Annotated in this window: 48 protein-coding genes and 1 tRNA gene; 24 read left to right on the top strand and 25 right to left on the bottom strand. The window is 67.4% G+C overall.

All coding sequences use genetic code 11. The features are described from left to right. The 5 genes from DQP57_RS17055 to DQP57_RS17035 all read left to right on the top strand — a co-directional run. Nucleotides 1-990, top strand: a 990-nt coding sequence (locus tag DQP57_RS17055; RefSeq protein ID WP_114149386.1) for an ATP-dependent DNA ligase, incomplete at its 5' end; no start/stop codon positions are given. A gap of 54 nt (nt 991-1,044) precedes the next feature. After that, the gene (locus tag DQP57_RS17050; RefSeq protein ID WP_112634016.1) at nt 1,045-3,330 is read left to right on the top strand and encodes a carbon starvation CstA family protein; all 2,286 of its coding nucleotides are present in this window, start codon (nt 1,045-1,047) and stop codon (nt 3,328-3,330) included. 9 nt (nt 3,331-3,339) lie between these two features. Continuing rightward, nucleotides 3,340-4,857 carry an Hsp70 family protein gene (locus DQP57_RS17045; RefSeq protein ID WP_112634015.1) on the top strand — a complete coding sequence of 506 codons (1,518 nt, stop codon included), beginning with the start codon at nt 3,340-3,342 and terminating at the stop codon, nt 4,855-4,857. A gap of 14 nt (nt 4,858-4,871) precedes the next feature. Next, nucleotides 4,872-5,543, top strand: a complete 672-nt coding sequence (locus tag DQP57_RS17040; RefSeq protein ID WP_112634014.1) for a nitroreductase family protein — start codon at nt 4,872-4,874, stop codon at nt 5,541-5,543. Between the two features lie 8 nt (nt 5,544-5,551). Next, the gene (locus tag DQP57_RS17035; RefSeq protein ID WP_112634013.1) at nt 5,552-6,379 is read left to right on the top strand and encodes an oxidoreductase; all 828 of its coding nucleotides are present in this window, start codon (nt 5,552-5,554) and stop codon (nt 6,377-6,379) included. 3 nt (nt 6,380-6,382) lie between these two features. Here DQP57_RS17035 and DQP57_RS17030 read toward each other — a convergent pair whose 3' ends face one another. Continuing rightward, nucleotides 6,383-7,339: an LLM class F420-dependent oxidoreductase gene (locus DQP57_RS17030; RefSeq protein WP_112634012.1), complete on the bottom strand. Its 957-nt coding sequence runs from the start codon at nt 7,337-7,339 to the stop codon at nt 6,383-6,385. Nucleotides 7,340-7,645: 306 nt separating this feature from the next. Between DQP57_RS17030 and DQP57_RS17025 the strand changes: the two genes are divergently transcribed. Genes DQP57_RS17025 through DQP57_RS17010 form a run of 4 tightly spaced genes read left to right on the top strand, consistent with a single transcriptional unit; the run spans nt 7,646 to nt 12,089 of the window. Further along, nucleotides 7,646-8,854 (top strand): acetyl-CoA C-acetyltransferase, encoded by a 1,209-nt coding sequence (locus DQP57_RS17025; protein ID WP_112634023.1) that lies wholly within the window; start codon nt 7,646-7,648, stop codon nt 8,852-8,854. A 2-nt stretch (nt 8,855-8,856) separates the two neighbouring features. Beyond that, nucleotides 8,857-9,633 (top strand): enoyl-CoA hydratase/isomerase family protein, encoded by a 777-nt coding sequence (locus DQP57_RS17020; protein WP_112634011.1) that lies wholly within the window; start codon nt 8,857-8,859, stop codon nt 9,631-9,633. Further along, nucleotides 9,630-10,772 (top strand): CaiB/BaiF CoA transferase family protein, encoded by a 1,143-nt coding sequence (locus tag DQP57_RS17015; RefSeq protein WP_112634010.1) that lies wholly within the window; start codon nt 9,630-9,632, stop codon nt 10,770-10,772. Before DQP57_RS17020 ends, DQP57_RS17015 begins: the two co-directional genes overlap by 4 nt. Nucleotides 10,773-10,793: 21 nt before the next feature. Then, nucleotides 10,794-12,089, top strand: a complete 1,296-nt coding sequence (locus DQP57_RS17010; RefSeq protein WP_112634009.1) for an acyl-CoA dehydrogenase family protein — start codon at nt 10,794-10,796, stop codon at nt 12,087-12,089. Between the two features lie 13 nt (nt 12,090-12,102). Here DQP57_RS17010 and DQP57_RS17005 read toward each other — a convergent pair whose 3' ends face one another. Further along, on the bottom strand, nt 12,103-12,801 hold the full coding sequence (locus DQP57_RS17005) for an MspA family porin (RefSeq protein ID WP_430919519.1): 699 nt from the start codon (nt 12,799-12,801) through the stop codon (nt 12,103-12,105). 166 nt (nt 12,802-12,967) lie between these two features. Here DQP57_RS17005 and DQP57_RS17000 point away from each other — a divergent pair, with 166 nt between their 5' ends. Continuing rightward, nucleotides 12,968-13,213: a hypothetical protein gene (locus tag DQP57_RS17000; RefSeq protein WP_112634008.1), complete on the top strand. Its 246-nt coding sequence runs from the start codon at nt 12,968-12,970 to the stop codon at nt 13,211-13,213. 8 nt (nt 13,214-13,221) lie between these two features. Here the strand turns inward: DQP57_RS17000 and DQP57_RS16995 are convergent, their stop codons facing one another. The 3 genes from DQP57_RS16995 to DQP57_RS16985 are packed head-to-tail and all read right to left on the bottom strand — an operon-like array spanning nt 13,222 to nt 15,487. Further along, complete coding sequence (locus tag DQP57_RS16995; RefSeq protein ID WP_112634007.1) at nt 13,222-14,187, bottom strand: phosphotransferase family protein; 966 nt, start codon at nt 14,185-14,187, stop codon at nt 13,222-13,224. Nucleotides 14,188-14,191: 4 nt separating this feature from the next. After that, on the bottom strand, nt 14,192-14,989 hold the full coding sequence (locus tag DQP57_RS16990; RefSeq protein ID WP_112634006.1) for an SDR family NAD(P)-dependent oxidoreductase: 798 nt from the start codon (nt 14,987-14,989) through the stop codon (nt 14,192-14,194). Nucleotides 14,990-15,049: 60 nt separating this feature from the next. After that, nucleotides 15,050-15,487: a DoxX family protein gene (locus tag DQP57_RS16985; protein WP_112634005.1), complete on the bottom strand. Its 438-nt coding sequence runs from the start codon at nt 15,485-15,487 to the stop codon at nt 15,050-15,052. A 66-nt stretch (nt 15,488-15,553) separates the two neighbouring features. Between DQP57_RS16985 and DQP57_RS16980 the strand changes: the two genes are divergently transcribed. Then, entirely contained in the window at nt 15,554-15,877 is a 324-nt protein-coding gene (locus DQP57_RS16980; RefSeq protein ID WP_112634021.1) for a DMT family transporter, read from the top strand. A gap of 52 nt (nt 15,878-15,929) precedes the next feature. Here the strand turns inward: DQP57_RS16980 and DQP57_RS16975 are convergent, their stop codons facing one another. Next, complete coding sequence (locus tag DQP57_RS16975) at nt 15,930-17,387, bottom strand: MFS transporter (RefSeq protein ID WP_112634020.1); 1,458 nt, start codon at nt 17,385-17,387, stop codon at nt 15,930-15,932. 335 nt (nt 17,388-17,722) lie between these two features. On the opposite strand from DQP57_RS16975, the gene DQP57_RS16970 reads away from it, so the two are divergent. The 8 genes from DQP57_RS16970 to DQP57_RS16940 all read left to right on the top strand — a co-directional run bounded on the left by DQP57_RS16970 (nt 17,723) and on the right by DQP57_RS16940 (nt 29,749). Further along, nucleotides 17,723-20,158, top strand: a complete 2,436-nt coding sequence (locus tag DQP57_RS16970; RefSeq protein WP_112634019.1) for a glycogen/starch/alpha-glucan phosphorylase — start codon at nt 17,723-17,725, stop codon at nt 20,156-20,158. Between the two features lie 135 nt (nt 20,159-20,293). Beyond that, nucleotides 20,294-21,784, top strand: coding sequence for a hypothetical protein (locus DQP57_RS16965; protein ID WP_112634004.1), 1,491 nt, complete (start codon nt 20,294-20,296; stop codon nt 21,782-21,784). A 32-nt stretch (nt 21,785-21,816) separates the two neighbouring features. Continuing rightward, nucleotides 21,817-21,990 (top strand): hypothetical protein, encoded by a 174-nt coding sequence (locus tag DQP57_RS26885; protein WP_165821829.1) that lies wholly within the window; start codon nt 21,817-21,819, stop codon nt 21,988-21,990. 86 nt (nt 21,991-22,076) lie between these two features. Next, on the top strand, nt 22,077-22,502 hold the full coding sequence (locus DQP57_RS16960; RefSeq protein WP_112634003.1) for a hypothetical protein: 426 nt from the start codon (nt 22,077-22,079) through the stop codon (nt 22,500-22,502). Nucleotides 22,503-22,758: 256 nt separating this feature from the next. Further along, nucleotides 22,759-23,157: an MmpS family transport accessory protein gene (locus DQP57_RS16955; protein WP_165821830.1), complete on the top strand. Its 399-nt coding sequence runs from the start codon at nt 22,759-22,761 to the stop codon at nt 23,155-23,157. Beyond that, entirely contained in the window at nt 23,154-25,997 is a 2,844-nt protein-coding gene (locus DQP57_RS16950) for an RND family transporter (protein ID WP_112634001.1), read from the top strand. Before DQP57_RS16955 ends, DQP57_RS16950 begins: the two co-directional genes overlap by 4 nt. After that, nucleotides 25,994-26,821, top strand: a complete 828-nt coding sequence (locus DQP57_RS16945) for a mycofactocin-coupled SDR family oxidoreductase (protein ID WP_112634000.1) — start codon at nt 25,994-25,996, stop codon at nt 26,819-26,821. Before DQP57_RS16950 ends, DQP57_RS16945 begins: the two co-directional genes overlap by 4 nt. 45 nt (nt 26,822-26,866) lie before the next feature. After that, nucleotides 26,867-29,749 (top strand): ATP-binding cassette domain-containing protein, encoded by a 2,883-nt coding sequence (locus tag DQP57_RS16940; RefSeq protein WP_112633999.1) that lies wholly within the window; start codon nt 26,867-26,869, stop codon nt 29,747-29,749. Nucleotides 29,750-29,754: 5 nt separating this feature from the next. Here DQP57_RS16940 and eno read toward each other — a convergent pair whose 3' ends face one another. Beyond that, the gene (gene eno / locus DQP57_RS16935; protein WP_112633998.1) at nt 29,755-31,035 is read right to left on the bottom strand and encodes a phosphopyruvate hydratase; all 1,281 of its coding nucleotides are present in this window, start codon (nt 31,033-31,035) and stop codon (nt 29,755-29,757) included. Nucleotides 31,036-31,208: 173 nt separating this feature from the next. On the opposite strand from eno, the gene DQP57_RS16930 reads away from it, so the two are divergent. Then, nucleotides 31,209-31,400, top strand: coding sequence for a ferredoxin (locus tag DQP57_RS16930; protein WP_112633997.1), 192 nt, complete (start codon nt 31,209-31,211; stop codon nt 31,398-31,400). 17 nt (nt 31,401-31,417) lie between these two features. Here the strand turns inward: DQP57_RS16930 and DQP57_RS16925 are convergent, their stop codons facing one another. From DQP57_RS16925 to DQP57_RS16880, 10 genes are all read right to left on the bottom strand, one after another. Further along, the gene (locus DQP57_RS16925; protein ID WP_112633996.1) at nt 31,418-31,969 is read right to left on the bottom strand and encodes a carboxymuconolactone decarboxylase family protein; all 552 of its coding nucleotides are present in this window, start codon (nt 31,967-31,969) and stop codon (nt 31,418-31,420) included. A 1-nt stretch (nt 31,970) separates the two neighbouring features. Continuing rightward, nucleotides 31,971-32,816, bottom strand: a complete 846-nt coding sequence (locus tag DQP57_RS16920) for a TauD/TfdA dioxygenase family protein (protein ID WP_112633995.1) — start codon at nt 32,814-32,816, stop codon at nt 31,971-31,973. A 40-nt stretch (nt 32,817-32,856) separates the two neighbouring features. Continuing rightward, nucleotides 32,857-33,195, bottom strand: a complete 339-nt coding sequence (locus DQP57_RS16915) for a hypothetical protein (protein WP_165821828.1) — start codon at nt 33,193-33,195, stop codon at nt 32,857-32,859. Beyond that, the gene (locus tag DQP57_RS16910) at nt 33,192-34,454 is read right to left on the bottom strand and encodes an aromatic ring-hydroxylating oxygenase subunit alpha (protein ID WP_112633994.1); all 1,263 of its coding nucleotides are present in this window, start codon (nt 34,452-34,454) and stop codon (nt 33,192-33,194) included. The genes DQP57_RS16915 and DQP57_RS16910 overlap by 4 nt, the downstream gene beginning before the upstream one ends. Nucleotides 34,455-34,467: 13 nt before the next feature. Further along, nucleotides 34,468-35,211 carry an SDR family NAD(P)-dependent oxidoreductase gene (locus DQP57_RS16905; protein ID WP_112633993.1) on the bottom strand — a complete coding sequence of 248 codons (744 nt, stop codon included), beginning with the start codon at nt 35,209-35,211 and terminating at the stop codon, nt 34,468-34,470. A 34-nt stretch (nt 35,212-35,245) separates the two neighbouring features. Beyond that, on the bottom strand, nt 35,246-36,334 hold the full coding sequence (locus DQP57_RS16900; RefSeq protein ID WP_112633992.1) for a ferredoxin--NADP reductase: 1,089 nt from the start codon (nt 36,332-36,334) through the stop codon (nt 35,246-35,248). Between the two features lie 91 nt (nt 36,335-36,425). Next, nucleotides 36,426-36,878 carry a MarR family winged helix-turn-helix transcriptional regulator gene (locus DQP57_RS16895; protein WP_112633991.1) on the bottom strand — a complete coding sequence of 151 codons (453 nt, stop codon included), beginning with the start codon at nt 36,876-36,878 and terminating at the stop codon, nt 36,426-36,428. A gap of 11 nt (nt 36,879-36,889) precedes the next feature. Then, nucleotides 36,890-38,137: a metal-dependent hydrolase family protein gene (locus tag DQP57_RS16890; RefSeq protein WP_112633990.1), complete on the bottom strand. Its 1,248-nt coding sequence runs from the start codon at nt 38,135-38,137 to the stop codon at nt 36,890-36,892. Continuing rightward, a complete protein-coding gene (locus tag DQP57_RS16885; RefSeq protein ID WP_205869149.1) occupies nt 38,134-38,469 on the bottom strand; it encodes a hypothetical protein in 336 nt (111 codons plus the stop codon). Before DQP57_RS16885 ends, DQP57_RS16890 begins: the two co-directional genes overlap by 4 nt. Beyond that, nucleotides 38,466-39,734: an aromatic ring-hydroxylating oxygenase subunit alpha gene (locus tag DQP57_RS16880; RefSeq protein WP_112633989.1), complete on the bottom strand. Its 1,269-nt coding sequence runs from the start codon at nt 39,732-39,734 to the stop codon at nt 38,466-38,468. The genes DQP57_RS16885 and DQP57_RS16880 overlap by 4 nt, the downstream gene beginning before the upstream one ends. A gap of 185 nt (nt 39,735-39,919) precedes the next feature. On the opposite strand from DQP57_RS16880, the gene DQP57_RS16875 reads away from it, so the two are divergent. Next, on the top strand, nt 39,920-41,320 hold the full coding sequence (locus DQP57_RS16875; protein ID WP_112633988.1) for an aldehyde dehydrogenase: 1,401 nt from the start codon (nt 39,920-39,922) through the stop codon (nt 41,318-41,320). On the opposite strand, the gene DQP57_RS16870 is transcribed toward DQP57_RS16875, so the two are convergent. Beyond that, on the bottom strand, nt 41,317-41,511 hold the full coding sequence (locus tag DQP57_RS16870; protein WP_112633987.1) for a long chain fatty acid-CoA synthetase Faa4p: 195 nt from the start codon (nt 41,509-41,511) through the stop codon (nt 41,317-41,319). The genes DQP57_RS16875 and DQP57_RS16870 overlap by 4 nt on opposite strands. 437 nt (nt 41,512-41,948) lie before the next feature. Here DQP57_RS16870 and DQP57_RS16865 point away from each other — a divergent pair, with 437 nt between their 5' ends. Further along, on the top strand, nt 41,949-42,164 hold the full coding sequence (locus DQP57_RS16865) for a hypothetical protein (protein WP_112633986.1): 216 nt from the start codon (nt 41,949-41,951) through the stop codon (nt 42,162-42,164). Between the two features lie 23 nt (nt 42,165-42,187). Here DQP57_RS16865 and DQP57_RS16860 read toward each other — a convergent pair whose 3' ends face one another. The 5 genes from DQP57_RS16860 to pgm all read right to left on the bottom strand — a co-directional run bounded on the left by DQP57_RS16860 (nt 42,188) and on the right by pgm (nt 47,862). Beyond that, a complete protein-coding gene (locus DQP57_RS16860) occupies nt 42,188-44,326 on the bottom strand; it encodes a hypothetical protein (protein WP_112633985.1) in 2,139 nt (712 codons plus the stop codon). Nucleotides 44,327-44,481: 155 nt separating this feature from the next. Next, entirely contained in the window at nt 44,482-44,793 is a 312-nt protein-coding gene (locus DQP57_RS16855; protein ID WP_112633984.1) for a hypothetical protein, read from the bottom strand. Between the two features lie 37 nt (nt 44,794-44,830). After that, nucleotides 44,831-44,903 (bottom strand) — tRNA-Ala (locus DQP57_RS16850). A 56-nt stretch (nt 44,904-44,959) separates the two neighbouring features. Continuing rightward, on the bottom strand, nt 44,960-46,129 hold the full coding sequence (locus DQP57_RS16845) for an MFS transporter (RefSeq protein WP_289176499.1): 1,170 nt from the start codon (nt 46,127-46,129) through the stop codon (nt 44,960-44,962). A 92-nt stretch (nt 46,130-46,221) separates the two neighbouring features. Beyond that, a complete protein-coding gene (gene pgm / locus DQP57_RS16840; protein WP_112633982.1) occupies nt 46,222-47,862 on the bottom strand; it encodes a phosphoglucomutase (alpha-D-glucose-1,6-bisphosphate-dependent) in 1,641 nt (546 codons plus the stop codon). A gap of 101 nt (nt 47,863-47,963) precedes the next feature. Here pgm and crcB (DQP57_RS16835) point away from each other — a divergent pair, with 101 nt between their 5' ends. Together crcB (DQP57_RS16835) and crcB (DQP57_RS16830) are read left to right on the top strand one after the other, a co-directional pair. Continuing rightward, on the top strand, nt 47,964-48,362 hold the full coding sequence (crcB, locus tag DQP57_RS16835; protein WP_112633981.1) for a fluoride efflux transporter CrcB: 399 nt from the start codon (nt 47,964-47,966) through the stop codon (nt 48,360-48,362). Continuing rightward, on the top strand, nt 48,359-48,742 hold the full coding sequence (crcB, locus tag DQP57_RS16830; RefSeq protein ID WP_112633980.1) for a fluoride efflux transporter CrcB: 384 nt from the start codon (nt 48,359-48,361) through the stop codon (nt 48,740-48,742). The genes crcB (DQP57_RS16835) and crcB (DQP57_RS16830) overlap by 4 nt, the downstream gene beginning before the upstream one ends. A gap of 15 nt (nt 48,743-48,757) precedes the next feature. Here the strand turns inward: crcB (DQP57_RS16830) and DQP57_RS16825 are convergent, their stop codons facing one another. Then, the gene (locus DQP57_RS16825; protein WP_112633979.1) at nt 48,758-49,384 is read right to left on the bottom strand and encodes a GNAT family N-acetyltransferase; all 627 of its coding nucleotides are present in this window, start codon (nt 49,382-49,384) and stop codon (nt 48,758-48,760) included. 38 nt (nt 49,385-49,422) lie between these two features. Then, nucleotides 49,423-49,779 carry a DUF488 domain-containing protein gene (locus tag DQP57_RS16820; protein ID WP_112633978.1) on the bottom strand — a complete coding sequence of 119 codons (357 nt, stop codon included), beginning with the start codon at nt 49,777-49,779 and terminating at the stop codon, nt 49,423-49,425. Between the last annotated feature and the right edge of the window lie 138 nt (nt 49,780-49,917).

The following is a 49,917-nucleotide window of genomic DNA, read 5'->3' as shown; positions in this document are numbered from 1 at the left end:
CGGGTCGGCAGCCCCGTGGGCCCGATGCTGGCGCAGACCGCGACGGGCGTGGCCGACGCGATCGAACGCCACGGCGGGCAGGCGATTTTCGAAGCCAAGCTGGACGGGGCGCGGGTACAGATCCACCGCGCGGGTGACGAGGTCACCGTCTACACCAGGAGCCTGGACGACGTCACCGCCCGGCTGCCCGAAGTCGTGGAGGCGACGCTGGCGCTGCCCGTCGATCACCTGATCGCCGACGGCGAGGCGATCGCGCTGCGGCCCGACAACCGGCCACAGCGCTTCCAGGTCACGGCCTCACGCTTCGGCCGCTCCGTCGACATCGCGGCAGCCCTTGCCGCGCAGCGACTTTCGGTGTTTTTCTTCGACATCTTGCATCGCGACGGCGTCGACCTGCTCGACGCCCCGACCGCCGACCGGCTGGCCGCCCTGGACGCGCTGGTGCCCCCGGCCCAGCGGGTCGACCGGTTGCTCACCGCCGATCCCGCGGCGGCGAGCGCCTTCCTGGACGCGACGCTGGCCGCCGGCCACGAGGGCGTGATGGCCAAGGCGCCCGACGCGCCGTATCAGGCCGGCCGCCGTGGCGCGGGCTGGCTGAAGGTCAAGCCGGTGCACACGCTGGATCTGGTGGTGCTCGCGGTGGAGTGGGGATCGGGACGCCGCCGCGGCAAACTCTCCAACATCCATTTGGGCGCCCGCGATCCGGCCAGCGGCGAATTCGTCATGGTGGGAAAGACTTTCAAGGGCATGACCGACGCCATGCTGGCGTGGCAGACCGCACGGTTCAGCGAGCTGGCCATCGACGGCACGGACGGTTACGTCGTACGCGTGCGGCCCGAGCAGGTCGTCGAGATCGCGCTGGACGGCGTGCAGAAGTCGTCGCGCTACCCCGGCGGGCTGGCGCTGCGGTTCGCCCGCGTAGTGCGCTATCGCGACGACAAGAGCCCCGCCGAGGCCGACACCATCGACGCCGTGCGCGCACTGTACTGAACGACGCCCTCTCCGACAGGCGCAGTTCATGCTGCGCGCGTAGGGTTTCGGTCCGTGGCGGTCACGGAGCACGACGACGACATCAGCTACATCCACGGCGGCGCAGACCTGCCACCCGTCGCCATCGTCGACCGCTCCGCCATCACCGTGCGGCACAAGATCGTGTTCGCCGTCGTCGCGGTGCTCGGCGCCGTCGCCTGGGCGATCATCGCGTTCACGCGGGGCGAGACGGTCAACGCGGTCTGGTTCGTCGTCGCGGCGATGTGCACCTACCTCATCGGGTTCCGGTTCTACGCCCGGCTGATCGAGATGAAGATCGTCCGCCCGCGCGACGACCACGCCACGCCGGCCGAGGTTCTCGACGACGGCACCGATTACGTGCCGACCGATCGCCGCGTGCTGTTCGGCCATCACTTCGCCGCCATCGCGGGGGCCGGACCGCTCGTCGGTCCGGTGCTGGCCACCCAGATGGGCTACCTGCCGTGCAGCATCTGGATCGTCATCGGGGCGGTGTTCGCCGGCGCGGTGCAGGACTACCTGGTGTTGTGGATCTCCACGCGGCGGCGCGGGCGCTCACTGGGGCAGATGGCCCGCGACGAACTCGGCGCCGCCGGCGGGGTGGCCGCGCTGCTCGGGGCGTTCGTCATCATGGTGATCATCATCGCGGTCCTCGCGCTGGTGGTGGTGCGTGGGCTGGCGCAGAGTCCCTGGGGCGTGTTCTCCATCGCCATGACGATTCCCATCGCCGTGTTCATGGGATGCTACCTGCGGTTTTTGCGTCCCGGCCGCGTCGCCGAGGTCTCCCTCATCGGGGTGGCGCTGCTGCTGCTGGCCGTGGGCGCCGGCGCCTGGATCGGCGAAACCCCTTGGGGCGCATCGTGGTTGAACCTGTCGGCGGTCACGGTGTCCTGGCTGATCATCGGCTACGGGTTCGTCGCGTCGGTGCTGCCGGTCTGGTTGCTGCTGGCCCCGCGCGACTACCTGTCGACGTTCATGAAGGTGGGCGCCATCGCGCTGCTCGCGGTCGGCATCTGCATCGCGCGCCCGGTCATGCAGGCGCCCGCGGTGTCGCAGTTCGCGGCCCGCGGCGACGGGCCGGTGTTCCCCGGCGCGCTGTTCCCGTTCCTGTTCATCACCATCGCCTGCGGGGCGCTGTCCGGATTCCACGCGCTGATCTCCTCGGGCACCACGCCCAAGCTGCTGGAGAAGGAAAGCCAGATGCGGCTGATCGGTTACGGCGGCATGCTCACCGAATCGTTCGTCGCGGTCATGGCGCTGATCAGCGCGGCGATCCTGGACCAGCACGTGTACTTCGCGCTCAACGCGCCGGCCGCGCAGACCGGCGGCAGCGCGGCCACCGCCGCGCACTACGTCAACGGCCTCGGGCTGCGCGGCGCTCCCGTGACCGCCGACCAGTTGACCGCTGCCGCCACCGGCGTGGGCGAGAAGTCGATCGTGTCGCGCACCGGCGGGGCGCCGACGCTGGCGGTCGGCATGTCCGAGGTGCTCTACCGGGTGTTCGGCGGTGCGAGCCTCAAGGCGTTCTGGTACCACTTCGCGATCATGTTCGAGGCGCTGTTCATCCTCACCGCCGTCGACGCCGGCACCCGCGTCGCCCGCTTCATGCTCTCCGACACCCTCGGCAACCTGGGCGGCCCCCTGACCAAGCTGCGCAATCCGAGCTGGCGTCCGGGTGTGTGGCTGTGCAGCCTGGCGGTGGCCGCGGCCTGGGGCAGCATCCTGCTGATGGGGGTGACCGATCCGCTGGGCGGCATCAACACGCTCTTTCCGCTGTTCGGCATCGCCAACCAGCTGCTCGCCGCGATCGCGCTGACCGTCATCACCGTCATCGTCATCAAAAAGGGCCTGCTGAAGTGGGTGTGGATCCCCGGGATCCCGTTGCTGTGGGATCTCGTGGTCACGCTGACGGCGTCGTGGCAGAAGATCTTCTCGCCCGACCCGGCCGTCGGCTACTGGACGCAGCACTCGAAGTACCTGGCGGCCAGGCAGGCGGGCAAGACGGCGTTCGGTTCGGCCAAGAACGCGCACCAGCTCGACGACGTCATCCGCAACACCTTCATCCAGGGCACGCTGTCCATCCTGTTCGCGGCGGCCGTCGTCATCGTCGTGATCGCCGGCGCCGTGGTCGCGCTCGGGGCTATCCGCGGGCCCGGCCGGCCACTGACCGAGGACGAGCCGGTGCCCTCGCGGTTCTTCGCGCCCTCGGGTCTGATCCCCACCGCCGCCGAGCGCGCGGTGCAGCGGCGATGGGACGAGTTGCCGAACGCGCACGGCACGCCGGGCAAAAAGGTTGTGCCCAAGCCCGCGCCGCGGTCCTAAACTTGCGCGATGAGAGTCGGTATCGACTTCGGCACCACCCACACCGTCGTCGCGGCCGTCGATCGCGGCAACTATCCCGTCGTCTCCTTCGAGGGCGAGGACGCGTGGCCGTCGCTCATCGCGGCCAACGCCGCCGGCCAGTTGCGCTTCGGCCCGGACGCCGCCGCCGTCCGGCACGACCCGGCATGGTCGGTGCTGCGCTCGTTCAAACGCTTGCTCAACGACGCCGGGCCGCAGACCGAGATCAGCCTGGCCGGCCGCGACTATCGCCTGGCCGACCTGCTCACCGGCTTCCTGTCCCAGCTCAAGGCCGACCTGCAGCGCAACTCGAACGCCACCCCGGGTCCCGGCGAAGCCATCGAGGCCGCCATCAGCGTGCCGGCCAACGCCTCGAGCGCCCAGCGCCTGCTCACGCTGGACGCCTACGTGGCCGCCGGGTTCCGCGTCGTCGCGCTGCTCAACGAGCCGTCGGCCGCCAGCCTCGAATACGCCCACCGGTACCGCTCGACCATCACCGCCAAACGCGAATACGTCCTCATCTACGACCTCGGCGGCGGCACGTTCGACGCGTCGCTGCTGAAGATGACCGGGCACGCCAACGAGGTGGTGATCAGCGAGGGTATTCAACGCCTCGGCGGTGACGACTTCGACGACGCGATCGCCGAACTCGTGTTGTCCGGCGCCGGCCTGCCCGCACTCAGCGCGGCCCAGCGCGACCTACTGGCCGAGGAGTGCGCCGCGCGCAAGGAAGCCGTCGGGCCGCAGACCCGCCGCTTCCTGGTGGACCTGTCCCCGCTCGATCGGCCCCCCTTCTCCTGCCCCATCGACGACGTGTACGCGGTGTGTGCGCCGCTGGTCGACCAGACGATGACGCTGCTGCGCCGGGTCCTGCACGACCCGGCGCGCGGACGCACCGACGTGGACTGGTCGGAGGTGGCGGGCATCTACGTCGTCGGCGGGGCCGGCGGTTTCCCACTGGTGTCGCGCATGCTGCGCGGCACCTTCGGCGAGAAGCGGGTGAAACGCTCACCGCATCCCTTCGCGGCCACGGCGATCGGGCTTGCCGTCTTCCTCGACAAGGAGTCGGGTTTTGCGCTCTCCGAACGCTTTTCGAGGAATTTTGGGGTGTTCCGCGAGGCCGAGGCGGGCGCCGGGGTCGTCTTCGACCCCATCGTGTGCAAGGACGTCTCGCTGCCGGCCGACGGGCGGTCCCCGTTGGTGGTGAAGCGCACCTACCGAGCGGCGCACAACATCGGGCATTTCCGGTTCGTGGAGTGCAGCCGCCTGGTCAACGGGCGGCCCGACGGCGACGTCACGCCGTATGACCCGGTGCTGTTTCCGTTCGACCCGGCCCTGTACGACCGGGACGACCTCCGGCGTCAGCCGGTCGGTCGCTGGAAGGACGGACCCGATGTCGAGGAGCGCTACGTCATCGCCCCCAGCGGTGCGGTGGAAGTGACGCTGACGACGCGGCCGGCGGGCTTCGAGCGCACCTTCCGGCTGGAGCGGCGCGCGTCCGCGAGTTGACGAGCCATCCCACCATGCAGCTATACGACGTGATGCGAACAACTTTCGCGGCACGGGAATTCACCGACGACCCGCTGCCCGACGAGGTGCTGGGCCGCATCTTCGACCATGCCCGGTTCGCCCCGAGCGGTGGCAACCGGCAAGGCGCCCACATCACCGTGGTGCGCGACGAGGCGACCCGCCGGCGGCTGGCCGAACTCGGCAAGCCCGCCGCCCGCCGCTACTTCGCCCAGCAGCAGGCCGGCGAAAACCCATGGAACTCAGTGCATCCCAGTGGCGTGCCGCAAGAAGTCATCGACGCCACCGAGATCCCTGACACGTTTGTGGCGCCGATCGCCAATGCGCCTGTCGTCCTTGTCGTTTCGGTGGACCTGACCGTCGTCGCGGCCGTCGATCAGGACCTGGACCGCGTCGGTATCGCCGGGGGCGCGTCGGTCTACCCGTTGATCTGGAACATCTTGCTCGCCGCCCGCGGCGAGGGGTACGGCGGCACCATCACGACGATGGCCATCGCGGCCGAAGACCAGGTCCGCCGACTGCTGGACATTCCCGACCGGCATGCGGTGGCGGCCGTCGTGCCGCTGGGAAAACCGGTGCGGCAGTTGACCAAGCTGCGCCGGCGGGCGGTCGCGGAGTTCATCACTCGCGATCGATTCGACGGCCCGGCTTTCGACGGTGAGGGGTAAGCGTTCCCATGTCCACATGGCTCATCACCGGGTGCTCGACCGGGCTCGGTCGCGCGCTGGCCGAGGCGGTCATCGGCGCCGACCACAACGCCGTCGTCACCGCGCGTGACGTCGCGGCGGTCGCCCAGCTGGCCGAATCGGCACCCGAGCGGGTGCTCGCCGCCGCCCTCGATGTCACCGACCCCGCCCAGGTCGCCTCGGCCGTGCGGCGCGCACAGGACCGGTTCGACCGCATCGACGTACTGGTCAACAACGCCGGCTACGGCTATCGCGCCGCGGTCGAGGAGGGTGACGACGCCGACGTCCGCGCGTTGTTCGAGACACACTTCTTCGGCACCGTCGCCATGATCAAGGCCGTCCTCCCCGGCATGCGGGCGCGCCGCAGCGGCGCCATCGTGAACATCTCCTCGATCGGCGCCCAGCTGACCCCGGTGGGATCCGGGTACTACGCGGCGGCCAAGGCCGCGATCGAGGGCATGAGCGGCGCCCTGCGCGGTGAGCTTGTCCCGCTGGGCATTTCGGTGACCGTCGTCGAGCCCGGCGCGTTTCGCACCGACTTCGCCGGGCGATCGCTGATCCAGTCGGCCACCGTCATCGACGACTACGCCGCCACCGCCGGGCAGCGTCGCAAGGAGAACGACACCATGCACGGCAATCAGCCCGGCGACCCCGCCAAGGCCGGCAAGGCGATCATCGCGGCCGTCGAATCGCCCGAGCCGCCGGCGTTTCTGTTGCTCGGGCCCGACGCGCTGGCCGCCTATCGCTACAAGGCGGACGCGCGGGCAGCCGAGATCTCGCAGTGGGAACAACTCACCAGCAGCACCGATTTCGGCTGAGCCCTACCCACGCAACTGGGGCAGCACGTCACGCCGCCACGCGGCGAAGAACCCGTCCATGTCGGGACCGATCTGCTGCACGTAGATCTCGTCGACGTCGGCGTCGATGTACTCGCGCACCTGTGCGATGTGCTTGTCGGGGTCGGGACCGCAGGCCACGCTTTCGGCGACCGTCTCGGGCGGCACCAGCGACTGCAGGGCGGCGAAATCCTTGGGCCGGGGCAGGATTTGCGACGTCTGGCCGGGCAACCCCTCGTTGGCCCACAACCGGTGCGCGGTCTTCAGCGCGGCGTCGGCGTCGGCGTCCCAGCAGACCTTGGTACCGCCCTGCACCGGCTTGTCGCCGCCCCCGGCCTGACGGAACTGCTTGACCAGGTCGCCGTCGGGCATGGCGATGCTGTAGCCGTCGCCGATGCGGGCGGCCAGCTCGACGGCCTGTGGGCCGAACGCCGAGACGTAGATCGGCACCGGCCGCTCGGGCCGGGTGTAGACCTGCGCTTCCTGCACCTCGTAGTGCTTACCGTGGTGGCTCACCTCGCCACCCTTGTGCAGCTTGCGAATGACGTCGATCGCCTCCTCCAGCATCTCGAGCCGCACACCGGCCGACGGCCAGGGATCGCCCAGGATGTGTTCGTTGAGGGCCTCACCGCTGTCGACCCCGAGCACAAAGCGCCCGTCGAGCTGCACTGCCGCGGTGGCCGCCGCCTGCGCGATGATCGCCGGGTGGATCCGCATGGTCGGGCAGGTGACGGCGGTGCTGACCGGCAGCGACGTCGCCTCCGACAGCGCACCGATCACCCCCCACACGAAGGGGCTCTGACCCTGCTCGTCGTTCCAGGGGTGGTAGTGGTCGGAGATCCACAAGGCGTCGAACCCCGCGTCCTCGGCCCGCTTGGCCTGGTCGATGAGTTCCTTCGGGCCGAACTGCTCGCAGGTGAGAAAGTATCCGATCTTGGTCATGGCGCCGGACTACCCGCCGAGCGCCCGGTTATGCGCCCCTGCGCCGCTTACCCGCCGCGCACCGGCAACGGCCGCGTGCCGGACACCGAAACCGGCCCTGCGCTGGCCGATTTCGGCGCTCGGCCGTGCGGCGCCCGGCGCGTGCACCAGTGGGGTGGCCACGCCGAGGCCCGCCCCTGACCGAACGAGAACAGCTTCGCCAATTTGGAGAAGGTAGTTCTCCATTGCCGAGAGACGGATTACGATCGCTGGTGACCCGTGCCGGTCCAGCCCGAACAACGATCGGAGTCCATCATCGACGCCTGGATTCTCGACGCGGTCCGCACGCCCCGCGGGCGCGGCCGCCCCGACGGCGGGCTGCACGGCGTGCACCCGCAGGCCCTGTTCGCCCGGTGCCTGACCGCGCTGGCCGAGCGGGTCGGCTTCGACCCGGCGGACGTCGACGACGTGATCGCCGGCAACGGCATTCTGTCCGGAGACCACGGCGATGACATCGCCCGACTCTCGGTGCTGCTGGCCGGCTGGCCCCAGAGCGTGCCCGGGATGACGCTGAGCCGATTCTGCGGATCGGGCCAGCAGGCCGTCACCGTGGCGGCCGCCGGCATCGCCGCGGGCAGCGAGGATCTGGTGATCGCCGGCGGCGTCGAATCGATGTCGCGCTGGGATGTCACGGCGGGCGTCCCGACCATCGACGGCAACAACCCGGACCTTCGCGCGCTGTATCCGACTGTCCCGCAGGGCATTTCGGCCGACCTCATCGCGACCCTGGAGGGATTCGACCGCGAGACCGTCGACGCCTACGCCGCGCAAAGCCAGAGCCGCGCCAGCGCGGCCATCGATCAGGGCCGTTTCGAGCGTTCTCTGGTCGACGTGCCGACACCGCACGGTCGCATCGAACGCGACGAACATCCCCGTCCCGGCACCACCACCGAGTCGCTGGCCAGGCTCAAACCGGCCTTCGCCGCGATGGGCGCCGCGTGCGCCGACGGCGAGCGACACACCTTCGACGAGATCTGCCTGCAGCGCTATCCGGGCATCGACCGCATCGACCATGTGCACCACGCCGGCAACTCGTCCGGCGTCGTCGACGGCGCCGCGGCGGTGGCGCTGGCCTCGTCGAACTGGATGCACACCCATCGGGTCACCCCGCGCGCGCAGATAAGGGCGACCGCCGCGCTCGGCAGCGAACCGATCATCATGCTCACCGCCCCCGGCCCCGCGGCTCAGCGTTGCCTCCACCGCGCGGGCATGACGGTGGCCGACATCGATTTGTGGGAGATCAATGAGGCATTCGCCGCCGTCCCGCTCAAGACCATGCGCGACCTCGACATCGACCCCGAGGTGGTCAACGTCAACGGCGGGGCGATCGCGCTCGGGCACCCCATCGGCGCCACCGGCGCCATGCTGATCGGGACGGTCCTCGACGAGCTCGAACGTCGTGACCTGACAACGGGTCTGATCACCATGTGCACCGGCGGCGGGATGGGCACGGCGACGATCATCGAGCGGGTGTGAACATGCCGGACACCGTGGCGCTCGAACGGCCCCGCGACGGGGTCGCCATTGTGCGCCTGAATCGTCCGCAGCGACTCAACGCCATCAACGAGACGATGCAGGCCGAATTGCGCGAGGTGCTCGGCGATCTGGCCGCCGACCCGGCGGCACACGCCGCGGTGCTGACCGGCGCGGGACGCGGATTCTGTGCGGGCATCGACATGCGCGACTTCGGCCCCTCGATGCTCGAAGCGAGCGCCCCCGCGTTGGACCGGATGCGCTTTCAGGAAAGGATGGCCGCCCTCGCCGAAGCGGTGCGCGCGCTGCCGCAGCCCGTGATCGCCGCGGTCAACGGCCCCTGCGTGGGCGCCGGGCTCGCGCTGTGCCTGGCCGCCGACATCCGAATCTGCTCGACGGCAGCGTCTTTCGGTAACGCCGCCATCCTGCTCGGGCTCTCGGGCGCCGAGATGGGTATGAGCTATCACCTGCCGCGCATCGTCGGCACCAGCGTGGCCGCCGACTGGATGCTGACCGGCCGCACCGTATCGGCCACCGAGGCCGACCGTCGCGGCCTGGTCAGTGAGGTCGTCGAGCCGGATCGGCTGGCCGACCGCGCGGTCGAGCTGGCGTCGCTGATCGCAAGCCACGCCCCGCTCGGCGCGCAGCTGACCAAGCGCGCCCTTCAGGTCAACACCGACGCCGTCAGTCTGGCGTCGGCGATGGAACTGGAGAACCGCAATCAGGTGATCTCTCATGCGACCGACGAGGCGGCCGACCGCCGCAAGAAGTGGTCTTCATGACCGGTCCCCTGCGTGGCGTGCGCATCGTCATGATGGGCGGGCTGGGGCCAGCGCCGTTTTGCGGAATGCTGTTGGGAGACTTGGGCGCTCACGTCATCCGCGTCGACGCTCTCGCGGGTGTCGACGGCCCGCGACCGGTCGACCACACGGTCCGCCGCAGCCAGCGCTCCCTGGCCGCCGACGTGAAGGACCCGCGCGGGCGCGACCTCGTCCACCGGCTGGCCGCCGACGCCGACGCGTTCGTGGATGTCTACCGCCCGGGGGTAGCCGAGCGCCTGGGCATCGGACCAGATGCGCTGCGCGAGCGCAACCCCCGGCTGGTCTATGCCCGCATGACCGGCTACGGACAGGACGGGCCCTTGGCCGGTCACGCTGGTCATGACATCAATTACCTTGCGCTCACGGGCGCCCTGCACGCCATCGGCACGGCCGAGTCACCGGTGCCGCCCCTGAACCTTGTCGGCGATTACGGCGGCGGCGCAATGCTGTTGGCGGTGGGGCTGCTCAGCGCCATCCTGGAGGCCCGCGAGTCGGGCGCGGGTCAGGTCCTCGACGTGGCGATGGTCGACGGCGTCGCCGCGCTGCTGGCACCGTATTTCGGCATGCTGCCCGCCGGCACGTGGCGCGACCGGCGTCAGGACAATCTGCTCGACGGCGCCGCGCACTTCTACGGCACCTACGCCACGGCCGACGGGGGCCACATCGCCGTCGGCGCCATGGAACCGAAGTTCTACGCCGAACTGTGCGACCGGCTGGGCGTCGACGTGCCCCACGACGACGGCGATCCGACGGCGTGGGCCGCCCACCGGGCCGCACTGGCCGCGCGCTTCGCCGAGAAGACCCGCGCCGAGTGGGAGTCGCTCCTGGATACGCCGGGATGCTGTGCGACGCCGGTTCTTTCGCTGATCGAGGCGCCGCGGCATCGGCACAACGTCGCGCGGCAGACGTTCTTCGAGCTCGACGGCATCACCCAGCCCGCCCCCGCGCCACGCTTCTCCCGGACCCGTCCCGGCACGCCCGCGCCTCCGTCGCTCCCGGGGGATCACACCCACGCCGTGCTGCGTGAGCTGGGCCTGACCCCCGAGGACATCACCGCGCTGGAGGACGCCGGCGTGGTGGCCCAAAGCAAGCCACAGTGACCACCTTAGAGAGGACGACACATGTCGTGGGACTTCTCCACCGACCCACAGTGGGCCGAACAACTGCAGTGGGTCGACGGCTTCGTGCGCGAGGAGTGCGAGCCGATCGACCTGATTGTCACCGAATCCCACGACCTCAACGACCCGGTGCGTCAGGCGCTGATCCCGCCGCTGCAGGACATCGTGAAGAAGCGGGGGCTGTGGGCGACCCACCTGGGCCCGCACCTGGGCGGTCCCGGTTATGGGCAGGTGAAATTGGCGCTGCTCAACGAGATCCTGGGACGCTCGGAATGCGCGCCGATCGTGTTCGGCTCGCAGGCACCCGATTCGGGCAACAGCGAAATCCTGGCGCACTACGGCACCCCCGAGCTCAAGGAGCGCTATCTGGAGCCGCTGCTGGATAACCGCATCATCTCGTGCTTCTCGATGACCGAGCCGCAGGGTGGGGCCGACCCGAAGGTGTTTCGCACCACCGCGGTGGCCGACGGCGATCACTGGGTCATCAACGGGGAGAAGTGGTTTTCGTCATTCGCCTCGATGGCGTCGTTCCTCATCGTGATGGCGATGACCGATCCCGAGGCGCCGCCCTATGAGCGCTACTCGATGTTCGTCGTTCCCGGCGACACCCCCGGGATCAACGTGCTGCGCGACGTCGGGCTGGGTTACCAGCCGACCGGCGGTGGCCGTGAGGGCTATGTCCGCTACGAAAACGTCCGCGTGCCGGCCGATCACATGTTGGGCCCGCGCGGCGGCGCGTTCGTGGTCGCGCAGACTCGCCTGGGCGGCGGGCGGATTCACCACGCGATGCGCACGGTGGGCCTGGTCCGCCGGATCTACGACATGATCTGCGAGCGGGCGGTGTCGCGCTACACCCAGGGCGAGGCGCTGGCCAACAAGCAGCTCGTGCAGGAGATGGTCGCCGACTCGTGGATGGAGATCGAGGCGTTTCGGCTGCTGACCCTCCAAACGGCCTGGAAGATCGACCAATTCAACGACTACAAGGCCGTGCGGGCCGACATCTCGGCGGTCAAGGCGATGATGCAGAAGGTCCTGCACGACGTGTCGTCGCGGGCGCTTCAGGTGCACGGGTCCCTGGGCACGACGCACGAGATGCCGTTCGTGCAGTATCTGGTCGAGTCATTCGTGCTCGGACTGGCCGACGGCCCGACCGAAGTACACAAGGTCACGCTGGCGCGGCTGTTGCTGAAAGACCGTGAGCCCGCACCGGATCTGTTTCCCTCCGAGCATCTGCTGCGGTTGCGCGCGGCCGCCGAGGCCAAGTTCGCCGACAAGCTCGCTGGCATCCCCCGCGGCTGAGCGGCGGGCCCGCTCAGACTTTCTTGGTGACGCCGACGTAGGACAAGACCACGTCGGAATCGTCGGTCACCCGATTGAGCACCGCGTAGGAGCGGATGAACGACTCGCCCACGCACCCGTCGATCTTGACGTGAAAGTTGCTGACCATCACCCAGGGATTCGGGCCCCTGAACTGTTTCTTGACCACCGGCACCACGATCACGAGGCCCGGCTTGAGCCCCACGTTGAGCACACCCGCGATCGGAGCAACGACCAACGGCAGCACGTCCCCGGGCACACCGGTCACCGGTCCCGTCACACCCGGAGTGATGCCAGCGGTGCCGCCGATCGTGACGCCGTCGGACGTGCTCATGTCGATGCCACAGCCGATCTCGTAACCCACCTCGAGCACCCCCTGGGGGCGTCCCGGGCCCATCAACGAGGCGACGAATATCCCGCTGGCGAGGTATTCGCGGGACGACACCGCGGTGGTCAACGGCGCCACCGGTACCTGCGCCTCGTCCCGGGCGCCCACGCCAAGGGTCCAACCGTCGGGGGTGTTGAGGACCACCGGGGGATTCGAGGGCAGCGCTCCGTCGGCCACCGGGGCCGCTTCCGGAGGGGGCGGGGCGGCGTCGGGATCCGCGCCCGTCGTCGGCGCCGTGGGCAAAGAAACAGCCAGGCATGCGGCGGCCACCAGGGCGCGACGAACGACCGCGGCTATGGGCCTCACGGGCGACACCGTACGCACCCAGCATTTCGAGTAGCGAAATTTGCTGGGCCGTCGGCCGAAGTTGTTGTGCGTTTGTGACTGTTACGCGATATGGCGCCGCGGGTAGAATTGGACTTCGAAAAGCCAAGAAAAGCCAACAATCCCGGCAGAAACCGAGGAGGCGGCGATGACGCTTCGCATGCGCGCTCGCGGACTGCTGGTCTGCGTGACAACCGCCATCGCCCTTGCAAGCGGCGCCGGCATCGCGCATGCGGACCCGAACGTCGATCCGCGCCCCCAGCCGCCGGGGCTCGACGACGTGTGGAGCCCGTTCCCGACCACCTGGACCAACCCGTCGAATGAGGGCCAGCCCGTGAACGACACGGGTGACGTCGGAATGATCTGCGAAAACCTCCTGGTGCGCTGCCAGTAATACCGTCGCTAAGCCAGCGCCGACCCGGCGCGGTCGAGCAGTCTCGGCAAAACCCCTGCCATGGCTTCCAATTCGGCGCGCGGCGCCGCCCGCCGGCGATTGTGCTTGACGATCAGCGACCAGGTCGCCGCCGACTTGAAACACGCCAGTGCCATGAACCACGCCAGATCGCTTACCTCACAACCTAACTCGGATCGGTACAGCTCGGCGATCTCGGCGATCGGCGGCACCATGCCGTCGGGCGCGGCAACCCGCCGGTAGGTGCCGGGATCGCAGTTGATCAAGAACCAGCCCGCGTCGATGCGCGGATCGCCTATCGACCAGATCTCCCAGTCGATGACGGCGTTGACCCGCGATCCGGCCGCGAGCAGGTTGCCCAGCCGGAAGTCACCGTGCACCACGCTCGGCGCCATTGCGCTGGGCGCGCAATCACGCAGCGCGTCACGCACTCTCGGCCAGCCGGGGGCCAGCTCCGGGTCGACCGTCGCCAGCGTGGCCGACCACCGGTGGACTTCGGCGACCGGATCGACCACCGGTTCGTCGCCCAGCCCGAGGTCCGACGGCGCCAGCCTGTGCAGCGCGGCCATGACGCGGCACGCATTCCGGTACCGGTCGCACAGATCGCGCACGGATGGGAAATCGTCGAATAACGGCTCCACACACTCGCCTTCGACGTGCGTCATCACGTAGAGCGGTGGCGTGCCGGGCGGATCCCCCGCGTCCTCCCACAGAACCTCCGGCACCGGAACACCGGTCGTGGCAAGCGCTTTGATGACGCGGGCCTGGCGCAGCACGTCGCGGTGCGCAACGGGTGCGACGCCCGGCGGAGCCACCTTGACCACGACCCGTCGGCCCTCCCTGGTGCCCGCGAAGGTCAGGCTGGAGGCTCCCCCGGCAAGCGGGGCGACGTCGGCCACGCCCGCGCCGGCGAGCCGGCGGCGCAACGCGGTGGTATCGAGCTCGGCGCTGCTCATCCGGTCAGGGGGCCGGCGCGGTCCAGCCGACCTCGGCGAGGAAGGGCTGGGTGTGTGCGACGCGCCCGGTCAGGGTCTTCGGATCGCCGGTGCACAGCCGAAACGCCGTCTCGGTGATCAGCGCGATGTCCTCGGTGTCGGTCTTGGCCAGATCGAGGGTGCCGGCGCCGGGCGTGGCCACGGGATTGGACGGGGCGGCGGCGTTGACCGCGATCCCGTCGTCATATAGTTCGGCCGCAAGGCTTTTCGTCAATCGGTTGAGGGCGGCCTTGGCCGTGCCGTAGATGCCGAAGCCCGCGGTCCGGTCGAACTCGGAGAACGGCGGACCGGGCGGCAGGTCACCGCCCACCGAGGTCAGGTTCAGGATCCAGCCGCGGCCGCGCTCGCGCATCGCGGGTATCGCCAGCTGACACAGGTGCAGGGGCCCGAGCACGTGCATCTCCATCATCAGCCGCGCTCGCCGCTCGGGAAATCCGTCGAGGGGCCGCAGGAACGTCACCGCGGCATTGTTGACCAGGATGTCGGGTGCACCGACCGCGCTGACCACCTCGGCGAAAAGACGCTCCCGGTCGTCGGACTGGGACAGATCAGCTTGGACCGCAACGGCTTTCCCGCCAGCGGCGACGATCTCGTCGCGCGTCTGGCTCAGCGACCCCTGGTACTTGGGATCGGGGTCCATCGTGCGGGCGGTCAGGGCCACCGTGGCGCCTTCCGAAGCTAGCCGCATGGCGATCGCCCTGCCCAGGCCCCGGCTGCTGCCGGTGACGAGGGCCACCGTCCCGTCGCACCGCTGCGCGCTCATCGTCGACCTCCTCGGCCTCCCGGCCATGCGGAAATGGCTTCTCCGCATCAGAGAATGCCATTATCGCCGGCGGAGGGGAAGCATTCTGCGTCGCGCGTCCAGGGCGTAGCTGCCGCCGCCGGTGAAGACCAGCAGGAAAAACGCGAAGCAGAAGAGGATCGCCAGCGCGCCGCCGTTGCCGGCCGGCGGATCGGCGACCGGCCACAGCGCCTGGGGCTGGTGGACCGAGAAGTAGGCGACCGCCATCTGCCCCGACGCGACGAACGCGGCGGCGCGGGTGCACAGCCCGGCGGCGACGAGCAGGCCCGCGACGATCTCGATCAGTCCGGCGTACCAGCCGGGCCAGGATCCGAACTCGACCGCCACCGGCGAGCGGACCGGCCAATTGAACAGGCTTCTCGAACCGTACGCGGCGAAGAGTAAACCGTAGACGAGGCGAAACAGGCTGAGCACGGCCGGGGTGTGACGGGCCAGGCGAGCATCGAGACCATTCCTCACGAGGGCCAGGCTACGTAATCAGTCCGGTAAATACGTACGTGTACTACCCGTATGCAAGGAGGCGTTTTGACCTATCTCTTTCTCCTCGGCGCGATCTTCACAGAGGTGGTAGCGACCAGCTTGCTCAAGAGCACCGAAGGCTTCAGCCGGCTGTGGCCGACCGTCGTGTGCCTGATCGGCTATGCCGTCTCCTTTGCGCTGCTGGCGGTGTCGATCTCGCGCGGTATGCAGACCGACGTCGCCTATGCGCTGTGGTCGGCCATCGGCACGGCCCTGATCGTGTTGATCGCGGTGCTGTTCCTGGGCTCGCCGATCTCGCTGTCGAAGGTCGTCGGTGTGGGGCTGATCATCGCCGGGGTGGTGACGCTGAATCTGACCGGCGCGCACTGACCGCCTGGCTTCGTCCGCTGTGGCAACGAATCCTTGCCCTCCTGTCGCAGAACTACGCTGCGTCCGGCGCGCGGCTGCCCGGCCGTCGGGTGCACGGATCTTGACAGGCGTGGTTGATGCCCGGCACCAACTGATGCGCAATGTCGGCGCCGGTGCGAATGGTCACCAGCGCGACGCTTCCGCCAACCACACACACAGCCGCGGCGATGATCATCGCCAGCGAGAAGCCGGGGCCCAGCGGCGTCCCGGGGGCCGCGTCGATCCCGGCTGCGACAGGTAACACGGCGATTGCGAGAAGATTCGCGATCCTCGAAACCGCGTTGTTGACACCCGAAGCCGTCCCGGCATAGCTGTCGGGAACGGCGGAGAGAACGGCTGCAGTCAGAGGCGCCACAGTGATCGCCAGGCCGACGCTGAAGATGACCACAGCGGGCAGGACTACAGCCAGGTACGTTGCCCCGGGCACGATACGCGCCATCAACGCCAGACCGCCCGCAGCGACGAACAGGCCGACCGTCATGGGCAGCCTGGTGCCGGTCCGCTCCCCTAACGCACCGGCGAACGGGGAGCCGATCATCATGATGATCGTCATCGGCAACGTCGCCAGCCCGGCCGCGAGGGCAGAGTAGTGCAGGCTTTGTTGCAGCTGCAGCGTCAACAGAAACAACGCACCGCCGATCGCCGTGTACACAGCCAAGGTGGTGAGGTTGGCGCCGACGAATTGCGTTGAGCGGAAAAGCTTCGGGGGCAACAGCGGTGACCGTGCGCGCCGTTCAATCAGGGGAAAAGCGACCAACGCCGTCAGCCCCACAAATGCGGGGATGACAGTCACGAATGTCCAACCGCGCGAAGGGGCCTCGATCAGCGCGAAGATCACCCCCGCCAGGCCGACCGTGACGGCGGCAGTCCCGGGTATGTCGGGGCCGCCCCGTGCGGTTTGATCGTGAGATTCCGAGATATGCCGCGTCGCGATCCATGCCACCACGACGGCCAACGGAAGGTTCAAGAGGAAAACCCAGCGCCACGACGCCGCGTCGACCAGCCAGCCGCCGATGAACGGACCCAGCGCCGTCGTGACGCCAGACATGCCCGCCCACAGACCGACGGCACGGCCGCGGTCGCTGTCGGTGATGCCGGCGTCGATCAGTGCAAGACTGCCGGGGACCAACGCCGCCGCGCCGACACCCTGCAGCAGCCGAGTTCCGATCAGCCATCCGATCGTTGGCGCCAAACCGCAGCCGAGAGAAGCCACACTGAAAACCACCAGTCCCGCAAGAAAGACGCGCCGCCGGCCGTACCGGTCGCCTGCAGCGCCTCCGCAGAGGAGCAAGGCGCTCAGCGTCAACAGGTACCCATCGAGGACCCACTGTTGCCCGGTCAGACCCCCACCAAGCTGCCTGCCGATGGTAGGCAGCGCGACGTTGACCACGGTCGCGTCAAGCAGCGCAATTCCCGAACCGAGGACAGCCGCGGCGATGAGCCAGCGCGCGCCGGCCGACGCCAACGGCAGTTGACGTGGCTCCGTCGATTCACCGCCATCAGGCCGGCCCACGGATGAGGATTCTGCGCTGTGGGGTCGCCGCCGCAACCACCGACCCCGATAGCAACGCTCTCTCGTCGCGAGCACGTGAGCTTCCGTTCACATGACAGACGTCCATTCCGCTCTTGGTGTGCAAACGCCCGTGCGAGACTGACGGCCTGCACACCGCTGGGTAGGCCACGCCGTGCTGACACCCTCTCTAGCGAGTAGGACCCACCATGACCGATGTCGATCAGACGCCCTCCGATGGGCTCGACCCCGGCAGCCCCACCCGGGCCGACCTGATCGAGCACTCGCGCACCGGGATGAGCGCGGCCGCGCTGCAGCGGGCGATCAACGACCACCTGCGCTACTCGATCGGGCGTCCGGCGGCGGCCCTGCGCCCCGAGCACTACTACCGCGCGCTCGCCCTGGCGGTGCGGGATCGCATGCAGGATCGCCGGGTGGCCTCAACGCAGACCTCGCTGGACCTCGGCCGCAAGGTGACCTGCTACCTGTCGGCCGAGTTTTTGATGGGCCCGCAATTGGGCAACAACCTGCTGAATCTCCAGATGGAGCGGGCGGCTCGCGAGGCGCTGGCGGCGATGGGCCAGAATCTCGACACCGTGCTGGCCTGCGAGGAGGAACCCGGGCTGGGCAACGGGGGCCTGGGCAGGCTCGCCGCGTGCTATTTGGACTCGCTGGCCACCCTGGAACGACCGGCGATCGGCTACGGCATCCGCTACGAATTCGGCATCTTCGACCAGGAAATCCACGACGGCTGGCAGGTCGAGCAGACCGACAACTGGCTGGACAACGGAAACCCTTGGGAGATCGCCAAACCCGACGTCAGCTTCCTGGTGAAGTGGGGCGGCTACGCCGAGCACTACACCGACGAGTCCGGCCGCGATCGCGTCCGCTGGGTGCCGGGACGGTTGCTCAAAGGCACCGCCTACGACACACCCATCCAGGGCTACGGCGTCAACACCTGCAACGTGCTGACGTTGTGGAGCGCGCGCGCCGTCAAGTCATTTGCGTTGGAGGCCTTCAACACCGGCGACTACTACAAGGCCGTCGAGGACGAGGTGACGTCCGAAACCGTCACCAAGGTGCTCTACCCCAACGACGAGCCCGAGGCCGGCAAGCGGCTGCGCCTGCTGCAGCAGTACTTCTTCGTGTCCTGCTCGCTGCAGCACGTGTTGCACATCATGGACGATCTCGCGGATGTTTCCGTCAAGGAACTGCCTCAGCGGTTTGCGCTGCAGCTCAACGACACTCACCCGTCCATCGGGGTCGCCGAGTTGATGCGGCTGCTAGTCGACGAGCGCGAGCTGGATTGGGACGCGGCGTGGGACATCACCGTCGCGACGTTCGGGTACACCAACCACACGCTGCTGCCCGAAGCGCTGGAAACCTGGCCGCTGCAGATGTTCGCCGAGTCGCTGCCGCGCCACCTCGAGATCATCTACGAGATCAACCGCCGGTTCCTCGACGAGGTGCGCGCCCACTTCCCCGGCGACGAGGACCGGGTCGCCCGGATGTCGTTGATCGGTGAGAACGGCGGCAAGTTCGTCCGGATGGCGCACTTGGCCACCGTCGGCAGCCATGCCATCAACGGCGTCGCCGCCCTCCATTCGGAGTTGCTGAAAAGCAGTGTCCTGAAAGACTTTTACGAGATGTGGCCGGAACGGTTCCGCAACAAGACGAACGGGGTGACGCCGCGCCGCTTCCTCGCACTGGCCAACCCGGGGCTGCGCGAACTACTGGACCGCACTGTCGGCGACGGCTGGTTGACCGACCTGGGTCGCCTGCGCGGGCTCGAGCCGTTCGTCGACGACGCGGCCTTCCGGCGCGAGTGGCGCGACATCAAGCGCACCAACAAGTCACGCCTGGCCAGATACATCCACTCGGTGGCCGGTGTGGAACTGAACCCGGACTGGCTGTTCGATGTTCAGGTCAAGCGCATCCACGAGTACAAGCGGCAGCACCTCAACGTCCTGCACGTCGTTGCGCTGTATCACCGGCTGAAGTGCAACCCCGGCCTGTCGATCCCGCCGCGGGCCTTCATCTTCGGCGGCAAGGCCGCGCCCGGATACTTCCTGGCCAAGCGGATCATCAAGCTCATCAACGCGGTCGGCGAAACCGTCAACGCCGACCCCGACGTGAACCGGTTCCTCAAGGTGGCCTTCGTGCCGAACTTCAACGTGCAAAACGCCCACCTGATCTACCCGGCCGCCGATCTGTCCGAACAGATCTCCACCGCGGGCAAGGAAGCCTCCGGGACCGGGAACATGAAGTTCATGATCAACGGGGCGCTGACCATCGGCACCCTGGACGGGGCGAACGTCGAGATGCGCGACGAGGTGGGCCCCGAGAACTTCTTCCTGTTCGGACTCACCGAGCAGCAGGTCGGGGCGGTCAAGGCCGACGGGTATCGACCGAACGATTACATCGACGGCAACGACGAGCTGCGCGTGGTGCTGGATCTCATTGCGTCAGGGACGTTTTCGCGCGGGGACACCGAGGTGTTCAAGCCCGTCGTGGATAACCTGCGTTATGACGACCCCTTTCTGGTGTGCGCCGACTACGCGTCATACGTGGACTGTCAGGAGCGGGTCAGCGCCGCGTGGCAGGACCGCGAGGCATGGACCAAGATGTCGATCCTCAATACCGCGCGCAGCGGCAAGTTCTCGTCGGATCGCGCCATTACCGAGTATTGCGACGAGATCTGGAACGTCTGGCCGCTGACGGTCAAGATCTAGTGGTCGCCGGGGAGCCCCGGCACGCGCCCGCGGTTGGCCGGCCGCCCCGGTAACCAGCGCAAGCCGGCCGCGCGGCAGAGCCGTCCGAAACGGACTAGGGTGGGCGCTCACGCAACGACTCGTGGCAGGAGAGATGTGACCGTACGCTTGCGCAGCCTTGTCCTGGTCCCGTTGACCGTGATACTGGCCGTGCTGCTCGCGCCGACCGCTTCGGCCGACGCCTACACCGACCAGCTGGTGAGCAGGTTCGACGCCCAGACGCATGTGGTGGTCGACCCGGGTGCCAGACCGCCGCTGCAGAACCCCGACAAGCTGAACCAGCAGATCCTCACCAGCTCGTGGCGGTGGAGCGCGGGCCCACCGGTCTGGGTGGCGGCGGTGTCGCCCGCCCAGAGCGGTGTGACCACCGCCGACGCCGTACACACCGCCATGCTGGCCCGCAACGCCGGATTCAGCGGCGTCATTCTCGTCATCGACGCTCGCGGCTACCACGTGCGCGCCTACAACGTGCCCAAGGCCATTGCGGACAACGTCGACCAATTCATGAATCAGTCGGCACGGGATCACCGCAACGACCCCTACGGCGCTACCAGCGCCTTCGTCGGCCGGCTGGCGAGCGCCAATGCGGCCCCCGTCGGACCCGCGACCACCTCACCGGTCGCCCACCAAAAGCACGACGAGTGGGCGTGGTTGAAGGTGACGCTGGTCATCTCCGGCATCGCGCTGGCCATGGCCGGCCTGTTCTGGTTCGCCGTCGGCCGAAATCGCAAGCACCGCAAGGACACCGAGGCGCGCGAGGAGATCAAGCAGGAACTGATCGCGGCCACGTCGAACGTCAGCGACCTCGACAACGCGGTACTGAGCGCGGGCGGCGTCGACGTCAGCGCCGAATCGTTGAAAGCCAACGCCAGCCTGTACGACGCCCGAAAAGCCTATGAGAAAGGCGATTACGGCTCCGCGCGGGCGCACCTGCGGGTGGTGGAATCCACGGTTGCCAAGGCTAACCGCAAGCTCGACCCGCGGCAACCGGACGTCGCGGCGGTGACGTCGGTCCCGGCCGACGACCGCAAGCAGGCCACGGTGCGCACCAAGAACCCTGACACGGGCGAAACGGTGACGATCAACAACAATAACTACAGCACCACCGCCCAGCCGGGTTACCCGTACTACTACGGCGGCGGCTACCACAACGGGATGTTCTTCTACCCCGGCTATTACCCGTACGCGTTCTGGGGGCCCGGCTGGACATGGGCGCTGACCGACGTGCTGCTGATGGACGCGCTGCTCGACGACCACTGGGGCGGCAGCTACGAGCGGGGCTTCGAGGCCGGCCGCGACTCCGCGTTCGCGGATGCCAACAGCTACGGCGACGACGGCGGACAGGCGGCCGGTTACGACAGCGCGCCGGCCGACGTCGGGTTCACCGGCGGCTACCAGGACTCGGGTGGCGCCGACGTCGGATTCGCCGGCAACGACGCCGCCTACTCCGGCGGCGGTGACGTGGGCTTCGGCGGCGGCTGGGACTCCGGGGGCGGCTGGGACTCCAGCGGCTCCGATTTCGGCGGCGGATCGGACTTCGGCGGCGGTGGTTCCGATTCCGGCGGTGGTGGCGACTTCGGGTTTTGAGGTCTCGCCGCCGGGAAGTTAGGTTGCCTGCAATGAGTACGGACAAGATCAATCGCGCCATCCTGCTCACCATGGTGGTGATCGGAACGCTCGCGTACGGCTTGCTCTACAGCCACGCCTCGATCGTCTTCAAGCTCCTCGTACCCCTCGGCCTGATCGCCCTGCTCGGACTGATCGTCCGCGACGTGATCAGGGACCGCGACTGAAGAAAACGCTGACGCCCGGCCGCACTCGTTGGGGTAGCGTTCACCGCGAGCCTTCGTAAACCCCACGGCGGAGCAAGGACTGGAGCATGAGTTCGTTTTTGTATGGCCTGCTGACCGTGATAGGCCTCGCGCTTGCGCTGGTGTTCGCGACCATTGCCGCCGTCTTCATTAAACGTTTGGGCGATCGAACGACCACCCCGGTCGGTGAAGAGGTGGGCAGCGCCAAGGCGGTAGTCACCAAAGTGCGTAAACGCCAACCCATGTCGCAGGACGAGTTGAATTATGCGAAACAACTCCTTGCGGGTCGTGGCTCCGTGCTGGCGTTATGCCTCCCCGCTACGTTGTTCGGTTTGGGCTGTTTCTACGTGTTCGGCAGCCTCTACCACCTGCACGGAGCGACGCCCTCCGAACGTACATTTCTGGGGGTCTTCCCCATGTTGGCCGCTATGAACCTCACTGTTCAGATCCTGCGGAGCGCCAGGTTGAAACGGCGACTACGGAAGATCTCCTGACGGACGCAGCAGCCTAAGGCATCTGGCGCTGTCGGTGTCGCCGCCAGGTATGCCCGCGGGCCCTTCTGGTCGCGCGCTGGAGGCGTTACCGCTATCGTTTGCACGATCAGCTGTCCTTTGAGTACACGGCCGTCTACTATCTGCAGTGGCCTGAAGGCAGAGCAAGGGGCGTGAAGACGATGTCTGGGACCGGACTCCGAGGGGTGATCCAGTGAGCCCTCGTTCGGTCGGCAGGACCGTGTTGGCGCGAGTCTGGATGCCGTTGGTCGCGGTCATCGCCGTCGGCGTGGGCGGGGTGGCGATGGTGAAGGTGCACGAGTTCTCCAATCCCCCGCCCGTCATCACCGTCAATGAACCGGCAGCGCCTCCGGAGTTCAGCATCAAACGGCTCACCTATGAGTTGTTCGGCTCGGTCGGTGATGGCGGGATGCTCGTCTGGGTGGACATCAACGGGCATCCACATCAGGTCGATCTCACGACCTTGCCCTGGTCGCACACCGAGGCGACGACACTCACCGTGGTGTCCGGCAGCATCTCGGCGCAGGTTCACGGCGGTCAAGTCGGATGCCGGCTGCGGGTGAACGGCATCGTCCGCGCCGAACAGTCCGATGCCCACCAGGACGCACACGTCTATTGCCTGGTCAAATCCGCATGAGCGAGCACCAGGCCCAGCCTCGGGCGAAGCGGCCGTTCTTCCCCAGGATGGTCCGCGTCCTCGCGATACCGATCATCGCCTTCTGGGGCCTGCTCGCCGTGTCGACGAACACCTTCATGCCGCAGGTAGAGAGGGTCGCCGAAGAGTTGGCGGGGCCGCTGGTTCCGCACTACGCGCCGTCGCAGCGGTCGTTGCTTTCCATCGGCGCGAAGTTCCGCGAGTCCGATTCGACCAGCCTGGCCATGATCGTGCTCGAAGCCAACCGGCCGCTGGGCGACGCGGATCATCGGTACTACGACGATCTGATGCGCAGGTTCAAGCAGGACCCCAAGCATGTGCAGTACGCCATGGATCTGTGGGGCAAGCCGATCACCGCGGCGGGGGCGCAGAGCCTCGACGGCAAGTGCGCGTACGTGCTGCTGCGTCTCGCGGGCGATATCGGCCAGATGCAAGCGAACGAATCCGTGGCCGCCGTTCGGGATATCGTCGCCAAGGACGCGCCACCGCCCGGGCTCAGGGTCTATGTCAGTGGCGCGGCCCCCCTCGCCAAAGACACTGTGGCTATTGCGAATTCGAGCTTGAACAACATCACGATCGTGACGATCTTCCTGATCATCGCGATGTTGCTGCTGGTGTATCGCTCGATCGTCACCCTATTTGTGCCGTTGGCCGGAGTTCTGTTCGAGATGCTGGTGGCGAAGGGGGTTATCGCGACCCTCGGGCATCTCGGGTACATCGAGCTCTCGTCGTTCGCCGTGAACATCGTCGTCGCGCTGACCTTGGGGGCGGGGACGGACTACGGCATCTTCTTGATGGGCCGCTATCACGAGGCCCGACACGACGGCGAGAGCCGGGAGGAGGCGTTCTACACCGCGTACAAGAGCGTCACGCCCGTCATCCTCGGCTCGGGGCTGACGATCGCGGGGGCGTGTTACTGCTTGACTTTCGCGCGGCTCAACTACTTCCACACGATGGGGCCGGCCGTCGCGATCAGCATGCTGTTCACCATCGCGGCAGCGCTGACGCTCGGCCCGGCGTTCCTGACCGTGGGCAGCCTTTTCGGGCTCTTCGACCCGAGAAGCAAGGCCAAGGCGCATCTGTATCGGCGCTTCGGGACGAGCGTGGTCCGGTGGCCGGTGCCGATCCTCTTCGCCAGCGCCACCGCCGTTCTGCTCGGGGCGATCTTCGTGCCGACGTACCGGCAGAACTACGATGACCGCCAGTACCAGCCGCACGATTCGCCCGCCAACCTGGGTTTCCAGGCCGCCGACCGGCACTTCCCGAAGAGCAAGCTGTTTTCCGAGATGCTGATGATCGAGTCAGATCACGACATGCGAAACTCGGGTGACTTCATCTCATTGGACCGCGCAGCCAAGGCCCTGCAACGCCTCCCCGGCGTCGCGATGGTGCAAAGCATCACCAGGCCCATGGGCAGGGCGCTGGAACATGCCACCATCCCCTACTTGTTCACCACGCAAGGCAGCGGCAGCGGTCAACAGCTCCCGTTCACCTTGCAGCAGAACGCCAATACGAACGAGCAGGCACAGATCACACAGCACACGGTCGCGGTCTTGCGCAAAGAGATCGGCTTCTTCCAAACGATGTCGGATGAGATGCACAAGACGGTCCTCACCATGGAGGACATGCAAAAGGTCACCGACGAGTTACGGTCGAACCTTGCCAACCTCGAAGACTTCTTCCGGCCTATTCGCAGCTATTTCTATTGGGAGAAGCACTGTTTCGACATTCCCATCTGCTACGCGTTCAGGTCGCTGTTCGAGTCGATCGACGGCCTCGACAAGATGGCCGACGACATCAAGGACGCCGTAACGTCTCTCGAGGTCATCGACAAGACCTTGCCGCAAATCATCACGCAGCTCAAACTCACGGCCGACGACTCGGAGGCTTTGGCCTCTCTTTTGGTCAGCACCTACGGCCAGTCTTCTCTGCAGTCCACTCAGACCGACCAGACATTCGAAGACCAGATCAATGTGGGGCTCGACTTCGATCAATCCCGCAGTGATGACTTCTTTTACATCCCACACGAGGGTTTCGACAACGACGACGTCAAAACGGGTATGCAACTGCTGATGTCGCCCGACGGCAAGGCGGCCCGGCTCATCATCACCCATGAGGGGGACGCCAACGGCCCCGAGGGCGTGCAGCACGTTGAGCAGTTCCCCACGGCGATAACCGTTGCGCTCAAAGAGACTTCGCTGGCCGGCTCGAAGGTCTACATCGGCGGTTCGGGATCAACCAACAAGGACATCAAGCAATACGCGGCGTCCGATCTGCTCATCGTGGCGATCGCCGCCTTCGTGCTGATCTTCTTGATCATGTTGTTCCTCACCAGAAGTCTGATGGCGGCGATTGTCATCCCCGGCACGGTGGCCTTCTCCTACGCCGGGGCGTTCGGGCTCTCCATCCTCGTATGGCAACACCTCATCGGCCTGCCGTTGCACTGGTTGGTGTTGCCGCTGACGTTCATCATCCTGGTGGCGGTGGGTTCGGACTACAACCTGTTGTTGATCCTTCGTGTCAAAGAGGAGCTGCACGCCGGAATCCATACCGGGCTGATCCGCGCGCTCGGCAGCACCGGCGGCGTGGTGACGTCGGCCGGTTTGGTGTTCGCCTTCACCATGCTGGCAATGCTGACCAGCGATCTGCGTACCGTCGGCCAGGTGGGTTCGACGGTGTGCATCGGCCTGCTGCTGGACACGCTGATCGTGCGTTCGTTCGTCGTGCCGTGCATCCTGCGCATCCTCGGGCCGTGGTTCTGGTGGCCCACGCTGGTGCGTACCCGCCCGCTGCCCCAGACACAGAAGGCCGAGATCGTATGAGCGACAACGACAAACCCCTGGCCGGCCGGGTCGCGTTCGTCACCGGCGCCGCGCGCGGACAGGGCCGCTCGCATTGCGTGCGGCTGGCCCGGGCCGGTGCCGACGTCGTCGCCATCGACGTGTGCGGCCCGGTGGCGGCGAACAACGGCTATCCGGCATCGACGCCGGAGGACCTGGCCGAAACGGCGAGCCTGGTGGAAAGCGAAGGTCGCAAAATGCTGGCCGCGCAGGTCGATGTCCGCGACGCCGCGGGGCAACAGCGGCTCGTCGACGAAGCGATCACCCAATTCGGCCGCCTGGACATCGTCGTCGCCAACGCCGGCGTGCTCAATTGGGGCCGGCTCTGGGAGATTTCGGCGCAGCAATGGCAAGACGTCCTCGACACCAACCTGACCGGGGTCTGGAACACGATCAAAGCCACTGTGCCCGCGATGATTCAGGCGGGCAACGGCGGCTCGATCATCACCATCAGCTCGGCGGCGGGCATCAAGGCCGTCCCCGGGTGCGGGCACTACTGCGCCAGCAAGTTCGGTGTGGTCGGGCTGACGAACTCGCTCGCGGTGGAGCTGGGCGGGTACGGCATCCGGGTCAACTCGGTGCACCCGTACGGCACCGACACGCCCATGGGCAACGACCCCTCGATGTGGCAGCTCTTCGCCGACAACCAGACCTACATCCACAGCTTCTCTCCCGGCGCGCTACCGACCGACGCGCTGGCCGACCCGAACCTGGTCTCCGACATCGTGTTGTGGCTCGCCAGCGACGCCTCCTCGCTCGTGACGGCCGCGCAAATTCCCGCCGACAAGGGCTACCTGAAGATCTGATAAGAGAGCAAAAGGCCGGCCGCCGGCGACGGGCATAATCGTGTCGTGAAGGCGCCCGGCGCTGCGATGCCGAAAACGCGGGCCGGATCGCTGCGACCCGGCGAGCTGGCGCAGGCATCGGTGATGGGCGCCTTGTGCGCGGCGATCGCCATCATCGCGGTCGTCCTTCCGCACGGCGGGGGGCTGGGCCTGCTCGGCAGCGTGCCGACCGGACTGTTGGCCTACCGCTACCGAATCCGCGTGCTGATCGCCTGTACGGTCGCCGCCGGCGTGATCGGATTCCTGGTCGTCGGACTGAGCGGCCTGGGAGCGATCGCGCTCTGCGCCTATGTCGGTGGGCTGGCCGGAACCGTCAAGCGCCACCGGCGCGGCACACCGACCGTGATCGCGGTCTCGTTTGGCGCGGGCGTCGTCGTCGGTGCCGGGATGGTCGCCGCGCTGACCGTCCTGACCCGCTTCCGCCAACTCGCCTTCCACGCCGCCAGCGCCACCGTGGACGGCGCCGTGACGGTCGTATCGCGGGCCGGCCCGCTGCGCGCCCCGGCGCAACAGTTCAAGGCGTTCTTCGCCGAGGCCCTGCACTACTGGCAGTGGCTCGTCCTCGGTTACGCCGTGTTCGTCATCATGGGCGCGTCGCTGGTCGGTTGGTGGGCGCTGTCCCGCGTGCTGGAGCGACTGCGCGGCATTCCCGACGTGCACAAGCTGGACGCGCCGGCGAGCAGCGGTCCGATCCGGCCCGTCCCGGTACGCCTCGAGCAGGTGCGGCTGCGCTATGCGCACGCCGACCACGACGCCCTGCGTGCGGTCAGCCTGGACGTGCGGACGGGCGAACACATCGCGGTCACCGGGGCCAACGGTTCCGGGAAAACCACCCTGATGTTGATCCTGGCCGGGCGCGAGCCGACGTCGGGGATCGTCGAGCGTCCGGGCGCGGTGGGGCTCGGTGAACTCGGTGGCACCGCCGTCATCATGCAGCATCCGGAGAGCCAGGTGCTGGGCACGCGCGTCGCCGACGACGTGGTCTGGGGCCTGCCGCCCGGCAAGAGCACCGACATCCCCCGGCTGCTCGGCGAGGTCGGGTTGGCCGCGCTGGCCGATCGCGACACGGGCAGCCTGTCCGGCGGGGAGCTGCAGCGCCTAGCCGTGGCCGCGGCGCTGGCGCGCGAGCCGGCGCTGCTGATCGCCGACGAGGTCACCAGCATGGTCGACCGGCAGGGCCGGGAGCAACTGCTCGCCGTCCTGTCCGGACTCACCGAGCGCCATCAAACGGCCCTGGTGCACATCACCCACTACAACGACGAGGCCGAATACGCCGACCGCGCAATCAATCTCGGCGACACATCGATGGACGCCGACCTGGTACGGAGCGCGACCGCGCCGGCTCCGACGGTGACGAACGGACGCCCCGCCAGCCCGCCGGTGCTCGAACTCGTCGGTGTCGGACACGAATACGCCAGCGGCACCCCCTGGGCCCAGACCGCGCTGCGCGATGTCAGCTTCGCGGTGCACGAGGGCGACGGGCTGTTGATCCACGGCGGCAACGGTTCCGGCAAGTCGACGCTGGCGTGGATCATGGCCGGCCTGACCGCGCCGGCCACCGGCGCCTGCCTGCTCGACGGGCGCCCGACCGCCGAACAGGTCGGAGCGGTCGCGCTCCAATTCCAAGCGGCCCGGCTGCAGCTGATGCGGAGCCGGGTCGACCTGGAAGTGGCTTCGGCCGCAGGGTTTTCGCCCGCCGATCGCGCGCGGGTGACCGCGGCGCTGGCCGCCGTCGGCCTGGACGCCGGTCTGGCCACGCGGCGCATCGACCAGCTCAGCGGCGGCCAGATGCGTCGCGTGGTCCTCGCCGGACTGCTGGCGCGGTCGCCGCGGGTGTTGATCCTCGACGAGCCGCTGGCGGGGCTGGACGCCGCCAGCCAGCGCGGCCTGGTCCAGCTCCTGGCCCAGCGACGCCGTGACACCGGCCTGACGGTGGTGGTCATTTCGCATGACTTCGCCGGGCTTCAGGAGCTGTGCCCGCGCACCCTGCACCTGCGTGACGGTTCGCTGGAACCGCCACCGGCCGCGGCCCCGCACCGTGCGGTGGCCACCGCCCCGCCGGCGACGCGCCCGGCCCGCCGCCGTCGTCCCTTCGTGCTGCTGCGGCCGGTGCCGGGCACCTCACCCATTCACGAGCTGTGGGCCGGAACGAAACTGCTTGTGGTATTTGGTGTTTCGTTGCTGTTGACGTTCTTTCCGGGATGGGTGGCGATCGGGCTCACCGGCGCACTGGCGGTGACGGGAATCTGGCTCGCCCGCATCCCACGGGGGGTGCTGCCGTCCGTGCCGCGCTGGCTGTTGATCGTGCTGGTGATCGTCGCCGCCAACGCGACATTCGCCGGCGGGAGTCCGTACGTCCGACTGGGCGCCGTCTCGCTCGGGCTCGGCGGCCTGCTGGACTTTCTCCGCATCACCGTCCTGTCGGTGGTGCTGCTCGGCCTGGGCGCGCTGGTGTCGTGGACGACCAATGTCGCCCAAGTCGCCCCGGCGGTGGCCACTTTGGGCCGTTTCCTGCGCCCACTGCGGATCCCGGTCGACGACTGGTCTGTGGCGTTGGCGCTCGCGCTGCGCACCTTCCCGATGCTCATCGACGAATTCCGGGTCCTCTTCGCCGCCCGCCGGTTGCGGCCCAAGCGCCCCCCGCGGACCCGCCGGGCCCGGCTGCGGCGTCCGGCGGCGGACGTGATCGACGTTGTCGTCGCGGTCATCACGGTGACGCTGCGACGCGCCGACGAGATGGGCGATGCGATCACCGCCCGCGGCGGCACCGGCCAGATCTCGGCCGCGCCGTCGCGGCCGAAACCGGCCGACTGGCTGGCGCTTTCGATCGTATTGATGGTCTGTGGTGGCGCGGTGGCGGCCGAGCTCGCGTTGGTCGCCGGCCACTGACGCATTTAGAACCTCGCCAGCGCCGGCACGTCCGCCAACGCACAGTCCGGAATGCCTTCGGCCGCGCGCAGCAGGAAGTTGAGCTTCGCGACGCGCTCGCCGGAGCGCGGTGCACCGTTCTTCTGAAACGGTGCCGCCAGGCCCACCGCCAGGTCCATCACGACATCGTCGACGACGCCGCCCGAGCGGCCCGAAGGTATCGCCAAAACGGCGTTGCGCGTGGCGTATTCGAAACAGTCCAGCGCCTCGGCGATGGTTCCCACCTGGTTGGGCTTCAAGACGAAACCGTCCACGGCGGACGTTTCGACCGCCCGCTGCAGGCGGGCCCGGTTGGTGACGATCAGGTCGTCGCCCAGGATGATCGATCGGTTCACCGTCTGCACGGCCTTGGCGAATCCGGCCCAGTCGTCGCCCTCCAGCAGGTCCTCGATGAACAGCATCGGGAACTCCTGCGACAGTCCGCGGGCGTAGTCGATCAGCTCCTCCGCGGTCACCCGCTCACCGTTGAAAGCGTATGTGGCAGAGTCACTGTCGTATACCTCACTGGACGCGCAGTCCAGCGCGAACGCCATGATGTCGGCGCAGCCGGCCCGCTCGACGGCCTCGGCGAGCACCTCCATGACGGCGTGCGGGTCACTGGACGGCGCGATGTATCCGTACGAGGACGCTAGCATCGGTGCGCGACCCAGCCGCCGCGCGAGGACCTCGCCGAGCGTCTCGAACAGGCTCACCCCTTTTTCGACCGCGGCTTCGATCGAGTCCGCGCGGTACGGCACGACGAGGAACTCGCTGAACGTCTGGCGGACATCGCCGTAGTGCCCGCCATTGATCATGTTGAAGCTGGGCACCGGGACGGTGGTGGGCGGTTGGAGCCCGAGCAGCGCGCCGACGTAGGCGTAGGTGGGCGTGCCCGCCGCGGCGGCGGCCGCGCGCCACAGCGCGATCGACGTGGAGTAGATCGCGTTGCCGCCGAGCCGGTGCTTGTCCGGCGTGCCGTCGAGCGCGATCAGCACCCGGTCCAGGGACCGCGGATCGTCGAGCCCCGCGCCGATCAGGGCCGGAGCGATTTCGTCGTCCACGGCGGCGATCGCGCGGTGCACGCTCAGGCCGTTGTATCGCGTCGGGTCCCCGTCCCGCAGGACGTACGCCTCGTGCGAACCCACCGAGCTGCCGGTCGGGGACGCGCCGCGGGCAACAATGCCCGTGTCCGTGGTGATTTCGACTTCCAGAAGAGGCCGGGCTTTGCAGTCCAGCAACTGGCGGGCGATGACGGATGCGATCTTCATCGTCGACCTCCAGGACCCAGGGCTCCAGCGTATGACCGTGGCACTGAGAGGTCACTGAGAAGTGGCGCCCAGTGCGTCGTTTCCCGCCCGGGCGCTCTAAACTAGCGTTTACACAATCTGGACTGTAAAAACTCCGGGCTCTCGGCCAGGGGGATCGGAGAAGGAGGATCTTCATGCGGCCGGTAGTGAATCTTGATCGGTGCGAAGGCAATGCCTACTGCGTGAACATCGCGCCAGATGTCTTCCGGCTCGACGATGACGACTACGCGGTGGTCATCGCCGATCCGGTGCCCGTCGAGCAGGAGGCGCTGGTCGAGCGAGCGATCGCCGAGTGCCCGCGCGCCGCCCTATCCCGCGAGGACTAGCGCACCGCGGAGCGCGTCTACCCGTGCTCCTCCTGGACGCCGAACGTGTTGACCGCCAAGGCCAGCAAGAGGTAGCCGCCGATGGTGAAGGTCAGGTCCATGCACTGCTGGTGGGTGAACAACTCGCCCAGCAGGTCCCAGCTTGCTTGGCTGATCGTGCTGTCGGAGGTGAGATCGTCGACGGCCCGGATCACGGCCTGATCGGTCTGATCGGCGCAGCGCCCGACCCGGATGTCGTCGATCTCGGATTCGGTCAGGCCGGCGCGCAGGGCGATCGGGATGTGGTGTGACCACAGGTAGCCGCAATTGCTGCGGTGCACCACGCGCAGCAGCGCGACTTCTCGCACCCGGGGTGACAGGGTCGACCGGGTCAGCAGGTAGGCGTTGAACGGCAGGTAGGCCGCGGTCAGCTCGGGATGGCGGACCATGGTCGACAAAACATTGCCCGCGCCAACGGGATTCGCCCGCCCGGCCGGAATCAGGGACGCCAGCGCCGCACGCGCGCCCTCGTCCCACTCGTCGGCGGGCAACGGTGACAGGCGAAGCGGATGTCCGTCGGACGCGGTCATGCTATTGGATCGGTTCGTCGCCGAGCACGGTGGTGCGCAGCATCTCGCGCTGTGAGTCCGGATCGTACGGGGCCGCGCGGTGCAGCACCCCGCGGTTGTCCCAGATGACGGTGTCGCCGACCGACCAGCTGTGGCTGTAGACCTTGTCGGGCACCGTGGCGCGCTCGAGCAGCCCGTCCAGCAGGGCGCGTCCCTCATCGAGCTCCATGCCGACGACGTAATCCGCGGAGGCGCCCAGCACCAGCGACTTGCGGCCGCTGCGGTGGGTCCACACCAGCGGGTGTTCGTGCGTGCGCCGGGATCGCCAGCGCTGCACCTGTTCCGGGGAGGGGTCGGGGTAGACGCGGCGCTGGGACGCCTCCAGCGAGTGCACCACGCGCAGCGTGGCGAACCGCTCCTTCTCGTCGTCGGTCAGGGCGTCGTAGGCGGCGTAAGAGTTGGCGAATTCGGTTTCGCCGCCCCATTCGGCGACCTGTACCGCCGACAACACGGTGGCCTTCTGCGGGCATTCGTCGCCCAGCGGCGTGCAGCCGTCGATGTGCCAGTCGAAGGTGGCCTTCAAAAAGGCGGCCGAGGCGTTCTTGGACTTGTCCAGGGTGATCGGATAGATGCCGGGCACCGGGTGGTGACCGTCGGAGGAGTGGTCGATCTCGCCGAGGCGCCGGCAGAAGTCGACCTGCGCCGCCGGGTCGAGCTGCAGACCGCGGAAGACCAGGACGCCGTTGTCCTCCAACGCATCCAGGACGGCTTCACCTACCGAGTCGTCGCCCGCGAGGGCGGCCGGGTCCAGTCCGGCGACTTCGGCGCCGACGGATTCGGTGAGCTTGGTGATGGTGAGCAGACTCATCGTGCTCCTTTCGAAAAAGCGATGTCTGGTAGCGGAAAGGTCAGGGCACCGGGCCGCCGGTGCGGATCATCACCGCGTCGGCGGCGTCGACCGGGGCGGGTTGATGCATGATCTCCACCGCCATCGCGACCATGATCAGCGAATAGATCATGTGCAACAGGTTCAGCGCATCGTCGGGCACGTTATCGAGGGGAAACTTGTCGCAGTAGTCGATCGCCTCTTCGAGCCGGGGGAAGAACGCGTCGTAAAAGTCGCGCAGTTCGGGCATCGACGAGTTGACCCGGGCGTTCCAGCGTTCCGTTTCGGTTGCCAGGCACCAGGTTTCGGCATAGTCCTCCAGCTCGGCGAACGCGCTGGGCAGCATCGGGTTCATGGTCACACTCCCACCGAATCCCGTTCGCGGCGATAGGCGTCCACCCAATCGACGGCGACCTTGTGCAGGTGGCGCACCAGGATCTCTTGGTCGTTGAGGGGAAAGTCATCGACGATGCCGTATTCCAGCGCCGCCTGCGTCCCGCCGAGCATTCCGGCGTCTTGCAGCGCGAACTCTTTGAGCACCACCGAGGCGACCTCGTGCTCGATGCGCTCCCGCACCGTGCGCGCCGGATGGAAGTAGGTGTACGCCTCGAATCGGTGCGTGTTGTGCGAGGTGGGCCAGTACCGGTACAGCAGATACCACCCGCCATAGATCAGGATCTCGATGTTGGGGAAGATCTGGAAATTGCTGATGCCCCAGGGCTCGATCCCCCCGGGGTTGAGTCCGGCCGGCAGTTCGCCGATGTCGGGGGTTCGCCACGGTCCCACCAGTCCGCTGCGGGTGGCCCGCTCGATCGGATACATGTATTCCGGTGGCAGCAGCCACCGGCGCCGCCCGGCCGTAGAGACCAGCCGGTGCGGGCCGTCGAGCTGGAAATGCCCGCACGTGAATCCGGCGTTGGGGTCGCGCACCTCGGAGGGCACTTGCTGTGAATGCAGCGAGGGCACGTGGTAGTACTCCTGGAAGGCGTCGGCGAAGATCTTCCAGTTGCTGTTGTTGTGGGCCACCCAGTCGTAGCGTTCGGTCAGCTTCTCGAACGGATAACCGTCGAGGCCGGTGATCATCGGACCGAGGAACTCCCGCAGGGTTTGGCGCGGTTCGGGGTCGAAGTTGACGAACACAAACCCGTTCCATACGTCGCAGTGCACCGGACGCAATCCGTACTGCGCGAGGTCGAGATCGAAGAACTCCGATTCCTGCTGGACGAACTTCAGCGCGCCCTGCAGGTCATAGCGCCAGCCGTGATACTTGCAGGTGAACTGCCGACACGTCCCGCGGGTCTCCTCGCCGGGAAAATCGTTCCACACCAGCTTGTTTCCGCGGTGACGGCACACGTTGTAGAACGCCCGGATGCGCTCATCCTTGCCCTTGACCAGGATCACCGAAACGCCGACGACTTCGATCTCCTTGGTCAGGTAGCTGCCGACCCGCGGCAACTCCTCCACCCGCGCGAGGTTGAGCCACGCCCGTTTGAAGATCGCCTCGCGCTCGAGTTCGTAGAACTCCCGCGACGTCGAGTCCTTGAAAGACACGGGCCCCGTGCCCAATTCGGGATAGTGCTCGGTCCAGGAGCCCTCCGGGGGCCTGCCTTGTCTCGTCATCGGATCCTCACCTTCACATCACCGCCCCGCCGTTGACGCCCAAGACCTGGCCGGTGATATACCTTGCCTCTTCCGAACACAGAAATCCCACGGCCGCGGCGATATCGGCCCCGGTACCGAGGTAGCCCAAGGGGATGTTGCTGGCCATCTGCTCGTTGGACGGCAGATACCCGGCGGCCTGCCCCTGGTGTTGCATCGGGGTCTCGATGCCCGAGGGCGGAATGTTGTTCACCGTGATCCCGTGCGGCGCGTATTCGCGGGCCAGCGACTTGGTCAAAGTGATCACCGCCCCCTTGGATGCCGCATAGTGGGCGGCGAACGGCGAGCCGCGCTGGGCGCTCGACGACGAGATCATCACGATCCGTCCCCAGTGCGCCTCCACCATGTCCGGCAGTGCGACCTGGCAACAGTGAAAGGTGCCGGTGAGATTGACATCGATGACCCGCGACCAGGTTTCGGCGGTGATGTCCAGGAACGGCGAGAAGTCGAACATGCCTGCGCTGGTCACCAGGACCGTCACCGGGCCCAGCTCGCTGCGGATCTTCGCGAAGGCCTGCTCCACGGCGGACCGATCGGTCACGTCGGCGCCCACCCCGAGCGCGGTGACTCCGTCGGTGCGCAGGTCGTCGGTGACACGTTGCGCCGCACCCTCATTGACATCCAGGACCGCGACCTTGAGTCCGCGCCGGCCCAATTCATGGCACGTCGCCTCGCCCATGCCCGAGGCGCCGCCGGTCACCACCGCAACCCTGTTCATCGGCTCCGCTCCACGTTCGACCGCCTTCTCTGGCTCACTCGTAGACCACCCGCACGGTGGGACTGGTGGGCAGGGCCTGACACGTCAACACCCAGCCCTCGTCGACCTCATCCGGGTCGAGCGCGTCGTTGTTGATCATTCGGGCGCTACCCTGCGTCAGGCGGGCCATACACGTTCCGCACGAACCGATCTCACAGGAGGACGGCGCCCGCAGGCCGGCCATCCGCGCCGTCTGCAGGAGCGTGTTGCCCGAGTCATACCGCGCGGTGGTCGTGGCCCCGTCCAGCACGATGGTGACCTCGTCGGTGACCACCTCAGCGCCGGCTGGCGCCGCCGCGGTGACGTCGTTGACGTCGAAGTGCTCGACGTGCAGCCGATCGTCCGGAATGCCCGCCGCGCACAGCGCATTTCGCACGGTCTCCATGAACTCGTTGGGCCCGCACAGGTAAACGTCGGCGTCCCCGACGTCCCGGACGAACGCCTCCACGTCCGCCGAGGTGATGTAGCCGCTGGTGTCGTCGAGATGATGGTGCAGGACGAAGCGGTCCGGGTGCCTCGCGTTCAGCGACGCCAAGGCCTGGTCGAAGATCACCGCGTCGCGGCTGCGGTTGGCGTAGAACAGCCGCGTCGCGCGAGTGCCGGACTGCAACGCCGTGCGCAGCAGCGAAAACACCGGCGTGATACCGCTTCCGCCGGCGAAGGCGACCAGCGCGCGATCGCTGTCGCGCAACACGAAGCGGCCCTGCGGCGGCAAGGCGGGCAGCTCGTCCCCCGGCGCCGCTTTGTCGTTGAGCCAGTTCGACACGACGCCGTCGCGGTCGCGCTTGACGGTGATCTGCAGGTCTTCCCCGGGGGTGGAAGACATCGAATAACACCGCCGATGCTCGCGTCCGTCGACGCTGACCAGCAAGGTCAGGAACTGTCCGGCGTGATAGCCGAACTGTGCGGCGCTGCCGGGCGGGACATCGAGAACGATCGACACGGCGTCACGGGTCTCTCGGATCACACGCTTGATCCGCAGTGGCACAAAGCCATCCGGCAACGCGGCGATGTCGACAACGCCGGCCCCGGCGTCGGTCGCCGTCGCCGAACCGACACCCGTTGCCGCGCCATCGTCAGTCATCTCCGCCAGAGTATCAACTACTTGCGATTAGTCTCAAGTACTAGATATAGGTGCCGCGCGCCGACGCCCGCGGCCACGCCGCGCTGGGCGGTCAGCCCTCGACATGGTCGTTGAACAGCTCGTGGCCGGTGCCCTTTTCGACCACCCGGCCCAGCAGTTCACGCAGGGTCCGTTGCTCCTGCTCGGTCAGCACGCCGAAGACCTCCTGGTGGGCGGCGATCGCGTCGTTGACCACCGTTTCGGCGACCTTGCGGCCTTCCGCGGTCAGGTAGGCCCGCAGGATGCGGGCGTGCTGGGCATCCTGTTTTCGTTCCACCAGGCCGCGGCGCTGCAGGGCGGTGAGCGCGAGCTGGACGCCCTGCGGACTGATCAGCAGGCGCCGCGCGAGTTCGGCGCCGGACAAGCCGGGTTCGTTGGCCAGTTGGCGGAGCACGCCGATCTGGGCGGTGCTCACGCCGTGTTCGCGCATCGCCTCGTTGATGGTGGTCAGCGAGTAGTAGAAGGCCTGCTTGAGCAGCCACAGGATGTTGTCGGTGAGTTCCATGCCCGCCTCCGTTACGCCGCGGGCGCTTTGTAGATCTGCCCGTTTTTCATGACAAAGCGAACGTCGAGGGTGGTGGCGATGTCGGCGAACGGGTCGCCGGGAACGGCGATGATGTCGGCCAGATAGCCGGGCGCCAGCCTGCCCAATTCGTCGTCCGCCTCGATCAGCTCGGCGGCCACCACGGTGGCCGCGCGGATCGCTTGCGCAGGGGTCATGCCCCGTTCGACCAACGCGCCCAGTTCCTTGGCGTTTTGGCCATGCGGTATGGCCGGCGCATCGGTGCCGCACGCGATTCGCACACCCGCGTCGATGGCCTTGGGCAGCATCGACTTTGCCCGCGGGAACACCTCGAGTGCCTTCTTGCGTAGTTCCGGCGCGATGCGATCGATGGCCATGGCGTCGGTCAGATACGTGGTCGAGACCAGGAACGTGCCGTGATCAACCATCATCTGGATGGTCTCGTCACTGGCCAGGAAGCCGTGCTCGATGCAGTCGATGCCGGCGCGAATGCACGCTTGAATTGCGCTGTCCCCCACGGCGTGTGCGGCCACCCGGACTCCGGCGCGGTGGGCCTCGTCGGCGATCGCGGCGAACTCGGCATCGGAGTACTGCTGGGCGCCCGGCGCCGTGCTGTGCGACATCACCCCGCCCGAAGCGGACACCTTGATCAGCTTGGCGCCGTGCCGGATTTGGTAACGCACACACGCGATCACGTCGGGCACCCCATTGGCGATACCTTCGGCGACCGAGAGCGGCATGACCCCGGGGGCCAACCGCTGGAAGACCGTCGGGTCCAGATGCCCGCCGTACGGGGTGACAGCATGCCCGGCGGGATAGACGCGCGGTCCGACGTGCCAGCCCTGGTCGATGGCGCGCTGCAGCGCCACGTCGAGCAGGTACCCCCCGGTCTTGACCATCAGCCCGAGATTGCGCACCGTGGTGAACCCGGCCTCCAGGGTGGTGCGCGCGTTGACCGCGCCGCGCAGCGTGCGGTAGGCGGGGTCGTCCTGGACGCCGTGCATCGGCGAGGGCAGCCCTTCCGGTCCCCCGGGCCCGCCGATGAGCAGGTTGAGCTCCATGTCCATCAGCCCCGGCAGCAACGTCACGTCGCCGAGATCGATGACGGTGGCCGAATCCGGAAGCGGCTCTTCGGGATTGATCGCGGTGATGCGTTCGCCGTCGATCACCACCTCCGCCGGCGTGTGGATCTGACCGGTCACGACGTCAGCCCACCGCGCCGCCCGCAGCACGAAGGTCATGGAACGGGCTCGGACACGCAGTCCAGGGTCGAGGCCCCCGAATCGGGGACGCGCGGCTGTTTCCAGCACTCCACCGGGAACGACACCATGATCATCGAGTACAGCAGGTGCATCAGGTTCGCGACGTCGTCGGGCAGGTCGTCGAGAGAGAACTTGTCGCAGAACGCCAGCGCCTCTTCGGCACGCGGGGTGATCGCGTCGTAAAACGCCTTCATTTCCGTCATGGAGCTGGCCAGCCTCTTGGCGTAGCGTTCCGGTTCGCTGGGCAGGCACCACTCGGCGAACCGTTCGAGGTCGGCGAACTCGGCGGGCAGCATCGACATCGTGTTCACACTCCTGCCGTGGAGGTCCGGCGATAGTCATCGATCCAGGCGGCCGTCTCCTTGTGGAGGTGACGGATCAGGACCTCCTGGTCGCAGAGCAGGAACTCGTCGATCACCTGGGATTCGAGCATCGTCTGCGTCGCCTCCAGGGTGTTGGCGTCCTGCAGCCCGTATTCCTTGAACGACACCGCCGCCAATTCCTGAGCCACCCGCTCGCGCGGGGTACGCGGCGCCGGGAAGTACAGCGTTCCTTCGAAGAGGTGGCTGTTATATGAGGTCGGCCAGTAGTGATAGGTCAAGTACCAGCCCTGCCCCCAGAACAGGATCACGAAGTTGGGGAACAGCTGGAACGAGTCCAGGCCCCACGGGTCGCATTTGGCGGGATTGAGCCCGGCGGGCATCGGCCCGAGATCGGGCTTGTCCCAAGGCCCGAACAGTCCGCTCTGGCAGATGTCCTCCATCGGCTTGCGCATCTCGTCGGCCATTTCCCAGGCCCGCACCCCCGACGTGCTGACCAGCCGGTGTGGTCCGTCCAGCCGGTAGTGCGGGGCTTCAAAGCCCGCCTCGGCGGCCGCCTTTGAGTACGCGGTCGGTGACTGGTTCGCGTGCAGGACCGGCGCGTGATAGAACTCCTGGAACGCGTCCATGTAGAGCTTCCAGTTCGCTTTGACCTCCGAGCGGTAGTACCAGCGGGAGGTCATCTTGTCGAAGGGGTAGCCCTGAAGCCCGGTGACCATGGGCCCCAGGAACTCTCGCAGCGACTGCTCGGGTTTCTTGGCGAAGTTGACGAAGATGAAACCTTCCCAGACCTCGCAGTGGACCGGCACCAGGCCGTAGCGACTCTTGTCGAGGTTGAAGAACTCCTCCTCCTGCTGCACGAAGGTGAGGTTGCCGTCCAGGTCGTAGCGCCAGGCGTGGTATTTGCAGGTGAACTGCCGGCACACGCCGCTCGTTTCTTCCTGCGGCATGTCGTTCCACACCAACTTGTTGCCGCGGTGCCGGCACACGTTGTGGTAGGCCTTGATGTCACCAGATGCCGTGCGAACCAAGATGATTGAGGTGTTGACGACCTTCAGCTCCCTGGTGAGGTAACTGCCCTTACGCGGAAGCTGTTCAACGCGACCGACATTGAGCCAGGCGCGTTTGAAGATCGCCTCGCGTTCCAGCTCGTAGATCTCCGGGCTGATGGAGTCCTCGTACGACACCGGGTCGGTGCCCAATTCCGGATAGTGCTCGGTCCAGCTGCCCTCCGGCGGTTTGGGGAATCGAGCCATGATCGCTCCTTATGCAGTCCAATGTCGGAGAACGCTCGGCGCCCAGCCGCGTACCGCAGTACTGTCTGCGCGAAACAACCAGCTGCGCACCGGTTTCACCGATCCCTGAGAGCTCCGTCACGGCCGACGGTATATCCTCGACCCCATCAATAGCAAGTAGTTGATATTGGCCTCGGGAGGCACGGATGGACCGCAACGTCGTGCAAGTCATCTCACCACACACGGAAGAGCCCATCGCCGAGGTCGATGCGGCGGGATCCGAGGGCGTCGACGCCGCGGTGGCCGCCGCGCGTGCGGCCCTGACCTCGGCCTGGGGGCGCAGCGAACCGTCGGAACGGATCGCCGCGATCCGGCGCCTGGCCGATATCTATGACGGGCGTCGCGGCGAGATGGCCGACACCATCACCGCCGAGATCGGCGCGCCGATCAGCTTCGCCCAGCGCGCCCAGGTGGGCCTGCCCGCATTCATGATCCGCGCGTTCTGCGATCTGGCCGAGCGGCATCAGTGGCAGGAGACCAGGGCCGGCTTCTTCGGCAGCGACGTGCTGGTCCGCAAGGAGCCCGTCGGCGTCGTCGCCGCGATCGTGCCGTGGAACATGCCCCAATTCCTCATCGTCACCAAGCTGGTGCCCGCGCTGTTGGCCGGCTGCGCCGTCGTGCTCAAGCCGGCGCCCGAAAGCCCCTTGGATGCCCTGCTTTTAGCCGAGATGATCGACGAGGCCGGCCTGCCTCCCGGCGTGGTCAGCGTGCTGCCCGGCGATGCGACACTCGGCGCGTACCTGGTCGGCCACCGCGGAGTGGACAAGGTGTCCTTCACCGGCTCCACCGCGGCGGGTCGCGCCGTCGCCGCGGCCTGCGCCGCCAATCTGACCAAGGTCAGTCTCGAACTCGGCGGGAAGTCCGCGGCGCTGGTCCTCGACGACGCGGCGCCCGAGAAGGTCGCCGCCGGGGTGCGATCGGCGAGCCTGTCCAACAGCGGCCAGATCTGCAACGCGCTGACCCGCGTCCTGGTGCCCCAGGCGCGCCACGACGAATACGTCGACGCGCTCGCCGCCGAGATGGCCGGCCTGCGCGTCGGCGATCCCGGCGACCCGAAAACCCAGCTCGGTCCCCTGGTCTCCCGTCGCCAGCAGCAGCGCGTTCGCGACTACATTGACGTCGGGCAGCAGGAGGGGGCGCGACTGGTCGTCGGCGGCTCCGACATGCCCGACGGACTCGACCGCGGCTGGTACGTCCGACCCACCCTGTTCGCGGCGGCCGACAACGCCATGCGCATCGCGCGGGAGGAGATCTTCGGCCCCGTCATCACCGTCATCCCCTACCGGGACGAGGACGAGGCGGTGCAGATCGCGAACGATTCGGACTACGGCCTGGCCGGATCGGTGTGGGGCAACGACACCGAGCGGGCCCTCGGACTCGCCGCGCGGATCCATACCGGCACCGTCGGCATCAACCAGGGCTACACCATGGACCCGTTCGCGCCTTTCGGCGGCGTCAAGGGCAGCGGCTACGGCCGTGAACTCGGCCCCGAGGGGCTCGACGGCTACGTGGACACGAAATCGATCGCCATCGCGCCGGGGGGCTAGCTCGTCTCGCTGGTGACGTAAACGGCGACATAACCGATCGGGATGCCGGTCCAGGTCGCGATGCATTCCCGGGCGGCCAGCTCCACGGTGGCCCGGGTGCTGGCGCGGGTGGCCCTGCCGACCTCGGGAATGCGGATCATCCATCCGTCCGCGTCACGAGTGATCTCGATGTCGAAGCACTGGCCGACCATGGGGCACGTCACGCGGGGAGCGACCCGCGCTCGGCGGGCACTGCGCAATGTTTGACGGCGCAGCAGAGTGGGCTGAACAGACATGGCTGCTTTCCTGAGTCGCGAACGAACCGCGGGCAAGAGTAATCCAGCATCGAGGGGAAAACCTAATTGGCGATCTCGGCCGGATAACGACCAATTGGCGACGTCCAACGGGCCGCACCGACGGGTGGTGGCGCGCCCTGGAGTCGCTCGCGTCAATCGCCTCGGCCCGAAGCGATTTCGTCCATGGGACCTGACGGTGGAGAGCCTGACCGGCGAGCGATATCAGCGCGTCGATCGGGCCGCCCGCCGTGTTGATCGCGTGACCGTCGCCGCCAACCGGCGCCGCGCCTACAATGTGATGTAGGCCACACCTGGGCGTGGTATGTTGCGGGCGTCACATCGAAGGAGATTTCATGGTTGTCGTGGATCGTCCTCATAAGACCGTCGTCGCGCCTCGTACCGGCGCGGCGGTCAATTCACACCGTGTGCTCGTCGCCTTCCTGACCGTCACCGTCTTTATCTGCGCGATCGTGGGCGTCGTCGCGGCCGCGATGATGGGGCAAACCACCGCCGCGCTCCTGATCGCGCTGGTGGCCGGCGGATGGTTCTCGGCCGCCGCCTTCTGCTGACCACGGCGAAGGGCCCCGACTCGCTACGGTGAGTCCCGCTCGTCGCAGTGCACCAGCCCGCGCAGCAGGCCCGGATCGCTCTGCGCCCGCAGGCGGCGCCGTCCGTCCGCCCCGGTGTCGACCCCCACGGGTACCTCGCGGCCACCCGCACTGGCCGGATCGACGAAAAGCTCCAGCTCGTCGGCGTCGACGAACAACACGGCGTCATCGTGCGACAGCCGCCACGGGTGGCCATCGGCCGGCCACCGGCCACCGACGACGCGGACCCCGTCCACATCGCCCGCCTGATCGTCGTCCGCATCGGCCATGACGCAATCGATCCACAGCTTCGCCGGCACCGGACGGAAGTACACCGCGAGGCGTTGGCGGTTGAGGTCGACGGCGATCGGCATTCCGATCGGAGGAAGCGAGGTGCCCTCGGGTTGGTCGTTCAGCGATTTCTTGACCTGACGAGAACCGATGCCGGTGCCGAACCAGTCGATGGTCAGGACGGTGGTGATGTACTGCGCGATCGCGACGGTCAACAGACCGCCCGCGCCGGCGGCACCCACCCCCGCCGCCCCCGCTACCGCCGTCACCGGCAGCGCGAGCAGACCGACGACGGCCGCCGCGCCCGCGGCCGTGGCCACCTTGCCGGCCGCGGTCAGGCTGAATTCGGCGTTCACGTCGGGCTCGGAGTTCTGCGCCGGTCGCACCCCGACGGTTCGCGGTAGCCGATCGAATCGCTCGCTGACCCGCTTGACCTCCGCCTCGTAGTCTTCGGCGCTGAGGTGGCCGGCGCGCTTCTTTTGAGCGGCGAGGTTCAGCGTCTCTTCGAGAAGCTCGATGGTGTCCACGTCTTTGCGCAACAGTTCATTGTCCTTGGGGTCGCGGGGGATGTCGCCGAGGCCCATGTCGTAGGTCACCTTGAAGGTGGCGTTGAAGTCATAGAGCTTGGTTTCGGCGCTCACGGCGCCGTCGACGACCAACCGGCCGTCCCCGGTCCGCGGCACGATGTCGGCGTCGAGGGCGTCAAGGCTCCGGTCTTGCCCGCCGATGCTGATGGTCTTCGGCCCCGCCAGCGCGCACGGGGCATCGGGGTCGAAGTCGCTCGCGTCGAGATCGAAACTGTTCATCACGGTGTCACGGACCTGCCGCAGAATGCTCCACCCGGTGGCGGCCAAAGCCGCCCTCTCACGCGGGTTTTCGGCGAGAACAGACGGGGGCAGCTCCTCACCGGGCGGCAGTTCGCGCAGCGTCTGCAGCTGCACCACCATGGATTCTTCGGTGGTCTGCATGGCCGGTGTGCCGACGTCGAAGCGCTGCACGATGGCGTCGAGGTCCTTGACCGTGCTGTCGTCCTGCGCCTCGGGATCGACGTCCACGGGCGACGGCAGTAACGCCTGAATCCCGTTGTCTCCCATCGCCTCCAGTTGCGGGCGGACCGCGTCGGCGATTTGGGCCGCGAGCGAGTCGAGTACCCTGGTTCTGGCTTCATCGTCGGACAGGCCGGGGTGTTGCAGCTTCTCCAGGTTCACCATCAGCTCCCCGGCGATGCTGTGGATCCAGTACGCCTCGGCGTAGTCGAGTTCCCAGCTGATCCGCGGGTCCTGTCCGGCGAAGACCGTCACCCCGCCCTCACGCCGCTCGACGTGCGGACCGAACAGCCACCCGACGTGCCGGTCCGGCAGCGGCTGGGCCACCAGCGCGGGGGCGTCCTGGGCGGTGAAGTTCAGCGCGATCGTCTGCTTGCCCGGCTCTAACCGGTGCGGCTCGAGCTGATCGTGAATCGTCAACCGCCCGAACAACGGAATCTCGTTGTAGGCAATCTCGCGCGACTCTCCGGCGCGCGGACCATCCGGGATGGTGATCGTCGCGGGGGGCAGCGAGACCAGCGGGATGCAGGTGACCGAATCGATCACGATCTTCGATTCGAAAATCACCAGGTCTATCGCGAAATGCCGCAGCGGGTCGCGGACTTCCCCGTCGGCCTCCTCCTGCCACAGCCGCGCACGGGCGTCGAGGACGAACCAGACGCGGTCCAGGGTGAGGTCGAGGGTGGCCGTCGCCGAGTAGCCGGTGCCGTCCACCGATTGCGTGTACTTGTCGCCGCTGAACATCTCGGCCGTCTGATCCTGCACGCGTTCGCGATGGATTTCGATGATCGTGTCGGGGCGATGCATGTCATGACTCCGTCCCTCGGCGGCACGCATGATGCCGTCGTTGTATACGCGGTTGTGTCGGCCCGCTCAAATGGGTGGTGGATGCCGCGCCAGAAAAAGCGGCCGCCAAAGCTGTTGCGCTCGACCACAACTCGTTCGCAACCTATCGGGCGTGCCTACGGACGTTCTTCAATCACGCACTGAACGATGCCGTTGGCAAAGCTCGGGTCGAATCCCATCTGCGCCACTCTGTGGGCCTCTGCGGCCGGGGTCACCCCGGAATCGAGATCCTGCTCGATAACGCCGACGAGTTGGAGGTTTTGCGGGTCGTGCCCCGCGATCGGCTCGGTCATCTTTCCCACGCAGCGGCGATAACCGCTGTAATCGGCGTGCGCAGACGCCATGAGCACCGCCGGCCCGACAATCAAGACCGCAATGGCTACGCCAACCGCGGCGAGGACGTAGATGACACGCACGGCTTGCTGCATACCCAGCTCTAACGCTCGATAATCAGCAAACGCTCGGTGGAGCTAAGGGGACTCGAACCCCTGACCCCCACACTGCCAGTGTGGTGCGCTACCAGCTGCGCCATAGCCCCGAGAAGTCGTGCCCATCGAAGCTACACCACCGGTTACCGTCCTTCAAAGTTGCTGCTCAGACCGGCTCCACGTCCGCCTCGGACGCCAGGAGGTCCGCCTCGAGATCCGCCACCGTGCGGGTCTCCGGCGCCACCACCCAGCCGATGGCGGCGATCAGCAGCACGATCCCGCTGATGACGAAACCCCACATGTAGCTGAACTGCTCGGCGGCCCACCCGACCGCCATGGACCCGACGATGGCACCGAGGTCCGACATCATCTGCACCGTCGCCACGGGAAGGCCCGCGCGCGCCTCATTGCCCAGGATGTCGGCGACGGCGGCCTGCAACGGCGACATGTAGATGCCCGTCATCGCCCCGACCACGGCCGCCGCGACCATGAAGACCGACAACGACGACACAAAGCCCAGCCAGACGGTCGCCGCCCCGGACGTCACCAGGCCGACGATCAGCAGGGTGCGCCGGCCCATCCGGTCGGACAGGTAGCCGCTGGGTATGACGGCCAACGCGTTTCCACCCGCGAACGCCGCGAGCACCACGCCGATGATCCCGATGCCCCTGCCCATCACGTCGGAGATGAACAGTGGGACGAGCGCGACGCGAAGACCGAACGCGGACCAGCCGGTCGCGAAATTCGACAGCAGCGCCGAGCGGTATGCGCGCACCCGCAGCGCCTCGCGCAGCGTCACGGTGGATCGGGTCGGGGGCGGCGGCGCGGCCAGCGCCGAATTGCGCAGGCTGTAGAACAGCACCACCGCGACCGCCAGCATGGCGACGCCGTAGACGACGAACGGAGCGGTCAACCCCCACCCCGCCGCCAGGCCGCCGACCGCCGGGCCGCCGACCGCGCCCACCATGAACGAGGTGGTGAACAGCCCGGCGATCCGGCCGCGCGCATCGGGAGGACTGATGTGGATCATCAGTCCCAGCGCCGAGACATAAAACATCGTCGACCCGATGCCGCTGAAAACCCGGAAAAGCATTAACTGCCAGTAAGCCTGGGAGAAGGCGCACGCGGCGGTGGACACCGCCACGATCAGCAAACCGCCGATGTAGATGCGTCGCTCACCCAACCGTTCGGTGAGCAGCCCACTGATCGGTGCGAAACACAACCGGCTCAATGAAAAGACGGTGACCAAGAAAGTCACCGCCTTGATGCTGACCCCGAAGGTACGCGCAAAGGTCGGCAATGCCGGCGAGATCACGCCGTAGCCCAGGGCGATCATGATATTCGCCCAGCTCAGAATCCAGACTTCGCGCGGCAGCCGGCTGGAACGGGACGCACGCCCCCCCGAGCGGGCAAGACGGAGGGAAAAGGTCACCCAATGACTTTATTAACCACCTCGCGCGCGGTTTCCTGCACCTCCGCCAAATGCTCAGGCCCCTTGAAGGATTCCGCGTAAATCTTGTACACATCCTCGGTGCCCGACGGGCGCGCGGCAAACCACGCATTGGCCGTTGTCACCTTCAATCCACCCAGCGGTGCGCCATTGCCGGGCGCCGCGGTCAGCTTCGCGGTGATCGGCTCCCCCGCCAATTCCGTCGCGGTCACCTGGTCGGCGGAGAGCTTCGACAGGCGCGCCTTCTGGTCGCGATCGGCGGGTGCGTCGACGCGCGCATAGAACGGCGCGCCGTACTCGTCGGCCAGCTGCTGATAGCGCTGGGACGGACTCAGCCCGGTGACCGCGAGAATCTCGGACGCCAGCAGGGCCAGGATGATGCCGTCCTTGTCGGTGGTCCACACCGAACCGTCCCGCCGCAGGAACGACGCCCCGGCCGACTCCTCGCCGCCGAAGCCGATGGTGCCGTCGATCAGGCCGGCGACGAACCACTTGAATCCGACCGGCACCTCGATCAGCTTGCGGCCGATGCCGGCGACCACCCGGTCGATCATGGACGAACTGACCGCGGTCTTGCCGACGGCGATGCCGCCCGGCCACGACGGCCGCCGGGTGTAGAGGTATTCGATGGCCACCGCGAGGTAGTGGTTCGGGTTGAGCAGGCCCCCGTCGGGCGTGACGATGCCATGGCGGTCGGAGTCCGCGTCGTTGCCGGTCGCGATCTGGTAGCGGTCGCTGTTGGCGATGATCGAGATGAGCCCGGCCATCGCGTCCGGCGAGCTGCAGTCCATCCGGATCTTGCCGTCATGGTCGAGGGTCATGAACCGCCAGGTCGCGTCGACCAGCGGGTTGACCACGGTCAAATCCAGGCGGTGCCGCTGGGCGATCTCGCCCCAATAGTCCACGCTGGCCCCACCCAGCGGGTCGGCGCCGATGCGCACCCCGGCCTCGCGGATGGCATCGAGGTCGACCACGGTGGGCAGGTCGTCGACGTAGTTGCCGAGGTAGTCGTGGCGCTGCACGGTCTGCAGCGCGCGGGCCAGCGGAATGCGCTTGATCCCCGACCCCTCGCGCAGGATCTCGTTGGCGCGCTTGGCGATCGCGTTGGTCGCGTCGGTCTCGGCCGGGCCGCCGTTGGGCGGGTTGTATTTGAAGCCACCGTCTGCGGGCGGGTTGTGCGACGGGGTCACGACGATTCCGTCGGCCAGCGCGTCAGTGCGGCCCCGGTTGTAGGTGAGGATCGCGTGGCTGACCGCCGGGGTGGGCGTGTACCGGTCGCGGGAATCGATCATGGCGACGACGTCGTTGGCGGCCAGCACCTCCAGCGCCGACACCCAGGCCGGCTCGGAAAGCCCATGCGTGTCCCGGCCGATGAACAACGGGCCCGTCACACCATGTGCGGCGCGGTACTCGACGATGGCCTGCGTGATCGCCAAGATGTGCGCCTCGTTGAACGCGCCGTTGAGCGCCGACCCGCGATGGCCCGACGTGCCGAACGCCACCTGCTGGGCGACGTCACCGGGATCGGGCGCGATCGAGTAATACGCCGTCACCAGGTGGGGCAGATCGACGAGGTCTTCGGGCTGGGCCGGCTGACCGGCGCGAGGGTGGGCCACCATGGTTATCAATTCTGCCCGTGTCCCTGTCCCCCCGGGCTGCGCCGGTCTGGACGTCGGCCATACGCTGCGTAGCGCACCGGCAAACGAAGGGAACCGACGCCTTGGCTCAACGGGACTATCGCGAATTGGCCGCGGTGTTTGCCGGCGGTGCGCTGGGCTCCCTGGCCCGCGCCGCGCTGAGCACACTGGCGCCCGGCGATCCGGCGAACTGGCCATGGCCCACGTTCGCGGTCAACATCGTCGGCGCCTTCCTGGTGGGTTACTTCACCACGCGGCTGCTGGAGCGGTTGCCGACATCGAGCTACCGGCGGCCCCTGCTCGGCACCGGATTGTGCGGCGGTTTAACCACTTTCTCGACGATGCAGGTCGAGACGCTGAGGATGATCGAGCACGGCCACTGGGGCCTGGCCGTCGGATACACGGCCACCAGCATCGTGCTGGGATTGCTGGCGGTGCACCTTGCCACCAAATTGGTGCGGCGGGTCCGGGTGCGTCGATGACGGCCGCCACCGTGACGACGGCTCTGGTCTGGGTCGGCGTCGTGCTGATCGGCGGCATCGGGTCGGTACTGCGCTTCGTCATCGACCGCGCCGTGGCGCGCCGGGCTACTCGGCCGTTTCCGTTCGGCACGCTGACCGTGAACATCAGCGGCGCAGCGCTTTTGGGCTTCCTCGGCGGGCTGGCGTTGAACAAGGAGGTGGCCCTGCTGGCGGGCACCGCCTTCGTCGGCGCCTACACCACGTTTTCAACCTGGATGCTGGAAACGCAGCGGCTCGGTGAGGAACGTCGGTTGCGCGCCGCGCTGGCCAACATCGTCGTCAGCGTGATACTGGGCGAAGCGGCGGCATTGATCGGACAGCAGATCGCACAACAGCTTTGAGCGCGCGGCCTGGCCTCAGGCGTCACGGCGCCGAGGGATGTCCTGCGGGGTGCGGGGTAACACGTAGAGGGCCATCCGCCGATTCGACATGTCATGCTCACCGAGAAATGTGCAACCGCTGCGCTCACAGAACCTGCGCGCCAACACGTTACGGTGGTCGGGATCGAACATGATGCGGCGACATTGCGGATCGAGGGTCAGGATGCTGACCACGAGATAGGGCAGCAGGTAGCTGACGTGCCCGCGCTCGATGTGGTCCAAATCGGCGACCGCAACGTGCAATCCCAGGTCGTGGGGGTGGTGCTCATATCGTGCGGCAATGGAATCCTTTGCCGCCCTGTATAACTCGATATACGCGCGATCGACGCCGTCAAGGGTGGCGATGAAAGGGCGCGAAAACCCGCCTTCCAGTTGCGCCCGCAGGTAGCGATGCCACCGCCGCACCGGCCAGTTGGACTCCCAGGCCTGCACCAAGTGGGGCCGGCTCATCCACTCCGAGATCATCTCCGCGTCGGCGTCCGGGTCGACGACACGCAGTCCGTAGGGCTCGGGCAGGTCCGGGATGGGCGGCGCCGGGACGCTGCTGATCGCCTCGGGCAGATCGATCAGTTCCCGAGGCAGGATGGGCTGGGCGTCACTCATTTCTGCACGAGCCTACGACGTTGCTGGTGAAACGCGGTTCAGCGGGCTTTGAGGAGCTTCGCCAGGACGGCCGCCTGGCTGATGTCGACGTCGCGAGTCGCGGTGACCAGCGTGACCGACCCGCGCCTGGCGAGCTTGCGCAGCTCTTCCAGGGCGCCGCTGTCGCGCAGCTCGCTGGTGTAGCGTGTCGCGAATTCGTCGAACCGGTCCGCGTCGTGCTGATACCACTCGCGGAGGTCCTTCGACGGCGCCACGTCCTTGCACCAAATGCCCACTCGCGGATCGTCTTTGCGCACTCCTCGCGGCCAGACCCGATCGACCAGCACGCGCTGCCCCTCGTCGGGGCCCACCTCGTCGTACACCCGCGCCACCTGGATCCGGCCTTTCGCGCTCACCCCGTCCAGCGTAGCGAGCGCGTGTCGGAGGTACCGCTTATAGTCGAATGTATGTTCGAATCACTGGCCCATGTCGACCCGGCGGCCGACGAGTCGACGCTGATCGAGCGCATCGCCGAGTTGGAGTCGATCAAGTCC

The organism is Mycobacterium colombiense (genome assembly GCF_003284935.1).
GTDB classification, from domain to species: Bacteria; Actinomycetota; Actinomycetes; order Mycobacteriales; family Mycobacteriaceae; genus Mycobacterium; species Mycobacterium arosiense_A.
Note: the sequence above shows the minus strand (reverse complement) of the source record. Positions and strands in the feature narration are given on the sequence as shown.

Excerpts from the sequence above, each read along its gene's own strand:
- DQP57_RS17045 (WP_112634015.1), top strand. The coding sequence starts at position 3,340 with ATGAGAGTCGGTATCGACTTCGGCACCACCCACACCGTCGTCGCGGCC.
- DQP57_RS17040 (WP_112634014.1), top strand. The coding sequence starts at position 4,872 with ATGCAGCTATACGACGTGATGCGAACAACTTTCGCGGCACGGGAATTC.
- DQP57_RS17035 (WP_112634013.1), top strand. The coding sequence starts at position 5,552 with ATGTCCACATGGCTCATCACCGGGTGCTCGACCGGGCTCGGTCGCGCG.
- DQP57_RS17030 (WP_112634012.1), bottom strand. The coding sequence starts at position 7,339 with ATGACCAAGATCGGATACTTTCTCACCTGCGAGCAGTTCGGCCCGAAG.
- DQP57_RS17020 (WP_112634011.1), top strand. The coding sequence starts at position 8,857 with ATGCCGGACACCGTGGCGCTCGAACGGCCCCGCGACGGGGTCGCCATT.
- DQP57_RS17015 (WP_112634010.1), top strand. The coding sequence starts at position 9,630 with ATGACCGGTCCCCTGCGTGGCGTGCGCATCGTCATGATGGGCGGGCTG.
- DQP57_RS17010 (WP_112634009.1), top strand. The coding sequence starts at position 10,794 with ATGTCGTGGGACTTCTCCACCGACCCACAGTGGGCCGAACAACTGCAG.
- DQP57_RS17000 (WP_112634008.1), top strand. The coding sequence starts at position 12,968 with ATGACGCTTCGCATGCGCGCTCGCGGACTGCTGGTCTGCGTGACAACC.
- DQP57_RS16995 (WP_112634007.1), bottom strand. The coding sequence starts at position 14,187 with ATGAGCAGCGCCGAGCTCGATACCACCGCGTTGCGCCGCCGGCTCGCC.
- DQP57_RS16990 (WP_112634006.1), bottom strand. The coding sequence starts at position 14,989 with ATGAGCGCGCAGCGGTGCGACGGGACGGTGGCCCTCGTCACCGGCAGC.
- DQP57_RS16970 (WP_112634019.1), top strand. The coding sequence starts at position 17,723 with ATGAGCGCGGCCGCGCTGCAGCGGGCGATCAACGACCACCTGCGCTAC.
- DQP57_RS26885 (WP_165821829.1), top strand. The coding sequence starts at position 21,817 with ATGAGTACGGACAAGATCAATCGCGCCATCCTGCTCACCATGGTGGTG.
- DQP57_RS16960 (WP_112634003.1), top strand. The coding sequence starts at position 22,077 with ATGAGTTCGTTTTTGTATGGCCTGCTGACCGTGATAGGCCTCGCGCTT.
- DQP57_RS16955 (WP_165821830.1), top strand. The coding sequence starts at position 22,759 with ATGCCGTTGGTCGCGGTCATCGCCGTCGGCGTGGGCGGGGTGGCGATG.
- DQP57_RS16950 (WP_112634001.1), top strand. The coding sequence starts at position 23,154 with ATGAGCGAGCACCAGGCCCAGCCTCGGGCGAAGCGGCCGTTCTTCCCC.
- DQP57_RS16945 (WP_112634000.1), top strand. The coding sequence starts at position 25,994 with ATGAGCGACAACGACAAACCCCTGGCCGGCCGGGTCGCGTTCGTCACC.
- eno (WP_112633998.1), bottom strand. The coding sequence starts at position 31,035 with ATGAAGATCGCATCCGTCATCGCCCGCCAGTTGCTGGACTGCAAAGCC.
- DQP57_RS16930 (WP_112633997.1), top strand. The coding sequence starts at position 31,209 with ATGCGGCCGGTAGTGAATCTTGATCGGTGCGAAGGCAATGCCTACTGC.
- DQP57_RS16925 (WP_112633996.1), bottom strand. The coding sequence starts at position 31,969 with ATGACCGCGTCCGACGGACATCCGCTTCGCCTGTCACCGTTGCCCGCC.
- DQP57_RS16920 (WP_112633995.1), bottom strand. The coding sequence starts at position 32,816 with ATGAGTCTGCTCACCATCACCAAGCTCACCGAATCCGTCGGCGCCGAA.
- DQP57_RS16910 (WP_112633994.1), bottom strand. The coding sequence starts at position 34,454 with ATGACGAGACAAGGCAGGCCCCCGGAGGGCTCCTGGACCGAGCACTAT.
- DQP57_RS16905 (WP_112633993.1), bottom strand. The coding sequence starts at position 35,211 with ATGAACAGGGTTGCGGTGGTGACCGGCGGCGCCTCGGGCATGGGCGAG.
- DQP57_RS16900 (WP_112633992.1), bottom strand. The coding sequence starts at position 36,334 with ATGACTGACGATGGCGCGGCAACGGGTGTCGGTTCGGCGACGGCGACC.
- DQP57_RS16895 (WP_112633991.1), bottom strand. The coding sequence starts at position 36,878 with ATGGAACTCACCGACAACATCCTGTGGCTGCTCAAGCAGGCCTTCTAC.
- DQP57_RS16890 (WP_112633990.1), bottom strand. The coding sequence starts at position 38,137 with ATGACCTTCGTGCTGCGGGCGGCGCGGTGGGCTGACGTCGTGACCGGT.
- DQP57_RS16880 (WP_112633989.1), bottom strand. The coding sequence starts at position 39,734 with ATGGCTCGATTCCCCAAACCGCCGGAGGGCAGCTGGACCGAGCACTAT.
- DQP57_RS16875 (WP_112633988.1), top strand. The coding sequence starts at position 39,920 with ATGGACCGCAACGTCGTGCAAGTCATCTCACCACACACGGAAGAGCCC.
- DQP57_RS16870 (WP_112633987.1), bottom strand. The coding sequence starts at position 41,511 with ATGGTCGGCCAGTGCTTCGACATCGAGATCACTCGTGACGCGGACGGA.
- DQP57_RS16865 (WP_112633986.1), top strand. The coding sequence starts at position 41,949 with ATGGTTGTCGTGGATCGTCCTCATAAGACCGTCGTCGCGCCTCGTACC.
- DQP57_RS16860 (WP_112633985.1), bottom strand. The coding sequence starts at position 44,326 with ATGCATCGCCCCGACACGATCATCGAAATCCATCGCGAACGCGTGCAG.
- DQP57_RS16855 (WP_112633984.1), bottom strand. The coding sequence starts at position 44,793 with ATGCAGCAAGCCGTGCGTGTCATCTACGTCCTCGCCGCGGTTGGCGTA.
- DQP57_RS16845 (WP_289176499.1), bottom strand. The coding sequence starts at position 46,129 with ATGATCGCCCTGGGCTACGGCGTGATCTCGCCGGCATTGCCGACCTTT.
- pgm (WP_112633982.1), bottom strand. The coding sequence starts at position 47,862 with ATGGTGGCCCACCCTCGCGCCGGTCAGCCGGCCCAGCCCGAAGACCTC.
- crcB (WP_112633980.1), top strand. The coding sequence starts at position 48,359 with ATGACGGCCGCCACCGTGACGACGGCTCTGGTCTGGGTCGGCGTCGTG.
- DQP57_RS16825 (WP_112633979.1), bottom strand. The coding sequence starts at position 49,384 with ATGAGTGACGCCCAGCCCATCCTGCCTCGGGAACTGATCGATCTGCCC.